Origin of the sequence: Trichocoleus sp. DQ-A1 (genome assembly GCF_039961955.1) — a bacterium.
In the GTDB taxonomy this organism is placed as follows: Bacteria; Cyanobacteriota; Cyanobacteriia; order Cyanobacteriales; family FACHB-T130; genus FACHB-T130.
Genome location: NZ_JAMPKE010000015.1, coordinates 1 through 57,671 on the forward strand (window position 1 = coordinate 1; position 57,671 = coordinate 57,671).

The 57,671-nt window shown below is 46.5% G+C and carries 47 protein-coding genes and 3 pseudogenes; 23 read left to right on the forward strand and 27 right to left on the reverse strand.

The annotated features are described in order from the left end of the window. Positions 1 to 446: 446 nt before the first annotated feature. A complete protein-coding gene (locus NDI33_RS15660) occupies positions 447 to 884 on the forward strand; it encodes a hypothetical protein (protein WP_190410046.1) in 438 nt (145 codons plus the stop codon). Positions 885 to 999: 115 nt separating this feature from the next. Here NDI33_RS15660 and NDI33_RS15665 read toward each other — a convergent pair whose 3' ends face one another. Then, positions 1,000 to 1,500, reverse strand: a complete 501-nt coding sequence (locus tag NDI33_RS15665; RefSeq protein WP_190675284.1) for a GNAT family N-acetyltransferase — start codon at positions 1,498 to 1,500, stop codon at positions 1,000 to 1,002. 214 nt (positions 1,501 to 1,714) lie between these two features. Between NDI33_RS15665 and NDI33_RS15670 the strand changes: the two genes are divergently transcribed. After that, positions 1,715 to 3,166: a YdiU family protein gene (locus NDI33_RS15670; protein ID WP_190675286.1), complete on the forward strand. Its 1,452-nt coding sequence runs from the start codon at positions 1,715 to 1,717 to the stop codon at positions 3,164 to 3,166. Between the two features lie 142 nt (positions 3,167 to 3,308). On the opposite strand, the gene NDI33_RS15675 is transcribed toward NDI33_RS15670, so the two are convergent. After that, the gene (locus tag NDI33_RS15675; protein WP_190675288.1) at positions 3,309 to 4,010 is read right to left on the reverse strand and encodes an alternative oxidase; all 702 of its coding nucleotides are present in this window, start codon (positions 4,008 to 4,010) and stop codon (positions 3,309 to 3,311) included. 287 nt (positions 4,011 to 4,297) lie between these two features. Here NDI33_RS15675 and NDI33_RS15680 point away from each other — a divergent pair, with 287 nt between their 5' ends. Both NDI33_RS15680 and NDI33_RS15685 read left to right on the forward strand, forming a co-directional pair. Next, positions 4,298 to 4,660 carry a helix-turn-helix domain-containing protein gene (locus NDI33_RS15680; RefSeq protein WP_190410050.1) on the forward strand — a complete coding sequence of 121 codons (363 nt, stop codon included), beginning with the start codon at positions 4,298 to 4,300 and terminating at the stop codon, positions 4,658 to 4,660. 43 nt (positions 4,661 to 4,703) lie between these two features. Next, the gene (locus NDI33_RS15685; protein WP_190675291.1) at positions 4,704 to 5,609 is read left to right on the forward strand and encodes an ion channel; all 906 of its coding nucleotides are present in this window, start codon (positions 4,704 to 4,706) and stop codon (positions 5,607 to 5,609) included. A gap of 99 nt (positions 5,610 to 5,708) precedes the next feature. Here the strand turns inward: NDI33_RS15685 and NDI33_RS15690 are convergent, their stop codons facing one another. The 7 genes from NDI33_RS15690 to NDI33_RS15720 form a co-directional block, all read right to left on the reverse strand. Continuing rightward, positions 5,709 to 7,592: a TolC family protein gene (locus NDI33_RS15690; protein WP_206753664.1), complete on the reverse strand. Its 1,884-nt coding sequence runs from the start codon at positions 7,590 to 7,592 to the stop codon at positions 5,709 to 5,711. 204 nt (positions 7,593 to 7,796) lie between these two features. Beyond that, entirely contained in the window at positions 7,797 to 8,960 is a 1,164-nt protein-coding gene (locus tag NDI33_RS15695; protein ID WP_190428460.1) for an ABC transporter permease, read from the reverse strand. A gap of 121 nt (positions 8,961 to 9,081) precedes the next feature. After that, positions 9,082 to 10,602 (reverse strand): efflux RND transporter periplasmic adaptor subunit, encoded by a 1,521-nt coding sequence (locus NDI33_RS15700; protein ID WP_199302405.1) that lies wholly within the window; start codon positions 10,600 to 10,602, stop codon positions 9,082 to 9,084. 37 nt (positions 10,603 to 10,639) lie between these two features. Next, complete coding sequence (locus NDI33_RS15705) at positions 10,640 to 13,339, reverse strand: glucosidase (protein WP_190675295.1); 2,700 nt, start codon at positions 13,337 to 13,339, stop codon at positions 10,640 to 10,642. A 57-nt stretch (positions 13,340 to 13,396) separates the two neighbouring features. Further along, positions 13,397 to 13,957, reverse strand: a complete 561-nt coding sequence (locus NDI33_RS15710) for a sugar O-acetyltransferase (protein ID WP_190675296.1) — start codon at positions 13,955 to 13,957, stop codon at positions 13,397 to 13,399. Between the two features lie 211 nt (positions 13,958 to 14,168). Next, positions 14,169 to 14,534, reverse strand: coding sequence for a response regulator (locus tag NDI33_RS15715; RefSeq protein WP_190410056.1), 366 nt, complete (start codon positions 14,532 to 14,534; stop codon positions 14,169 to 14,171). 106 nt (positions 14,535 to 14,640) lie between these two features. Continuing rightward, positions 14,641 to 14,904, reverse strand: a complete 264-nt coding sequence (locus NDI33_RS15720; protein WP_190410057.1) for a hypothetical protein — start codon at positions 14,902 to 14,904, stop codon at positions 14,641 to 14,643. Between the two features lie 137 nt (positions 14,905 to 15,041). Here NDI33_RS15720 and NDI33_RS15725 point away from each other — a divergent pair, with 137 nt between their 5' ends. Beyond that, complete coding sequence (locus NDI33_RS15725) at positions 15,042 to 15,215, forward strand: hypothetical protein (RefSeq protein ID WP_190675298.1); 174 nt, start codon at positions 15,042 to 15,044, stop codon at positions 15,213 to 15,215. A gap of 20 nt (positions 15,216 to 15,235) precedes the next feature. Here the strand turns inward: NDI33_RS15725 and NDI33_RS15730 are convergent, their stop codons facing one another. Further along, a complete protein-coding gene (locus NDI33_RS15730) occupies positions 15,236 to 15,403 on the reverse strand; it encodes a hypothetical protein (RefSeq protein WP_190675300.1) in 168 nt (55 codons plus the stop codon). A 72-nt stretch (positions 15,404 to 15,475) separates the two neighbouring features. Between NDI33_RS15730 and NDI33_RS15735 the strand changes: the two genes are divergently transcribed. The 3 genes and pseudogenes from NDI33_RS15735 (at position 15,476) to NDI33_RS15745 (ending at position 19,128) form a co-directional block, all read left to right on the forward strand. Further along, positions 15,476 to 16,186, forward strand: a complete 711-nt coding sequence (locus tag NDI33_RS15735) for a gamma-glutamyl-gamma-aminobutyrate hydrolase family protein (protein ID WP_190675302.1) — start codon at positions 15,476 to 15,478, stop codon at positions 16,184 to 16,186. Positions 16,187 to 16,437: 251 nt separating this feature from the next. Continuing rightward, positions 16,438 to 18,090 (forward strand): hypothetical protein, encoded by a 1,653-nt coding sequence (locus NDI33_RS15740; protein WP_190675304.1) that lies wholly within the window; start codon positions 16,438 to 16,440, stop codon positions 18,088 to 18,090. Between the two features lie 158 nt (positions 18,091 to 18,248). Beyond that, positions 18,249 to 19,128, forward strand: a pseudogene (locus NDI33_RS15745) (IS982 family transposase). A gap of 138 nt (positions 19,129 to 19,266) precedes the next feature. Here NDI33_RS15745 and NDI33_RS15750 read toward each other — a convergent pair. Both NDI33_RS15750 and NDI33_RS15755 read right to left on the reverse strand, forming a co-directional pair. Then, positions 19,267 to 19,653: a nuclear transport factor 2 family protein gene (locus tag NDI33_RS15750; RefSeq protein WP_190675306.1), complete on the reverse strand. Its 387-nt coding sequence runs from the start codon at positions 19,651 to 19,653 to the stop codon at positions 19,267 to 19,269. Positions 19,654 to 19,692: 39 nt separating this feature from the next. Then, positions 19,693 to 20,067, reverse strand: a complete 375-nt coding sequence (locus tag NDI33_RS15755) for a nuclear transport factor 2 family protein (protein ID WP_190675308.1) — start codon at positions 20,065 to 20,067, stop codon at positions 19,693 to 19,695. A gap of 614 nt (positions 20,068 to 20,681) precedes the next feature. Here NDI33_RS15755 and NDI33_RS15760 point away from each other — a divergent pair. After that, complete coding sequence (locus NDI33_RS15760) at positions 20,682 to 24,185, forward strand: PAS domain S-box protein (RefSeq protein ID WP_190675310.1); 3,504 nt, start codon at positions 20,682 to 20,684, stop codon at positions 24,183 to 24,185. After that, positions 24,157 to 24,537 (forward strand): response regulator, encoded by a 381-nt coding sequence (locus tag NDI33_RS15765; protein ID WP_190410137.1) that lies wholly within the window; start codon positions 24,157 to 24,159, stop codon positions 24,535 to 24,537. Before NDI33_RS15760 ends, NDI33_RS15765 begins: the two co-directional genes overlap by 29 nt. 177 nt (positions 24,538 to 24,714) lie before the next feature. Here NDI33_RS15765 and NDI33_RS15770 read toward each other — a convergent pair whose 3' ends face one another. Together NDI33_RS15770 and NDI33_RS15775 are read right to left on the reverse strand one after the other, a co-directional pair. Beyond that, positions 24,715 to 25,299, reverse strand: coding sequence for a peptidoglycan-binding domain-containing protein (locus NDI33_RS15770; RefSeq protein ID WP_190410065.1), 585 nt, complete (start codon positions 25,297 to 25,299; stop codon positions 24,715 to 24,717). A 692-nt stretch (positions 25,300 to 25,991) separates the two neighbouring features. Continuing rightward, positions 25,992 to 27,035 carry a M23 family metallopeptidase gene (locus tag NDI33_RS15775; protein ID WP_190410066.1) on the reverse strand — a complete coding sequence of 348 codons (1,044 nt, stop codon included), beginning with the start codon at positions 27,033 to 27,035 and terminating at the stop codon, positions 25,992 to 25,994. A gap of 930 nt (positions 27,036 to 27,965) precedes the next feature. On the opposite strand from NDI33_RS15775, the gene NDI33_RS15780 reads away from it, so the two are divergent. Further along, positions 27,966 to 28,163: an NblA/ycf18 family protein gene (locus NDI33_RS15780; protein ID WP_190410067.1), complete on the forward strand. Its 198-nt coding sequence runs from the start codon at positions 27,966 to 27,968 to the stop codon at positions 28,161 to 28,163. A 124-nt stretch (positions 28,164 to 28,287) separates the two neighbouring features. Here the strand turns inward: NDI33_RS15780 and NDI33_RS15785 are convergent, their stop codons facing one another. Further along, positions 28,288 to 29,364, reverse strand: a complete 1,077-nt coding sequence (locus NDI33_RS15785) for a WGxxGxxG-CTERM domain-containing protein (protein ID WP_190675312.1) — start codon at positions 29,362 to 29,364, stop codon at positions 28,288 to 28,290. Positions 29,365 to 30,837: 1,473 nt separating this feature from the next. Between NDI33_RS15785 and NDI33_RS15790 the strand changes: the two are divergent. The 8 genes and pseudogenes from NDI33_RS15790 to NDI33_RS15825 all read left to right on the forward strand — a co-directional run. After that, positions 30,838 to 32,070 (forward strand): annotated as a pseudogene (locus NDI33_RS15790) (glycosyltransferase family 1 protein); the annotation flags it as partial. A gap of 283 nt (positions 32,071 to 32,353) precedes the next feature. Then, a complete protein-coding gene (gene glf / locus NDI33_RS15795) occupies positions 32,354 to 33,586 on the forward strand; it encodes a UDP-galactopyranose mutase (protein ID WP_190410070.1) in 1,233 nt (410 codons plus the stop codon). Between the two features lie 250 nt (positions 33,587 to 33,836). Continuing rightward, complete coding sequence (locus NDI33_RS15800) at positions 33,837 to 36,047, forward strand: family 1 glycosylhydrolase (RefSeq protein WP_347275886.1); 2,211 nt, start codon at positions 33,837 to 33,839, stop codon at positions 36,045 to 36,047. Between the two features lie 72 nt (positions 36,048 to 36,119). Next, entirely contained in the window at positions 36,120 to 36,542 is a 423-nt protein-coding gene (locus NDI33_RS15805) for an STAS domain-containing protein (protein ID WP_190675318.1), read from the forward strand. Between the two features lie 1,271 nt (positions 36,543 to 37,813). Further along, a complete protein-coding gene (locus tag NDI33_RS15810; RefSeq protein ID WP_190410073.1) occupies positions 37,814 to 39,787 on the forward strand; it encodes a glycoside hydrolase family 2 TIM barrel-domain containing protein in 1,974 nt (657 codons plus the stop codon). Beyond that, complete coding sequence (galT, locus tag NDI33_RS15815) at positions 39,699 to 40,799, forward strand: galactose-1-phosphate uridylyltransferase (protein ID WP_190410074.1); 1,101 nt, start codon at positions 39,699 to 39,701, stop codon at positions 40,797 to 40,799. The genes NDI33_RS15810 and galT overlap by 89 nt, the downstream gene beginning before the upstream one ends. A gap of 113 nt (positions 40,800 to 40,912) precedes the next feature. Further along, positions 40,913 to 42,007 carry a M24 family metallopeptidase gene (locus tag NDI33_RS15820; RefSeq protein WP_190675320.1) on the forward strand — a complete coding sequence of 365 codons (1,095 nt, stop codon included), beginning with the start codon at positions 40,913 to 40,915 and terminating at the stop codon, positions 42,005 to 42,007. Between the two features lie 152 nt (positions 42,008 to 42,159). Further along, positions 42,160 to 42,501 (forward strand): annotated as a pseudogene (locus NDI33_RS15825) (DUF6745 domain-containing protein); the annotation flags it as partial. A 34-nt stretch (positions 42,502 to 42,535) separates the two neighbouring features. Here NDI33_RS15825 and NDI33_RS15830 read toward each other — a convergent pair. The 7 genes from NDI33_RS15830 to NDI33_RS15860 all read right to left on the reverse strand — a co-directional run bounded on the left by NDI33_RS15830 (position 42,536) and on the right by NDI33_RS15860 (position 49,929). Beyond that, entirely contained in the window at positions 42,536 to 42,907 is a 372-nt protein-coding gene (locus NDI33_RS15830) for a signal peptidase I (protein ID WP_190410076.1), read from the reverse strand. Between the two features lie 216 nt (positions 42,908 to 43,123). Further along, positions 43,124 to 45,232, reverse strand: a complete 2,109-nt coding sequence (locus NDI33_RS15835; RefSeq protein ID WP_190675323.1) for a M3 family metallopeptidase — start codon at positions 45,230 to 45,232, stop codon at positions 43,124 to 43,126. 107 nt (positions 45,233 to 45,339) lie between these two features. After that, positions 45,340 to 46,359: an aldo/keto reductase gene (locus NDI33_RS15840; RefSeq protein WP_190675325.1), complete on the reverse strand. Its 1,020-nt coding sequence runs from the start codon at positions 46,357 to 46,359 to the stop codon at positions 45,340 to 45,342. Positions 46,360 to 46,799: 440 nt separating this feature from the next. Next, a complete protein-coding gene (locus tag NDI33_RS15845; RefSeq protein WP_190675327.1) occupies positions 46,800 to 48,878 on the reverse strand; it encodes a leucine-rich repeat domain-containing protein in 2,079 nt (692 codons plus the stop codon). Between the two features lie 59 nt (positions 48,879 to 48,937). Next, complete coding sequence (gene petJ / locus NDI33_RS15850; RefSeq protein ID WP_190675329.1) at positions 48,938 to 49,273, reverse strand: cytochrome c6 PetJ; 336 nt, start codon at positions 49,271 to 49,273, stop codon at positions 48,938 to 48,940. Between the two features lie 53 nt (positions 49,274 to 49,326). Beyond that, positions 49,327 to 49,593 carry a hypothetical protein gene (locus NDI33_RS15855; RefSeq protein ID WP_190410081.1) on the reverse strand — a complete coding sequence of 89 codons (267 nt, stop codon included), beginning with the start codon at positions 49,591 to 49,593 and terminating at the stop codon, positions 49,327 to 49,329. A 111-nt stretch (positions 49,594 to 49,704) separates the two neighbouring features. Then, positions 49,705 to 49,929: a hypothetical protein gene (locus tag NDI33_RS15860; protein ID WP_190410082.1), complete on the reverse strand. Its 225-nt coding sequence runs from the start codon at positions 49,927 to 49,929 to the stop codon at positions 49,705 to 49,707. A 124-nt stretch (positions 49,930 to 50,053) separates the two neighbouring features. Here NDI33_RS15860 and NDI33_RS15865 point away from each other — a divergent pair, with 124 nt between their 5' ends. Together NDI33_RS15865 and NDI33_RS15870 are read left to right on the forward strand one after the other, a co-directional pair. After that, the gene (locus tag NDI33_RS15865; RefSeq protein ID WP_190675331.1) at positions 50,054 to 51,505 is read left to right on the forward strand and encodes an alpha/beta fold hydrolase; all 1,452 of its coding nucleotides are present in this window, start codon (positions 50,054 to 50,056) and stop codon (positions 51,503 to 51,505) included. A gap of 163 nt (positions 51,506 to 51,668) precedes the next feature. Then, the gene (locus NDI33_RS15870; RefSeq protein WP_190410084.1) at positions 51,669 to 52,478 is read left to right on the forward strand and encodes a histidine kinase; all 810 of its coding nucleotides are present in this window, start codon (positions 51,669 to 51,671) and stop codon (positions 52,476 to 52,478) included. A 154-nt stretch (positions 52,479 to 52,632) separates the two neighbouring features. Here the strand turns inward: NDI33_RS15870 and NDI33_RS15875 are convergent, their stop codons facing one another. From NDI33_RS15875 to NDI33_RS15890, 4 genes are all read right to left on the reverse strand, one after another. After that, entirely contained in the window at positions 52,633 to 52,824 is a 192-nt protein-coding gene (locus NDI33_RS15875) for a YqaE/Pmp3 family membrane protein (RefSeq protein ID WP_190410085.1), read from the reverse strand. Between the two features lie 213 nt (positions 52,825 to 53,037). Continuing rightward, positions 53,038 to 53,430 carry a phage holin family protein gene (locus NDI33_RS15880; protein WP_190410086.1) on the reverse strand — a complete coding sequence of 131 codons (393 nt, stop codon included), beginning with the start codon at positions 53,428 to 53,430 and terminating at the stop codon, positions 53,038 to 53,040. Positions 53,431 to 53,816: 386 nt separating this feature from the next. Further along, positions 53,817 to 54,095 carry a hypothetical protein gene (locus NDI33_RS15885; RefSeq protein WP_190410088.1) on the reverse strand — a complete coding sequence of 93 codons (279 nt, stop codon included), beginning with the start codon at positions 54,093 to 54,095 and terminating at the stop codon, positions 53,817 to 53,819. Positions 54,096 to 54,110: 15 nt separating this feature from the next. Beyond that, positions 54,111 to 54,593 carry a VOC family protein gene (locus NDI33_RS15890; RefSeq protein ID WP_190410089.1) on the reverse strand — a complete coding sequence of 161 codons (483 nt, stop codon included), beginning with the start codon at positions 54,591 to 54,593 and terminating at the stop codon, positions 54,111 to 54,113. 80 nt (positions 54,594 to 54,673) lie between these two features. Between NDI33_RS15890 and NDI33_RS15895 the strand changes: the two genes are divergently transcribed. Together NDI33_RS15895 and NDI33_RS15900 are read left to right on the forward strand one after the other, a co-directional pair. Then, positions 54,674 to 55,162, forward strand: a complete 489-nt coding sequence (locus NDI33_RS15895) for a DUF4385 domain-containing protein (protein WP_190675333.1) — start codon at positions 54,674 to 54,676, stop codon at positions 55,160 to 55,162. 151 nt (positions 55,163 to 55,313) lie between these two features. After that, the gene (locus tag NDI33_RS15900) at positions 55,314 to 56,213 is read left to right on the forward strand and encodes a hypothetical protein (RefSeq protein ID WP_190410091.1); all 900 of its coding nucleotides are present in this window, start codon (positions 55,314 to 55,316) and stop codon (positions 56,211 to 56,213) included. 185 nt (positions 56,214 to 56,398) lie between these two features. Here the strand turns inward: NDI33_RS15900 and NDI33_RS15905 are convergent, their stop codons facing one another. Beyond that, entirely contained in the window at positions 56,399 to 57,427 is a 1,029-nt protein-coding gene (locus NDI33_RS15905) for a hypothetical protein (RefSeq protein WP_190675335.1), read from the reverse strand. Positions 57,428 to 57,671: the final 244 nt, after the last annotated feature.

Here is a 57,671-nt window from a genome sequence, read left to right on the forward strand (position 1 = left end):
TAGCTCCGTATACGGCATACCAACTCCCCAGTGTCTTGATGCTGATCTACTCCCTTATTGTGCAATCTCGATTATGAACTGGCACACTACTTGACCATTCATGCAGGAGGTCTACTAATTAACTGCGTAAGTCCTGTTAGGGAAAGGCTCTAGTCCTAAATCACCCGCAGGGCATTAGTCATAGCAAGTTTGATTGATTAGTCGTAATCTCAATCGACTTTGAAGAATACAAAATTTTTTGGTGCAATCTCGCCAAATTATGCAATGCCCGCATTGACACCCTTGTTGTAACAGGTAGAAGATAGGGGCGATCGCTTCCCCCAGATTAACTATGCGCTTAAGTTTTTCTTTATAACAGTTTGTAACTGTGATAGCATCTATTCTGTCTTTTCCCTAAACAATTAGTGGAATCAAAATCCAGCGCTTTTACACTTAGGAGGATCGAAATGGCACTTAGCGACCAGCTCTTGAACCCAAGCAAAAAGGCTGAAGTTGTAGATGACTTCTGCAAATTGCTCGATGAGGAGGTCGCTTCCAAGTCAGGTATATCTGGTCTTGCCATAAAGGCAGGCTACAACGCCGTCAAGGGTATAAAGCCAGGGTACATTGGCTACGCTGTCGAGCAGTTCCTGCCAGGATGGTGTACAGCACTCGATCCCATTTGGAGCGAGAGTGTCCAGAAAGGAGATCCAGTCGCGCACTTCATTGCCAGCCGCTCTCCCGCAGCAGATGCTATCCTGAGTGTTACCGATGCCAGGATGGAGAGCGTCAGAAGCAGCCTCGTATTGGGTACCTATAAAAAATTGCGCGGCTCGGCTAAGAAAAACGTGGAGGAAGGGATACCGGGATTGGCTAAGCTTCTCGAAAAACACACCTTGGTCTGAACGAGAAGGGAACGGTAACACTCTGGTGCGGGTTCCTGTCCAAACAAGAGTGTGGAGTACGGTAGAGCTGTTCAACCCGATGTCTCTACTTACAAAAAAAGCCGTTCTCTTGGTATCAGCCTAATTCAATCAGCATTTCTATCGTACTGATGCGAAAGCCGCAGGAAGAAAATAATCGCCGCGCCGCCTCGTTAGCAACAGTCGTATCGAGGCGAATTTGTTTGACTCCAATCGAGTTAAAGCGTTCAATTGCCTGCATCACCATCGCCTTCGCAATTCCAGCTTGGCGATATTCCTCTTCAACCCAGAGGTCGTGAATAAAAGCATATTCTTGTAAACGGTAAATCGGGATTTCCCGTTCTACCGTCGCTACCAGAAACGCCACCACTTGCTTATTTTCAGCCTCAGCGACTATGAAGATATTGCGATCGCGTTGCGGTGGCGCATCCAGCGATGCACTAGACGCTATCCGACTCAACCACTTCTCATAACGCAACTCTGGATTCGGCAAGAATCCATACTTTGCCGAATCCCAAGCTTCATGCAAGGCACAAATCTTGGCAACCATCGGGAGGACAGATGGCACGTCAGCAGGTGTAGCAGGGCGAATAAGCATATTTCAGTCTTTTGATGCTGAAACTGTATACTTGCTTATCCGTAGCATAGAAATGAAACATTTTGCAAAGTGCGCGCACTTCGTGCCGCTTCGCTAACAGACTAAAGTCTGGCGCTATACAAACAAAGACTGCCTACGCAGTCTTTATAATGTTTGTTTCAGTCCGTATGTTTGTATAGGCACGAATTACATTCATTGGGTATTTTAGTAACTTATGACTCCTGAAAAGTTTTCCAATCCTTTTTTAAATCTCAATTATGAGTCTGCCTTAGAAGCTTTAGGCGATGATTATTTTGATCGAGTAGCAGCGGCAGACTTTCCTAAATATATTCTGCGCTTTCGCAACGATGAATTATTACCAATATTGGGACTGAAACCAGACACGGTGACAGACGATGATTTTATCGAAGCATTTGGGATGTTTCAAGGAGTTAGACCATTTTTAGCTTTGCGTTATCACGGCTATCAATTTGGAGAATATAACTCTCGTTTAGGCGATGGCAGAGGATTTCTCTACGGACAAGTGCGCGGTACGGATGGCGAACTTTATGACTTTGGAACGAAAGGGTCTGGTACGACTCCGTATTCTAGAGGCGGCGATGGTAGACTCACGCTTAAAGGTGGTGTCAGAGAAGTTTTAGCTGCTGAAGCACTTCATTATTTAGGAGTTCGTACTTCCCGCTGTTTATCAATGATTGAAACGGGAGAAGGACTCTGGCGAGGCGATGAACCTTCTCCAACAAGATCCTCGGTAATGATTCGTTTCAGCCGTTCCCACATTCGTTTTGGAACATTTGAGCGATTGCACTTTTTTGGACGCAAGGATTTAACTGAAAAGCTTTTAGACCATGTAATTGAACAATATTATCCTCACCTCAAAGATAAGCAAGACCGCTACATTCTGTTTTATGCAGAATTAGTCAAGCGGGTTGCAAAACTTGTTGCTCAATGGATGTCCGTTGGGTTTTGTCATGCGGTTTTAAACACCGATAATATGTCTATTACTGGGGAAAGTTTCGACTATGGTCCCTACGCTTTTATTAACACCTACGACCCCAAATTTACTGCTGCCTACTTTGACTATTACGGACGCTACAGCTACGGCAATCAACCAGGAATTTGCCAGCTAAATTTAGAAATGCTCCAACAACCCCTATCTGCGGTTATTCCTATGCCAGAGATGGAAGTTGCTCTATCCCAATTTGCCGAGCATTATAACCGAACTTACACCGCGCGGATGATCGGTAAATTGGGATTCGAGAATCTGCCCGATTTAGCCGCAGAAGAATTAGTGATGCAAACTCTGAAACTCCTGGTAGAAACACAAGTAAGCTATCACAGTTTCTTTTGGGAAGTAACAAATCAGTTTGACCGCAATTGGCGTGACGATGCGACAAATATTCTGAAAGCAGAAGAATTTTTGAATGCGCCTGAGGCTACAGCATTATTGGAAGACTGGAGAAATTTATACCTGCAAACTTTACTCAGTTTCCCAGATAGCGAACTGGATAATATAGCAACACGGTTACGTCGTCATAATCCTAAAACTGCATTAGTCAGACCCGAAATAGAAGCGGTTTGGGAGAAAATTGACCAAGAAGATAACTGGACACCGTTTTATGAATTGATTGAGCGACTGAGATTTCACAAGAATGCGATCGCTTAATCTTCATTACTTGGTTTTCCTCTGTTTGTAAATGGCGTTAATCTATTGACATAAAAGAGATATAGCCATTTCTAACTCCTTCAAAAAAACAAAAGGAGAGATAGTTTAAATATCTCTCCTTTTGTTTTTTTATCAGCACATCCTATTGCATAACAACTGATTTAACTTCTTCATCTGGGGCAAGGAATGTTGCACCTACTTCTATCGTATGGGGACTCTTGAAGGTTAATTGAGCATCAGGCTTCTGGCAAGCTATCATTGTCTTGACGTGTTCCGCTTCATCATCTCGAATGTTTACAAACACATCGTAGAGGTTGTTGATGACGGGACGGCGTTCTTCTGGAACTCCTCCAGTTTGAAACTCATCGAACATATACAAGTCGCCGTCTCGATAGTAATTGATAGCAATTTGTGGGGCAGATGTAGCTTTTAATTCTGATTCATTTTCTTGCAAAAATGTATCGTAAGTATGATAAGCGTGTCCTTCAACTAATTCCATGAAATTGTAGGCAGAACGAGGCGAGAGAATGTAAAGAACAACGATCACCCAATAATAAAGTAAAGCAGTATGTTGTGCTAAAAATCTATCGAACCACTGCTGATTACCCCCTAAAGATTCCATAATTAGGAGGTGATGGAGTTCGTTCCAAGATTCCGCAAAGTGAACTTTTAACCAATCTGCTCTGCGCCACATTCCGATTGTTTCGTAAAGGTGCAAAACTGATAAGTAGGCAAAGTAAGGAACACGAGCAACTGTTTCTAGGACGTAAAAACGGGGATAAGGGCGATCGCGGTAAATTGTGTTGATAACAAAGACTAATACACCGACAAGTAATCGAATCATTTGAAAAACCTCAAATATTTTGATTTATTGAAGAAGTTGAGCGGGAAGGAAGGCTGTTCGTTCCTTCTATTTGCATCCTACTCAACTCCTAAAAATAGAAAATCCGTAAATCTGACAGTGGCTGGAAGGACACTATAGTTACCAAAAGTAAAAGATTGACCCGTTGCAACTTGTCCAGAGCTTTATTAAGAAAGATTAAAATATTTGGCGGGAGCTAACTTCAGCGTCCCTCTGTTCAGAAGATTGGTCAGAATAAGCAAAGAAAAGAGCGATATCTAGAGGCATCAATGCTTAACAGCAGCCAGTGCATAGAGACAAAATGCCCAATCCAGTTCACCGTGGACTTAATCGGCAGTAAATGGTCTATTCTGATTCTCAGAGAGTTGTTTACAAGCGATCGCCGTACCCACGAGTTCCTAGAAGCATTGCCTGGAATTAGCACCAAAACGTTGATGATACGGCTCAGAGAACTAGAAGAGTATGGTTTAGTGGAACGCCGAGTCTACGCAGAAATTCCTCCCCGCGTAGAGTATTCGCTCACCCAGAAGGGGCGAGAAATTCAACCCGTGATGACAGCGCTAAAGCAGGTGGGAGAACGATGGCTCAACCGAGATGCTTGTGTTTGTCCTCTTGATGGGATAGCTTTCTAGGAAAGGTCGCCTGCGTGACGCCGATTCCTAATAACAACAATCTATGGGCAAAAGATATCGTTCGCCCTCATTAACGCGCTTTGTGAGCCGGGATGGGCAGTTGAACATCGTGCGGCGAGGGGTATCGGGATTTCATCGGGGCGATCTATATCATTTGCTGCTTACCCTTTCCTGGGGATGGTTCTTAGCGCTGTTCAGTCTGTTGTATTTAGTCTCCAACACGGTATTTGCCCTCATCTATCTAGCTGGAGGAGATTGCATCCAGAACGCTCAACCGGGTTCCTTCCTTGACGCCTTCTTTTTCAGCGTCCAGACGATGGCGACTATCGGCTACGGTGCGATGTATCCGCGTACGCCTTACGCGAATGCGGTGGTGACAGTCGAAGCGCTGGCGGGTCTTTTCGGAGTGGCAATGGCGACGGGACTGGCGTTTGCGCGGTTCTCCGTGCCAACGGCGAGAGTGATTTTCAGTCGCGTGGCAGCGATCGCTCCCTATGATGGGGTGCCGACTCTGATGTTTCGGACGGCTAACCAGCGGCGCGACGTAATTGTAGAAGCGCAGATCCGGGTGACTTTAGTTCGCAACGAAGTCAATCGGGAGGGAGAATTCATGCGTCGGTTTTACGATCTCAAATTAGTTCGCAGTCATACATCCATGTTTGCATTGAGTTGGACGGTGATGCATCAGATTGACGAGACGAGTCCGCTTTATGGGGTTACGGTAGACTCCCTGGCTGAGTCGGAAAGCGAGATCGTCGTGATGCTGACTGGGTTAGACGAAATCGTTTCACAGACGATCCATGCCCGTCACTCCTTTGCCACGTCCGATATCCTGTGGAATATGCGTTTTGTGGACATCTTATCTAGGATGCCGGACGGGCGGCGCTCGATCGACTATACCCGCTTTCATGATGTGATGCCGATAGAATCTGTCAGGGGTAATAAGTAACTGGAAAAAGATAGTTTTCCCTTCACCTAAGTTCAGCAAACCCTATTGGAGACAGAGACTCAGGTAGTTTAACAATGGTTTTTTTCCTGAGACTTAATATCATTTTCTTTCAATTGTCACCTGCCAAGTTTCCAGTGTGGTACCGACAGATTGATCGAGATTTGTCAAGGCATTGAGATAATCAATCGTTGCATCTAGTTCTCGGTTTCTTGCCTCTACTAAATTATTCTGAAAACTCACAACCTGAAAAATTGACCCTCTTCCCAATCTCAGTTTTTCTTGTTCTATTTGTAGTGTTCTCTCAGCCAATTGCCTTGCTTGCTGGGCAAGTTGCACCTGTCGAAGACTTAGATTTACATTTCTAACTCTATCTGTTACTTCAATATCGATACTTTGACGCAGACTTTCTAAAGTATTTTCTGCTTTCTGGAAGTTTACTTGACTTCGTTGATAATCTCGTTCCACAGTGAGATCGCCGAAGGTACGGGACAAGATTAACCCAGCTGTTAGTTGGGTTGTGTCATCTAAGGAATCGCCGTAACCTGCATCTAAGTCTAAGTTCCAGCGCCGGTTATTATCTGCAATTAATCTTTCAAATTTTGTTCTTTCCAAGCTGAACTGTGCTTGCAAATAATCCGGTCTGTTTTGAAATGCAATTTGTTTTAGATTATTTAAATCTAAAGACTTCGATTGCAATACTATTTCTTCTACAGGTTCAATATTAAGAGTTTGCTCGATATCTAGAATATCTAACAAAGTTAATTTGACAGACTCCAGATTATTCCGAGCCTCTAACAAGCTGACTTCTCTATTTGCAATGTCTGTCTGGCTTTGAACAATTTCAACTGGCGCGAGTCGCCCAGCCTCAATCAAGGCTTGGTTAAATTCTAAAATTTGGCGGGCGCTTTCTAGAGAAATCTGCTCAATATTCAGTCTTTCCTGCGCTCTAAGTAAATTGCGGTAGACTAAGATAGCTTCAGTGATGGTATTAATGAGAGTTGATTTTAAACCTTGAATATTTGCTCTTTCATCGAGTCGAGCAATTTCAATAGGAGCTTGATTAACTGCAATACCAGCACCTCGTAATAGAGGTTGAGTTAAACGTAGCTGAAGATTTGAGCCAAATAGATTGTTATCTCTATCAACATTGAAATTATTTATATTTGACGTTTGACCGTTCGTTTCCCAACCAAAACTCAGCCTACCTCCCGTAGGAACCGTGACCTCAACAGTGGCACCAACACCAAGATCGCTATTCGTGCTAGTGTTTCCACCCGAACCAAAGCGATCGAGATTAAATGATAATCTAGGCGTAAAATCAGGGACAAATCTATCTTCTGCCACTGCTAAGTCTTGTCTTTGGGCGATTCTTTCTAAATAAGCGTTTTTGATATCTTTATTGTTTTGCAATACCAAGATAACAACATCAGCTAGGGTTAATTGAATCCCTCGCCCAGTTGTTACGGTTTCTTGTTGGTTGGGTTTTGGTTGCGCTTGAGCTAATAAAGCGGCTGGTTTCCTGGCTCCAGAGAACACCTTTAAAATTGACCGGGATGCGGCAACGGGAGGCGAAGATTGGGGGTGAATACTTTTTGCCGATGGGGGGATACTAGATCCCTCCAACTCTCCTTGTAAAGGCGGGCTAGTAGTTGGAGAGGGTGGGAATTGTCTTGGCTGGGCGTTAAGCGTAAAAGTTGGACTGGTTTTAGTTGCGAGTGGGGAAAGAGAAGAAGGAGCGATCGCATTCTTTACACCAGTTCCCCCTAAAACTATTGCTTTGCCTATGTTCACCCCCGGGCTTTCTGAGACTGGAGCCGTTTTGAGCTTTGCTCTATCCGTTGGCGGAACCATAATCGGGCGTGCGAGTTCCGGCGTCTGTGTCTGAGCTGCTGTCCGAACATTAGCTGTCGTCGCTCTTACCGCCGTTGAATGAAGCTTAAAAACGGTGGCTAACGTTAACGTCGTGCCTAAAGTTGCAGTCACAAGCAGAACGACCCCCCCAAAAAGAGAGCGGATAGGAGGCAAAAACCTACCGCTAGAAGCTGGAGGTTGAGAATCTGGGTCGTCGAGCTTGTGCATGATCGCGGATAGCTTTTAGCTGGTTGATTTTAGATTTTAGATTGAACCATTGCCGATTTAATCCAAAATCAAAAATTGAGCCGCTTTACGTAATGCCTATTCGTGAGGCTAAGAGTTACGCAATGCTTTCACGGGATCGAGTCGGCTAGCTCTCACAGCAGGCAAAAATCCAGCGCCTACTCCTACCAAGAGTGCAGATCCTAAGGACAAGGCAGCCGTCTTGCTTTCAAATTCGTAAGGTAACTTAAAAGTTTCGGCGACAACCATCGTCAAGCCATGCACCGAGATAATAGCGGCAGTTCCCCCCAATAAACTCAGGATTGCCGCTTCCAGAATAAATTGCAGCAAGATGTCCCGCCTTTTTGCCCCAATTGCCCGCCTCAGCCCAATTTCTGGGGTACGCTCCATTACTGCTGCGATTGTGATATTGGCAATGCCGACGCCACCGATGAGTAGCGAAATGATTCCCACGGCTGTCAGCCCATTGGATGCCATTTCCAAGGTTTGCTGCTGCGCCAAGATTTCGTCTACGTTGTTCCAGGCATAAACCTCTTTGCCTGGGAAGCGCTGCTCCATCAGTTGCTTGGCTTTGTCTGCCAAATCTTCTAAGTCTTCTATTTTGTAAGGGCGTATCTTGAAGGAGCCAAGGTCGCGGCTACCCGTCAGGGCGTAGTAAAACGACATCGGTATCAATACCTCACCTTCAGGTTCCCCAAAAGATGGGGTAACGGTTGGCACGACCCCGACAACGACGTAGGGTCTTGAATTAGCATAAATGGTTTCTCCAACAGCTTTCTGACCTTTAAAAAGTTTGTCTACTAAAAATTGATCGAGCACCACGACAGGGCGATAGTTTTCAAAATCGGCAGGAGTGAAGAAGCGCCCCGCTACCAATTGCTTTCCCGACGTGAGCAGAAAGTCTTGAGTAACAGACCTCATATTAGGTTGGGCTTCTTCATCCTGAAATAAGGTTTGAGGATTCGGATAGAACCCACTAGAGGCACTGATTGCCCGCACGCCCTCTAGCCGCTGTCGCAAGTATTCCATGTCTTCTGACCGGAGTTCCCCATTCATGTAGACAGAGACTTGAGGGGCGTCTCTCTCAGCGAGTTGCTTGGCAATTACCGCTCGACTGATGCTGCCCACTTGAAGCGTGGCGCTGACTGCTGCTACACCCATAAAAACGCCCAAAGTGGTAAGGGTAGAACGCACAGGGTTACTGCGTAGCGAGTTACAGGTGAGCGCGAGGAGGTCGAAGGGGGAGAGGCTCATATCAACTTAAAAATTAGGAATTACCAATTACTTCTCATGTTTCTTTTTTCTGTTTCCCAGGCTGAGCATGAGAGCAAGGATATTGATTACCAATTACCGATTACCAATTACCAATTACCAATCACTTTTCATCTTTCTTTTCTAATTTCTCTTGAACAATAACCGGCGTTCCTGGCTCTAAGGAAGCATCCGGTGGGGGCAGCACCACGGAGTCCCCCGGTTGCAAACCTGAAGTCACTTCTACGGTTGTTAATCCCTCTAGCCCCAAAGATACGTCCCGTTTTTGCGCCTTGCCTTGATCTCGTACCCAGACAAAGGGTTTAGAACCAGAGCGCTGTATGGCTTCCGTATTCAAAACCACGACGTTCTGGCGCTGCTGCAAAATGATTTCGACGCTGACTTGGCTGCTAGGAATTAATCTGCGGGTGGGTTGGTCAAGCTTGACAGTTGCAGGCACCGTGGCTTGTCCGGATTGGCTTTCCTGCTCGCTGCTGCTAGAAGTGCTAGCGATCGCTTGGGGATACAAGCTTTGCACTCGTCCGGTAAATTTCTTCGCATCGGGACCAATCACACTAATGCGGACACGTTGATTGCTCTTCACTTTGGCAGCATTGAGTGTGGAAAGATTGAGTTTCACCAACTCTTGTGTCGGATCGCCTAAAGTCAGCAGGTCATTCCCAATGTTGACGCCATTCCCATTCTTAACCATGATGTTGAGAACTTTCCCTTGAATGGGTGCAGTGACGATGTTGTTTTGGAGTTGCTGCTGAAGATTTTTGATTTCCAGCACCTTCATCTGGATGTCCCGACTGGTGGTAGCGACTTCTAATTGTGCCTGCCGCAGTTCAGTTTGTGCAGTCGCCACCTTGTCTAAGATTTCTTGCTGGTCAGTTTGACGCTGCTGCTGAAGGCTCTGGAGTTCTAAGCTACTTGTACTCGCTTCTAACTGAGCATCTCGTAAAGCAGACTGGGCATCGCGGACTTGTTCTTGCTGATTCTGGAGTTCGTTGGCTGGAATGAAGCCTTTGTCAGCGAGGACTTGCAGCTGCTTGAGTTCCTGTTGGGCAGCCGTTAGCTTTTCCTGAGCTTCGGCAATCTTCTGCTGATTGCGTTTGATGCTGAGTTCCTGTTTCCGAATTGCCGCCTGCTGATTGACACGATTTTGGAGTTCTCTTCGGGCAGTTGTTAGCCTTTCCTGGGCTTCTACAACTTTCTGGCGACTGCGTGCCAAAGTGAGTTCCTGTTTAGTAATCTCCAACTGCTGGGCGTCGAGGCTTGTTTCTTGCTTGGTGTCGCGCAGAACGATGAGTTTTTGACCGGATTGAACGCGATCGCCAAGTTGTACTAACACCCGTTCCACAGCGCTTTCCGCTGGGGATTTGAGGGTTTGCTGACCGCCTAATTCAACCACGCCACTTTCATTGATCGTGTTCTCAACGGTGCCTCGTTCTACTTTGACCAAACGCACCGCCACTGGGTCGCCGGAGCGATTTAGCAGCAACCCATAAACTAGCCAGCCTCCTACGCTGGCGACTGCTAAACCTGCTGACCAAGCTAACCATTTGACTCCAGCCTTGAATTCCGGTTTGCCCAGTTTTCCAATTCCCAACACTTTGCCCGTCCAGTTTGCAGTGGTAAGCAAAAATCACCCTGCTACTGATAATAGTTCACCGTTCAGTCTATTTTTGAGCAGGTTTGGAAGCTTGATTTTGTCCGCCGTATTCGCCGCATTGCTGAATGAGTTTAGCGACTACACCTGTCCAGCCAGTTTGATGACTAGCGCCCAGTCCTGCGCCATTATCGCCATGAAAATATTCGTAGAACAGAATTAAATCGCGCCAATGGGGATTATTTTGAAAGGTTTCCGAGTCGCCATAAACCGGACGTTTACCTGATTCATCCTGAAGGAAAATTCGGGTTAGCCTTTGCGACAATTCTGTGGCGACTTCCCAGAGATTCATCATTTGACCAGAACCTGTGGAACATTCGACTTGGAAATCATCACCCAGGTAGTAATGAAATTTTTGAAGAGCTTCAATAATTAAATAATTAATCGGAAACCAAATAGGCCCGCGCCAGTTGGAATTCCCCCCAAATAAGCCGCTCCTGGATTCTGCGGGTTCGTAATCTACCCGGTATTCTTCTCCATTGACCCGAAAAATGTAGGGATTATTCGCATGGAATTTTGAAACGGAGCGAATCCCATAGGAGCTTAAAAATTCATTTTCATCGAGCATTTTCTCTAAGATCCGGCGCAGTTTATCTCGATAAGCGATCGCAAGTAATCTTCTAGCACCAACCCCTGGCGTTTCCATACACGCAACATTTTGCTTCAGGTTAGGGCGATTTTGAATAAACCATTGCATTCGTTGTTGAAAACCTGGAAGTTTCTCCAACATTTCTGGTTCAATCGTCGCAACTGCTAATAGGGGAATCAGCCCAACCATTGAACGCACTTTTAGGGGCAAATAGGTACCATCGGGTAAATGCAGCATATCGTAGTAAAAGCCATCAGCTTCATCCCACAAAGATGTCTCTGCATCGCCCATACAGTTCATCGCATCAGCGATATAAAGGAAGTGTTCAAAAAATTTGCTAGCGATATCTTCGTAAGCGGAATTTTCTTGCGCTAACTCTAGCGCGATCGCTAGCATATTTAGACAGTACATTCCCATCCAACTTGTACCATCAGACTGTTCTAGGTTTCCGCCTGTAGGAAGTTCTACATTTCTGTCAAAGACACCAATGTTATCCATTCCTAAGAAACCTCCCTGAAATACATTTTTCCCTCCGATATCTTTGCGGTTCACCCACCAGGTAAAATTAAGCAGTAACTTTTGAAATACGCGCTCTAAAAACTTCTTATCAGTGCGACCATACATTTTTTGTTCAATCTTGTAAATGCGGAATGTTGCCCAAGCATGAACCGGCGGATTACCATCGCTGAAATCCCATTCATAGGCTGGTAATTGACCATTGGGATGCATATACCATTCCCGCGTCAATCTATCGAGTTGCCGCTTTGCAAAATCCGGATCGATTGTTGCTAAGGGAATGACATGAAAGGCTAAATCCCAGGCTGCAAACCAAGGATATTCCCACTTGTCCGGCATGGAAATAATGTCATCATTGAAAAGATGAATCCACTCAGAATTTCTAATGCTTTGGCGCGACTTGGGTGACGGATGAATCGGATCGCCTTTTAACCATTCCTCTACAACATAGTAATAATATTGCTTATTCCATAACATTCCCGCGAAAGCTTGTCGTTGCACATTTCGCCTGTCTTCCGTTAGCGAACAGGGAGAAGTAACTTTTTCGTAAAATTCATCAGCTTCTCGTTTGCGATTTTGGAAAGCTGTGTCAAAATCCGCACCAAATGGTTCTGCAAAGTCAGGTGAATCAGTTAGTCGTAGTCGAATCACCTTGGTTTCGCCCGCAGCAATTCTTAATCTATAATTTGCAGCAAATTTAGTTCCTGTTTGGTTAGGATTTACAGCATCTTTTTGACCGCTGACAATATAATTATTAATTCCATCTTTTACGTAGGGCGAGGGATTATTTACCCCAAACAATCTTTCCTGATTTGTTTCATTTTCTGTAAACAACAGTAGAGGCGGCGTTTCCGCACCCTGATTCCCCTCACAATAAAGCCAGCGTTCGCCTAGCGTTGCTTCAGTAGCTTCTAAAATACTTAGATTCTCGTCACTTTTGAGCTTTTTGATTTTGGGCTTCTCTTCAGAATTATTCCAAGACCAGGTATTACGAAACCAGAGAGTCGGGAGAAGATGCAGCGTTTTCTCTTCAGTTCCTCGGTTGATAGCACTAATTTGAATTAAAATATCCTCTGGTGAAGCTTTGGCATACTCAACAAAAATATCGAAATAGGCATCAGAATCAAAAACTCCAGTATCAAGTAATTCAAATTCTCGCTCTTGATAACCTCTACACTTATTTTCTTCAACGAGTTGAGTATAAGGGAATGCTTGTTGTGGATATTTATAAAGACATTTCATGTAAGAATGAGTGGGAGTATTGTCAAGATAAAAGTAATATTCCTTGACATCCTCGCCATGATTTCCTTCCTTCCCAGTTAAGCCAAAAAGCCTTTCTTTAAGGATCGGATCTTCTCCATTCCAAAGCGCGATCGCAAAACAAAGCCGCTGATGATTATCCGAAATCCCGGCAATCCCATCTTCTCCCCAGCGATAAGCGCGAGAACGAGCCTGATCGTGAGTAAAATAGTCCCAAGCCGAGCCATCAGGACTATAATCTTCTCTCACCGTTCCCCACTGTCGTTCGCTCAAATAAGACCCCCATCGCCGCCAATGAGCTTTGCGATCGCGGTCTTCTTGTAATCTAGTTTCTTCTGGAGTCATCCTACTGTTAAATGATTAAAATTTTTCTAATGAATTCTAATTAAACTCAACAAAAATTTAAGTTGCTGGTCGAATAATGCGACAGGGATTTCCAGCAGCCACAACATTTTCAGGAATATCTTTAACAACAACACTGCCAGCTCCAATCGTGGTGTTGTCGCCAATTGTTACCCCTGGACAAATGATAGTGCCGCCTCCAATCCAGACATTATTGCCAATATTAATGGGTGCGGCGAGTTCCAGACCTGTTTGACGGATTTCAGGATCGGTCGGATGATAGGCGGTGTAAATTTGCACGTAGGGACCAAACAAAACATTGTCACCGATATGAACGGTATTGCAGTCTAGAATTACGCATCCATAATTCATGTACAACCCGTTGCCAGCGTAAATATTGCTACCGTAGTCACAGTGAAATGGCGGTACAATTTGAACCGTTGAGCCTACCTGAGCGAACAAGTCGTTGAGAATTTGCGATCGCAACTCTAGCTCTTCCTCAGTTGTCGCATTGTACATTCTTAATAGACGAGACGCCCGTTTGCTTCCAGCAGCGAGTTCCGGGTCAGACGCTAGATATAGCTCGCCTGCCAGCATCTTCTGTTTTTCCGTTTTTTCCACGGCGTTGCTTCCTGCACTTTCTCTACAAGTATGCGTTGAAAGTCTACAGGCGTGATGAGAAAGCAATGAGAAATAGCCGCTTGTCCATGCCAAACTTTCCTCATTTACTGGCATCTGCCTAAAGACAAAAAAAGAGAGGCTCCGCCTCCCCCTTTAGTCGTAAATTTAAATAGACATTCCCAAGCACCTGCTTAAGAATAAGAAAGTCGGATTATTTTCTCATATGAGTAGCGATCGCTTCTAAAAGTGAAGCAGTTGTAAACGGTTTAGCAAGATAACCGTTTGCGCCTAAGAGTTGCCCTTGGTGAAAGAAGTTTTCAGTAGTATCAGCCGTGAGAAAGATGAACGGAATTGGAGCTGTAACCGGATCGGAACGAAGCGCCCTGAGAACTTCGTACCCATCAAGTTCTGGCATTCTCACATCACATAAAATCAAATCGGGACGCAATTCTTTTGCCAATTGCACTCCGATGCTGCCATTTTCAGCACCAATGGCAATAAATTCTCCTTCAATCAGGATGTCTAGGATGCTCTCACGGATTACTTCTTCATCTTCAATCACCAACACTTTTGTCATCAGTTCCTATCTAGCCATTCAATGACGCTCTGACAACAAAAGGGGTATTCAGCAATTCTATTGCTCAACTGGCTTGTATCAGTTTTATAATGCGACTCTCTAAAAACTATCTTATTTCTGAGGGTCGATCTCCACCAATCGAGAGTGCCTTCTTGCTCTGTTTCAACTGTTTCCAGAGACGCTTCACTTGTTCATATGCCTGTTCGGGAGCAAGCTTGCCTCCGGTCTCTAGAGCAGAAATGTAGCCAACTTTATGAGCAAACTCTTGCAAATTGGCATTAAAAGCGAGTTGTTCGGGCGTAAATGAGCCGTAATAGCGGCTTTGAGGGTAAAGAAAGCTGTTTTTGCTCGCTTGGTCAGGATTAATCATGGCTATCTTTTTATGACATTGAGTCTTAATTTCAAAATCTCTTGTAGATGTTACCTTAACCTAAATTTAACCTAATTTGATTACCCCCTAGGGAATATTCACAAATATAAACTTTCCTGAATTACTAAACAGCAGGGATGATGTTCTGGCTTGGCTTCACCGATGCAGAGTTTACGGCACGTTGCACCCAACAAAGGCGATCTAAAGCCGATCGCGTCTCCCTCGAAAATTCAGCTACTTTCTCCTTGCCTCCATACGCTGTTGAAAGTCCCAAGACAGCACAGCAAACTGTATTGTCTGCGACACGCTAAATCTGCAAAAACAGTCATGCTTAAGGGGAACTCAGCCTAAGAATGCAAAGACGGCGATCGCTCGTTTGATGTTGCGGTAGATTTCGCAATTGGCTACCTTGCACAGACAGCGATCGCTTTTTATTGCCAGAAGCTTCTCTCAGGATGGAGACTGAAAGCAATAGGAGAGATTTTGCGATTCCCAGCATCAGGGATAAAATCTCGCAATGCTGAGGTTACGGAGCCAGAGCGATCGCCCGATCAACTGCTAACATCAGAAAATGAAATCTAAGCCGCCACTCATTGGAATTACTACCGCTGGTCAGCTGGATACGCGCCTGTTTAGTATTAGAGGCGACTATGTAGAGGCAGTGCGCTTAGCGGGTGGCTTACCGATGTTACTACCGCCGGGAGAACCCGATCCCGCAGCCATTTTAGAAAGAATTGATGGTTTAATCTTTTCTGGCGGGGGTGATATTGACCCCGCGGTTTACAACGACTCATCCCATCCCACAGTTTATAACGTCGATCATCAGCGCGATACCTTTGAGCTAGCTTTAGCCAAGCTGGTTTTAGATACAGATATCCCAGTGCTAGGGATTTGTCGCGGCTTGGAAATTTTGGTAGTCGCAACGGGTGGCAATTTGGTGCAGCATCTGCCGGATGAATTTGGTGATGCGATCGCGCACCGCACCCATCAGTCTCGCTTCTGCGAACATCATGTGCAAATTGACCCCGATAGTCGCCTAGCAGCGATGATTGGCATTACAGAGTCGGAGATAGTCTCGTGGCATCATCAAGCTGTGCGGACAGTACCACCTGGGTGGCGGGTTACGGCACGCGCTGCTGATGGCGTGATTGAAGCGATGGAACACGAACAGCATCCTTGGGCGATCGCGCTTCAGTGGCATCCAGAACTCGCTCTCCAAGATCCCTATCAGCAACGCATCTTTCAGGCGTTAGTCGAGACAGCACGTAAGCGCACAATTTAATTTTCAAGGAATCGAGGTGTTCTCGACTACAAGGCACGGACACATCTCGAAAAGGCTGAAACGGGAAAAAAATCTGTTTTGTAGACCTTTAATAAACGTTAGCGAAAGTGTTATTTAAATAAGCTTTTTTCGCACCATTACTTATCGGGAAATCCAAAAACGAAGATTGTATCTATCTCTATCGTGTTCATCTGTGTTTAGACGTGATTTCCCTATTAAATGATTTTTCCAAAAAGAGAGAAAACCTCTCGATGAAGCGTTTCGTGGCAATTTTCGGTATTGTTGGAATTCTCAATGCCTGTGCAGCTAAAACTCCTCAATCTCCTCAGGCAATTGAGCAAGTAACTAATTCTACTAAATCAACGGCTTCAAACCCAAAAACGACTTCGCAAACTGACAAAAGTTCCCAGATAGCGAATTCGGATAATTCAGCAACTAAATTGCCAAAACTGGTTTCCGATAAAGATGAATTGCCTTCTCAGCAATTTGATTTTCACATCCGCAACATTGTGACTGCTGGCGATACTGTAAAGTTTCAATCCCGCAAGTATGATTTTGTTTTTGACAAAAATAGTAGTAATTTTTCTGTGCAACCAGGAAGCCTCCCCAAAAATTTTGTTTCTCAGCCAGAGAAGCATCAAAAAGCGCTAGGGGGAGAGTTAAATCTGCCTTCTCGTTACGAAACGATTGAATATCAAGGCAAGACTTATCAATATCGGGTAAGTCGTGAAGGGAATTCAGAAACTCCAAATTGCCAAAAAGAAGCAAAAGTTGTAATTACGCTAATCACGCCCGAAAATAAGCAACCAAAAACTCAAACCCTATACACAGGCGGTTGTCTGAGCTTTCCTTACATTACCGCCGCTAAAATTGTAGGCGATCGCTTGTGGTGGTCGCTTGCCTTTCCGCAAGGAGAAGGGTATACCGGCAAAACAACTCTCGTTGGTTATCAGCCGCAGCAGCAGAAGTGGAAAGTTATTCATCCACAAGGGATGGATAGACAGGAGATTCTCGATTTCGAGATTGCAGGAACTCGCGATCGCCCAACATTCTGGATGGCAACAAAAATTAGTGGAGAAGGCAACAACTATTCACCAGGAATGGGATTAGTCGCGTACCGTCCCAACTCTTCTGACCTGCAATCTGGTTCTGTGACTTCGTACCGCGTAGACAACAGTCCGCTCATCGGTACAATTCCCGATAAGCTATTGCTGGAATCAGATCGGCTTTGGGTTGGTACAGGCAACGGTGTCTGCCAGTTGCAATTGTCAGTTCCCGATAATCCTGATTGGAAATGCTGGCGATTTGCCATCACCGCACAACTACCGACCGAGAAAGTGCCACTCTACAGCGCCTTATTGAACGAGACGCCTGCGGCTACTCTCGATGCTACTGGGGGACAAACCGTTGAAGTTCTCTGGTGGCTGCCCACAGACTATAGCAGTAGCAATCAACCTCTGCCGCGCCGGAAAGGTCGTTACGAAGTCAGATATGAAACAGGCTTCACAGTGACCCTGGATGAGCAGGGGGCAACTCCTTGGTCTGAGATTTTTGGGTCATCGGCAAAACCACCTGTGTGGTTTTCTCCTGTCTCCTGGCCTGGTAATGACTGGCATTGGGATGGTTCGCGCTTTGTCCGAGGATTTGATGAAGTGTGTGAGTGTCACTCAGGAGGGGGGCCTAGAGGCATTGGGCCTATAGAGCGCGATCCTAGCGGTGGCATCAACCTTAATGCCATGCGAGGCGATCTGGAGTTAGTAAATCTGTCGAAAAATTCTACCAGCATCAAGTATTATTCTGGCTGGATTGACGATGCTCTTATCAATCCTTACCCAACTGTGGTGCCACAACCTCCAAAAAACGCTCAACCTAATCCTCTAGAATCTATCGCGAAGCAACTCTAATCCGGGGTTCTGTAAGGTACAACAGAAACTTCAGGAGACGTTGTTACCCACTTCGGAGATTGAGGAACGAAAATCACTAATTAACGTGAGTTCGGGATAAGGAAGGGTGGAACAGATACAGTTGAAAGTACCTAATTCTCAACCCATCTGACCACCCTATGCTTAGTCTAGAAGCCTTGTTTTGCCATGTCGATGATTTTTGCCGATGGTTTGAACCGCAGTGGCAACAACGCCTGTTGGGTGAAGGGTTACAGCGTCGTTCCCGCTCCCGCAGTTTGAGTTTAAGCGAGATCATGACGATCTTGATTGCCTTCCATCAATCGGCGTATCGCAATTTCAAGTGGTTCTATACCCAGTTTGTCTGTCGTTACTGGCGCAACGCCTTTCCTCAATTAGTCAGCTACCAACGCTTCGTGGAATGGATGCCCTCCACCCTGATTCCACTGTGCGCCTACCTGCGCCACTGAAGAAGGCAACTGTACGGGCATCAGCTTTATCGATTCGACCAGCATCAAGGTCTGCCACAACCGTCGCATCGCCTCCCACAAAGTGTTCAAGTCCCTAGCCGCGAGGGGCAAAACATCGGTGGACTGGTTCTTTGGGTTTAAGCTGCACCTAGTGGTCAACGAGCATGGGGAGTTGCTTAACGCGCTCCTCACTCCGGGCAATGTCGATGACCGTCAGCCTGTCCCCCAATTGCTGCAACAGCTCTTTGGTAAGGTGTTTGGTGACCGGGGTTATGTCTCCCAAAAACTCGCCCTTCAGCTATGGCAAGACTGGAGCATTCACCTGGTGACCAAGCTCAAACGGAACATGAAAAACCGCTTGATGAGCTTGGCAGATAAGCTGCTCCTGCGGCGACGAGCCATCATTGAATCGGTAATTGACCAGTTGAAGAACATTTCTCAGATTGAGCATTCTCGTCACCGTTCGCCGGTCAACTGCTTGGTCAACTTGGTCTGCGGGTTGATTGCCTACTGCCACCAGCCCAAGAAACCGTCCCTCCTACCCGATGCCTTTTTGCCTGAGTCTATTTAACCCGAACTCACGTTAATTAGATGGAGAGAATTATTTGTAGTTCCCCATCCTTATCTCTGTGTCAGCATTAAGTTTCGTTCCTCAAACGCCACGTCGCAAGAGTGGGGAAGCCTCCGTTTTCAGGTGGCTTCCCAACCTTTAACGCATTAAAGGACTCCCGTGGTGATGGACTAAATACCACTTTTGGGCCATTCGCTCAAAAATATTCGTTGCCATCGACTGGGCTTTAACTCTTCTGCCACCGCTGACTTGAAACACATTTTCGACAAGTACAACGTAGGCAATATTATCTCGAATCTCTGTAGTAACAATCTCTGTTTCTATTTCAATGTAACTGGTGTTTTTAAATATCTGTTCCCAGGAAGAGCGAATTTCCTTGCCGCCTTTCAGTGCTTTCCGTCCGGGGTGTATACAAAGAGTCCCGGTTCCTTGCGAACAGATTGCACTCATGGCTTCGATATCTTTTTTCTCGAAGGCTCGATAGAAAGCCTGATTTGTGGCTAATACCTCTTGCTCATCGCTCATAGTTTCCTCACCTCATTTAAATTTTGACAGAATTAATTATCATGTTCTTAACTTAGGTGTTTCAGTATCAAAATATTCACGCCAGCGAATAATCCAACCCTCTTTGAAACTAATAACAATAACATCATCGGCTTTGTTACGACGACCAGTTGAATTTTCAGTATCTTCGTAATACCACTCAACGACTGCGCGATCGCCATCAACGATAACCTGCTGAATCTCAATTCTTACATCTGAATACTGCTGAGCAAAATGAGCGACTTCTTGGCGAATTCTCTCTTGCCCCTGCCATCGTTGACCCGGTACAATGATTTCACCGTTGGGCGTAAACAGTGCTGCTAGAGCCTCGCCGTCACGCGCAATCCAAGCGTCTCTAGCTTGCGCGATCGCTATCCGAATGTCTTCTGGATTCATAGACTAATTGGCAAACGCACCTTTGCTAAAATCTGTATTTAATAATATGAGGCTAATCCTACCTATATAAACCATTTTAAATGAAAAAGATGTATTAATAAAATAATAAAGGCTATCGTAATTACATTTGACTTTAAAAATGTTGTTTTTTACGAACCGCAGAGGCGGCAGAGAAAACAAATACAGAGAAAATTTATAAGTTAGGCTAGGAAAGCTATGCATCCCTCCACCAGCAGAATGAGTTGATAGCAAGTTTACTAAATGATTGGAAGGCGAGCTACCCGACTTCTTAGAGAAGTCGGGTAGCTGAACCTCTAGCTCATAACTAAAATCTGATTGCTATACTATTTTGGATTGTCAAATACTTACGATTTTCCTTGTCTCTACCAGTCCGTAGCTTCAGAAAATCAAACTCAGAAAATTAAGTATGGTAACGGTCAAACAAAATGGGATTACCAACGAGGGGAATGGAGGTTATTAAAGCCTCTTCTGAGAGTATCTTATCGCCCTGCCAGAAAATTTACTTTAAGGTAAACTCAAGCTGCTAAAGAAAGAAGCTTGATACTGGAATTTTTAAACGTCTTTTTTACTTCAAGGGTAAGGAAAGAAGCTGGATGCTGGAATTTTTAAACGTCTTTTTTAGTTCAGGAGGGTTTATCCCTCACGGTCATTGCTACCTATGGAAGCCTGGTTTGGTGTGGCTTCACATCGTGTCCGATTCTCTGATTGCCCTTGCTTATTATTCGATCCCAGTGACGCTGTTCTACTTTGTCCGAAAGCGTGAGGATCTCCCATTTGACTGGATTTTTCTACTATTTGGCTCATTTATCATCGCCTGTGGTACCACCCATGTCATGGAGATTTGGACGCTTTGGCATCCTACCTATTGGCTGTCTGGGTTCGTCAAAGCAATTACCGCTTTAGTTTCGGTGTACACGGCTGCGTCTCTGGTGCCCTTGGTTCCTCAAGCGCTTGCTCTCCCAAGCCCCGCAGTGTTGGAAGCAACGAACCGAGAACTGGAAAACCAAATCGCCTACCGCTTGCAGATAGAGGAGGCGCTGCAAGCAAGCGAAGAACGATTTCGGAGTGCCTTTGACTATGCGGCGGTGGGAATGGCGCTGGTGGCAACAGATGGACGCTGGCTGGAAGTCAATCGTTCTTTATGCGAGATCGTTGGCTATTCGGAGCAAGAATTATTGGCTACGAACTTCCAAGCGATTACGCATCCAGACGATTTAGAAACCAATCTGGAATATATGCACCAAATGCTGGCTGGCAAGATTCAGCATTACAACGTGGAGAAGCGATACCTCCACAAACAGGGACACATTGTATGGATTTTCTTGAGTGGATCGCTGGTGCATAATGCCAAGGGTGAACCGTTGTTTACTGCTCAGTTTCAAAACATCACGCAGCGCAAGTTGGCAGAAGAGGAGAGAAAGGCATCGCAAGCGCGACTGGCTGGGATTTTAGATATTGCTGAGGATGCAATTATTTCCGTAAACGAAACTCAACAAATTACCTTATTTAACCAAGGGGCGGAAAAAATATTTGGCTATACCGCCAATGAGGTAATTGGTCAGTCCCTGGATTTGCTGTTGCCAAAGCGGGCTGCGATCGCTCACCGTCAGCATATTCGCAATTTTGACACTTCTGTGGGTACCGCCCGGAAGATGGGAGAGCGCAACGAGGTTTTTGGACAGCGTAAAAATGGTGTGGAGTTTCCAGCGGAAGCTTCCATTTCTAAGCTGGAATTAGCTGGGGAAAAAATATTTACCGTAATTTTACGAGACATCACCGAACGCAAGCGGGGGGAGGAAGCTTTATCCCAACTAGCCTCGATTGTTGAGTCCTCAGAGGATGCAATCGTGGGCAAAACACTAGATGGAATCATTACCAGCTGGAACTCAGGGGCTGAACGAATCTATGGCTATACCGCCCAAGAAGTCAAGGGACAGCCAATCTCGATTCTGTTGACACCCGACCGCTTCAATGAGATGCCGTCAATTTTGGCAAGAATCAAGCAGGGAGAACGCATCCCCCCTTATGAAACCGTGCGCCTTAAAAAAGACGGCAGCCAAATTGATGTTGCCATTACGATTTCTCCAATTAAGAATCGGGCGGGTCAGGTGACGGGTGCCTCAGCGATCGCTCGTGACATTAGCGATCGCCGCGCCATAGAACGCCTCAAAGATGAGTTTGTCTCTATCGTCAGTCACGAACTGCGGACGCCCCTAACCTCGATTCGCGGTGCCCTCGGCTTGCTGGCAGGGGGTCTGCTGACTGCTAAACCGGAAAAGGCTCAACGGATGCTGGAGATTGCCGTCTCGAATACCGACCGCTTAGTGCGCCTGATTAACGACATCCTCGATATTGAGCGCATCGAGTCGGGTCAGGTGGCGATGGAGAATCAGATTTGCGATGCGGCAACTCTAATGCTTCAGGCATCAGAGGTGATGCGGGCAATGGCTGACAAAGCTGGAGTCACCCTATCCGTGTCTCCCCTATCCGCCCAACTGTACGCCGATCCTGACCGGATTATCCAGACCCTGACGAACCTACTCAGCAATGCCATCAAATTCTCGCCTCCTAGCAGCAACGTCTATCTCAGCGCCGAAATTCAGCAGACCAGGGAGCCGCTTGTAGAGACGCGATTTCCCGCTTCTGGAGTCGGGGAGGGTGGAACAGGGAAAGAATTTACCCCCTCACTTCCTCAACCTCTCACCCTCACAGTATTGTTCAAAGTGAAAGACCAGGGACGAGGGATTCCCGCACAGAAGCTGGAAAGCATCTTTGACCGATTCCAACAAGTTGATGCCTCTGACTCGCGCGATAAAGGTGGCACAGGACTGGGGTTAGCAATCTGTCGCAGCATTGTGCAACAGCATGGAGGTCGTATCTGGGTCGAAAGTACGCTGAATGAAGGCAGTACCTTTTTCTTTACACTGCCCCTTTTGAGTGGTGAGACACGAATGCTGAATGCTGAGGATGAACGGGAGAATCTGTCTTTGGGAGATGTGACGACAGCCCAAGCCGAATACTCCCCTGTGGATACTCAGGACAGTGCCGTGCCCTTACCTTCGGATGCTGAGAATGCACTAGGTACGCCTCTCGTGCTGGTGTGCGATGATGAGCCTGCGGTCTGTGCTGTAGTCCAAACTTTATTAGAACAGCGCGGCTACCAAGTCAAGACGGCTTTCTCAGGTCAAGAAGCGGTAGAATTGGCGCTACAGGAGCAACCTGCGGTGATTCTGCTCGACCTGATTATGCCCGGTATGAACGGCTGGCAAACAATGGCGGTTTTGAAACAGCGACCCGATACAAGGGAAATTCCCATCGTCATTTTCAGCGTTTTATCCCCAGAGCAGAGTAATCTCCTCAAATCTTCTTTAGAGAATCAGACCTTAAGTAGCCTGCTAGATGGAAACCTTCTGCAAACCGATCTGAGTCAGTTGCAGCCGTCTGAACCTTCAGATGCGATCGCTTCCAATGCAATTGCAATGGAAAATGCAGCCAGTTCTAATATTGACAGCGCGGATTCTACAATCAACGACATTCCGCCTCAGGTATTGCTTCCACCAAACTCAGATGATGACAAGCCGCGCCCTCCTGATTTTACCGGCTGGGTTCGCAAACCCTTAAATGAAGCATCCTTATTTCAAGCGCTGGAGCAGTCGTTGCAACAGGCAAAGATTGCTAGAGTTTTGCTGGTGGAAGACGACCTGGATCTGGCGCGGGTACTGATTGCTCGGTTTGAGCGCCACGGTTTAGAAACGATTCACGCGAAGAACGGACGCGAGGCAATTCAAAAATTAGCAAATATCAATCCCGATCTGCTAGTGCTGGATATCGTACTGCCGGAGTACGATGGTTTTGCTGTAGTAGACTGGCTGCGTCAGTGCAATCGCCTGCGCCAAATTCCAATCGTGGTATATTCTGCTAAGGATTTGAACAACGCCGAAAGAGAGCGGCTGCGGCTAGAACAAACCGAGTTTCTAACTAAAGGTCGGATTACTCCAGAACAATTTGAAGGGCGCATCATTGCCTTGCTGAATCGGATGGTTCCCAACAGGAAGGAAAACTGCAATGGTGACAACGAAGCGCATCCTGGTAATTGATGATGAAGAGGATATTCGGGAAGTGGCTCAGCTAAGCTTAGAAATGGTCGCCAGCTGGGACGTTATGACAGCGAGTTCCGGAAGGGAAGGGCTTGCCAAGGCTGAAGTTGAACCACTTGACGCCATCCTTCTAGATGTGATGATGCCCGACTGGGACGGTACAACGACTTTTCAACAGCTGCAAGCCAATCCAGTAACCCAGCACATCCCCGTGCTGTTGTTGACGGCTAAAATGCAGGCTGCTGACCAACGCCGTTTTGCTCAACTAGGAGTAAAGGCAGTAATTGCGAAACCTTTCGACCCGATGACTCTGGCAGATCAAGTTGCGAAGTCTTTAGGATGGGATATTTAACTGAGTTTTGCTACCAATCGACTGCAAACTCACCCCATCCCAAATTTGAGTGAAACCCAAAAGAATAGGGCGCACAACTGCGCCCTATTCTTGTTAAACAGTAAAATCAATTCGATGAAATGAGGTTAACTCAGCTCGTTCTAGGATAGATAGACCAGCTTCTTAGCTAAATCTTCTCTATACTCCCAGCGCTCTGCGAGTTTGCGGTCCCACTACTCCATCTGCACGTAAGCCATTTCTCGACTGAAAATTCCGGACTGCTCTTTGAGTCACCGAACCATAATATCCAGTCGGTGAAACCCCTAAAGCAGATTGAACTTGTCGAACAGCAGAACCTCTAGAGCCTAGGCGGAGAAAGGAACCGCCAACACCAGAACCAGGATTAGAACCAGAACCTGGTCTCGTGCTGATATAGTTAGCAGCAACATAACGGCCCGTAGAAAGCTTTGCATACCCGTTGCGATAAGCCACAACTGGTGCAAGTGCAGCTCCATTACGGACGCAGCTATGCACTCCGTAACGTGTGCTGGGACCGTAGCGAGCATTGAGACAACTGCCGTTTGTATTTACAAAATACTGTGCTGCGTTAGCTGGTTGGATCTCGCTGAGACCTCCGAACAAGAAAGCTACACCAAGTAAACCCAGCCAAGCTGAACTCGGTGGTTGCTTCCAGTTCAGCGAAAAGTCACGCAGAGTATACTCGATACCAGCTTCTGCCTCTTCATAGGTATTAGAAACATGAATGTAAGCAAGAGTTTCCATGATTTTTCTCCGTATGGTTGAGAAACACTTTGTGATGCTTCAGGATGGCTGCTGAGTTTTTCGGAAACATTTTTCGGAAACTCAGGTGATTTTTTATGAATTGTTGAGTTTCAGCCACATTAGAGGAACCTAATGTGCAATTTACTTTCTAAATGAGACGTTCAACTGTAGCCGTTCCAAAACATACAGACAATTCAGCAATACACAAATAATGTGAACTGACAGATGGCAATTCAATCAACGAGTCAAGTTCCAGAAATATCTGGTCTATCCCCGCTTTAGAATAAATCGTTTGCTCAGTTGTCCGATCGCTGTTTTCCCGCACTGACGCACCTTCAGAAAAGTTGCATCGATGCGAGATGGTAATGCTCGTGTCGGTCAGAACGCTTTGTCTATCTGGTTAATCAATACTGTAAGGCTTTAACTCCTCACAATAGTCAAACAATAAGGTAGACATTATCGCAATCTTAAAATCTTAATTTTTTATTCAGAAAAAAAGTGAAGAAAAATAAGTTTTATTAAGAAGAAGTAAAGAAAAGGCGATCGCTTTGTCACCTCCCTTGGAAAATCAGGGTAGAAAGAGCGATCGCCCATAGAGAACCTGATAGTCTATCTAGAGAAGAAATCGGGTAGCACTTTCTCGTAGCACGTTCTTTGAAGATTCGTAACCATCAGTCGTCAAACCAAAGCTTTTAGAACCGTGAAATCTTCAAAGAACCGTTAAAAGGCTCAGAACGGAGCTGACGACCATTTCGCCAAACTTCTACTCCGCGTGGACTAATAAAATAAGAATAACTGCCGTTATCCGCTTGATACCGATCCTGCCCAACACGCCAAGCAGCAAGCTGCATCGAAGCGCTCGGTTGTTGCTTTAATTGCCCCATATAAAACAATTGACCATTTTCCCGACAAACTTTCACCAGAGAGCTTGCCGTCTCACCTTCAATCAAGGGGTTGCCGCATTGATTGAAAGTCGCAGCAACAGCATAAGTCGCTGGTGCCGGAGTCACTGCAATCGATTGCAGTGGTTTGGGTGCGATCGCGCGCGGTACTGGAAGAGAGTTCCCTTGCTGACGACCCCCAGAATAAACATTTAGATTCGGGTAAAGTGTGGTGTTGCCTCTCGTGTCCGCGTTGTTGCGTACAGTCTGAGAAACCACTGGAGGCGGATCAATCGGTTTAGGCGCAGCGGTTGCTCTTTGCGGCAGTGGAATCCTGCCTGCGACTAAAGAGGGCAATCCGGCAGCCGGGTCAACCGCTAGACGACCATCAGGATGATACTCAAAGTGGAGATGAGGGCCTGTACTATTCCCTGTCGAACCCATCTCAGCAATTACTTGACCCTGAGTAACTTGTTGACCTTTACTCACCAAAAGACGACTATTGTGACCATACACCGTGTGGCTTCCATCAGGATGCTGGATTTCTATTACGTTGCCTAATCCCCATCCCGAATCATCACGACCAGCTTTGATGACTGTACCCGATGCGGCAGCAACAATCGGAGTTCCAGTGCTATTAGCAATATCAATTCCTTCGTGATAAGTATTAAAGCCTTGAGTGAGATTCCCTTGAGTGGGCCATATTAAGCCAGAAGCAAGGGAGGGATGACCTTGAGTAGCGGAATAGTCTTTTGCTTGAGTCAGGAGGCAGAAACTTGTACCTAGCATGGTGGCGCATGAGATAACGCCAATTAAGCCATATTTACGGAATTGAGAAATAGCGAGTTGTTTCATTAGATCAGAGCCTGGAAGAAGAAGGGTCTAGGAAGCCTTTTTGTTATCTGTTGGCTTCAGCTTTGAGCTAGCTATATCAGGACAATCGCTATGCAGATTAGGGATACCCGTTTAAGGGGGACAGTAGAACCCCCTCCTCTTATCTTTAGAGGCAAACCTGCATCTCCCAATCCCTCGCCGTCAACGGGGAGGGGCGCTTGGTTTATAACCTACGCTGCTAGGGAGTCATCTAAAGCGGACTGAAAAGTAGTTGTACTTTGTTCTGTTCGCTTGGAGTTGAGCTTTCGGACAGGTCTATAGATGAAGGAGCTTGCTATTTAGTTTAAGTGGATATTTTCTATTAGAAGGGTTGCTTAGAAGTATGTTCCTTGTTTGGGGATAGATCCAAAAATGGTCAAAAGCATTAATAAATGGCTTAATTTGTGCAGATTCGCTTTAATTCAGGAATTAGCGATTTTTATTTGAAGCAAATACGGCAGAATAGCCTAACCTTCTAGCCTTCCTTCCCTGAGATGCCTATTTTTTACCCATCACTGTGGAAAGAGAGTTTATTTTTCTTGTGTCCTGTAAAAAAGTTCAGATAGATCCGATAGTGACAAAGGACTCTCTCAATTTGACACGCAAGCAGATGGGCATTATCCAACTTTAGTCTGCTCGTGCTGCCCTTCACTCTCCGACAGCTCAAACAGCCTGAATGCAAAGAAGTGTTACATATTTGGCTAATCCTTATTGAATAAATCTATCGGATTATTTCTTAAGGAAATTAAAGTTACATCGGGTGGAAGAGGAAGCTGCAAACTTGAAAATGATATTTTGTAATTGTCAGGCAACAAAAGAAGTTTAAATAAACTAGTTCATTTAGCTTCATTTTCAGACACATATCAATTACTTAACTTTAGTTTTTGGCCTAGTTGGGCACAGGAGAATATTATGGAACGCCCCATTGAATTGTCTTTAGAGCAAGAATTTAGCCTAATTTCTTTTGCAGATCAAGTGCAGCATATGTCTCGCGAGCAAGCTCAACAATTTTTGGTTCAGCTACATAAGCAAATGATAATTCGAGACACTATCTATCAGAACTTGCTGAAGCATCAATGGGGTCTGGATTCAATTCTGGGATCTGTGTAAAGCTTGAAAGCGATCGCCTAAACTTTCCTAAATTTTGAAAAATTACATATATATGAGTAAAGCCCTGGTTTACAGCCAGGGCTTTGTTGTTAGCTTTGGTTTTTAAATACTTGCACGCCTTGATTTAACGCTGACGTGCAGTTTCATGGTTCTGCTTACGGAACAGATTAGCTAGACCGATTAGACCCAGCAAGCCTAACCAGCCCCAACTGGAGTTGCGATCGCCTCTTGCAGACTGAACTCCTTGGTAAGAAGTGGTGTCTGTAGTAGCGCCGTTGGGAGTTGTGCTACCGGGAACCGTAGTTGTGTCCGAAGTAGTGCCTCCAGGCGTCGTAGTCGTGGCGTCAGGAGCAGCGGTAGTCCCTGTTGCACCCCCAGGCGTTGTGACGGTGCCGTAAGGAGCAGTAGAAGTCCCTGAAGTAGCGCCACCTGCACCCGTTGTCCCGGAAGTAGCACCTGCACCCGTGGTACCAGAAGTTGCGCCACCTGCTCCTGTGGTACCGGCAGTTCCGCCACCGATGCCAGTGGTACCAGAAGTTGCGCCACCCGCGCCCGTTGTCCCGGCAGTTCCGCCACCGATGCCAGTGGTACCAGGAGTTGCACCGCCTGCGCCTGTGGTACCGGCAGTTCCGCCACCGATGCCAGTGGTACCAGAAGTTGCGCCACCTGCTCCTGTGGTACCGGCAGTTCCGCCACCGATGCCAGTAGTACCAGCAGTTCCGCCACCGATGCCAGTGGTACCAGAAGTTGCGCCACCCGCGCCCGTTGTCCCGGCAGTTCCGCCACCGATGCCAGTAGTACCAGAAGTTGCACCGCCTGCGCCTGTGGTACCGGCAGTTGCGCCACCCGCGCCCGTTGTCCCGACAGTTCCGCCACCGCCTGCACCTGTAGTACCGGCAGTTCCGCCACCGATGCCAGTGGTACCAGAAGTTGCACCGCCTGCGCCTGTAGTACCGGCAGTTCCGCCACCGATGCCAGTAGTACCAGAAGTTGCACCGCCTGCGCCTGTGGTACCGGCAGTTGCACCGCCTGCACCCGTCGTACCAGAAGTTGCGCCACCTGCACCCGTACCAGTACCGGAAGCTGAACCACCAGCACCACCGCCTGTTTGGGCAACAGAAGGCAGAGTTAAGGGTAGAGCCGCTACAGTGAGGGCAAAGGTACTTGCAAAAAGAACTTTGGACAAATTAGAAGGTTTCATCGTAGTGGTTTTTCTTATTCTCTAGAACTCTGCGATTTGTTATTATTCAAAAACAGTCTTGTTAACTTCATGGGCAGCTAAATTACGAAGACTGGATATACTTCCCGCTCATGAAGTCCCGATCTAGGACGATCGTGGTTTAGAATACGGGTCTGGAATTACCAGAGCGTTTTGCTATTCTCCTCAGATGCGATCGCTCTTAGGAAGAATAACTGCCATCAGTTCTCTTTACTTCTACCAGAGGAACAGACCCACCTCTCCCTGAAGGATTGACTTTACTTTAAGCCAGTGTGTGCTTAAGAATACAAACAGTTCTATGGGGAGCTATGCTATGCTATGCTTCTCCCGATAGCACAGCAGATAAGCTTAGTGATTAGTTGAGACTGTGTCATTGAGGGGAAAATATTTTCCTTTCGTGATTAACTTTCCTTGGCTATTTTCCCCTTTCATCTATCTGCTTTACAGTTTCTCTGAGCAAGCGATCGCTCAACGCTCAGTTTGTAAAACTGAGTCAAGATTCATCACTCCCTTTGGGAGGTTCGCCAAATTCTCCTAGAGAAGTTACTATCTACTGTTCAGTAACTTTGCAGAAGGCCTTTCGAGGCAATTCCTCGAAGTATACTCCACGCTCAATAAAAATTATTAATATATTATTAAGGTTTTTATTTAAAGCCTAAATAAGATATTTTCTTTAGTAGCTTTAGCTATTAAAATACTTACGAAAAACTTTTGCACACCTTTTGTATTTGCTACTAAAGGTGATACATAAAGCATAAATTATATAAATTTAGTGCTGTATTTTTTTAGGATACAAGCATTTAATTCACCTTTATTCAATCCATTTAGAGCGATCGCTAAGCGCACAGCTTCGGCGAATATAACTCTTATTGAATAACCTAAAATGCAAGCACCTGAAATGAGAAACCGGCGTAAAACAAATTACGTGAGATTACGTGCGCTCGTTACTGAAGCTACTACAGCCATCGAATAGGGATGCAATAATGCTGCTACTTGGAAGCATTGTCTTCTAAGTCCTGCAACCCACCCGCATCTCTTGTTTACTCCCATTAGAAGTCACTATACTTAGGTATTTTGTATTATTTAGCACAAACTAATTTAACATTAAATTTATTCTTTAGGAAGAAGTCGCGTCATTCCTCTGGTAGAAGCTAGAACTCAACAATAGCTATTATTTTTTTAGCAGTGGCAGCAAATTCCTTCTCCAGGCAGAAGCGGATGGTAATAAAACCCGATAAATTAAGCAGAAGTGCGAAGTCAATAAAACTGCTTTAGAGTCGCAAAAAGGGTAAACAAGGCAGGAAAACATCATTTCTAGCTGCTTTTTGTAGTTATAGCTAGGAATTAATTTTAAGTGTTCTTTTCACTTCAAGGCTTTCCACTTTGTTCTTCTTTGTGTGTAGGTAGGCGATTCTGAAAGCTTAAATCCAATCTACGAAATATCTGAGGCTATTTATGTCCCAGCCCAAAAATTTGATAAAGAATAGTGTGAGTAATGGTGGGGCATGGGAGATACAGTTCTCCATAAAAGATGCACTTGAGTCTCCCTCAGCGAGTGCATTTCCAACATTACAGTCGGATGGTTCTGATTCCTTGTCAAATACACCGGCGCTCATTTGTTTGTCGCATTTGCGTTGGGATTTTGTCTACCAACGACCGCAACATCTCTTGAGCCGCTGTGCAAAGCAGCGAAGAGTATTCTTCATTGAAGAACCGATTTTCAGTTCCGATCCATCTTGGCGGCTGGATGTTAGCCTCCGCGAGAGTGGTGTCTCGGTGGTGGTGCCTTACTTGAGCGAAGGAATGAGTGAGGAAGAAATCATTGCTGCTCAAAAGGGGATGCTCGATGATTTGTTAGCACAAGCGCAGATCCGCGAGTATATTCTGTGGTATTACACACCGATGGCAATCGCGATCGCAGACCACTTAGATCCTTTAGTCGTTGTCTACGACTGTATGGATGAGCTATCTGCATTTAAGGGAGCGCCACCCGTGATGATTGAGCGCGAAGCCGAACTCTTTAAACGTGCAGATTTAGTCTTTACAGGCGGACAAAGCCTTTACGAAGCCAAGCGCAACCAGCACCCGAATGCCCACGCCTTCCCCAGTAGCATCGAGAGAGCGCACTTTGCACAAGCAAAAACTCTGACAGAGGAACCAGCCGATCAAAAAAATATTCCCCACCCGCGTCTGGGATTCTATGGGGTAATTGATGAGCGCATGGATCTGGAACTGCTGAGTGGCATGGCCCAAGCGCGACCTGACTGGCATCTGGTTATCATTGGCCCAGTCGTCAAAATAGACCCCAAAGAGCTGCCCCAACATCCCAATCTTCATTATCTGGGTGGGAAGTCTTATCAAGAGTTGCCTGCATATCTTGCTGGGTGGGATGTAGCGTTGTTGCCTTTTGCTCGTAACGAGTCAACCCGCTTTATTAGCCCTACCAAAACTCCAGAATACCTCGCTGCTGGGAAGCCAGTCGTATCTACCTCGATCCGGGATGTCGTTCGTCCTTACGGAGAGATGGGTTTAGTGCAGATTGCAGATACCGTCGCAGATTTCGTCGCCGCAGCCGAAGCAGCAATCGAGCAAAATTACGATCGAGCGGCATGGCTGAGTCAGGTGGATGCTTTCTTAGCGCAGAATTCATGGGATTCCACTTGGGCGCGGATGATGCAACTGATTGAGGGTGTAATGAACGACACGAGTGTATCTCAAGAATTGCGCGATCGCGTTGCCAAAACTTCAGCGTCTCAAATGGACGAGCGTGCAGGAGTTACCTCGGTTAACAAACCCCAACAAACATCCTGAGCCAGTCCCCTTAAAGCGAATAAGGACTGGTTTTTGGTTGATTTTCTGACTTTTCAGGTTTTCAATTTTTACTTTCTACCCAAGGGTAGCCGTTTCATTTTTCCCTTACTCCGGTAAGGGTTTCACGCCATATTTCTATTAAATAAGCGAGGCTTTTAGAATGTTCGATTATCTTATTGTGGGTGCAGGGTTCGCTGGAAGTGTCCTTGCAGAGCGGCTGGCGACTCAGTCGGGCAAGAAGGTTCTAGTGGTTGACAAGCGATCGCACATTGGCGGCAATGCTTACGATCATTACGATGATGCGGGCGTTCTCGTACACAAATACGGCCCTCACATCTTTCATACCAACTCCCGCGAAGTCTTTGAGTACCTTTCCAAATTCACCGAATGGCGCTCTTACGAACACCGCGTTTTGGCGAGTGTAGACGGTCAACTGGTACCCATGCCCATCAACCTCGACACCGTTAATAAACTTTACGGACTGAGTCTCACCTCCTTTCAACTCGAAGAATTTTTCGCCTCGGTTGCGGAGAAAAAAGAACAGATCCGTACCAGCGAAGATGTAGTTGTCAGCAAAGTAGGGCGGGAATTGTACGAAAAATTCTTCCGGAACTACACGCGCAAACAATGGGGAATCGATCCCTCGGATCTCGATAAGTCAGTCACCTCACGGGTGCCTACCCGCACCAATCGAGACGATCGATATTTCACCGATAGCTATCAAGCGATGCCATTGCACGGCTATACCCGGATGTTCGAGAAGATGTTGTCTCATCCGAACATCAAAATCATGCTGAACACCGATTATCGGGAAATTCAGAAAGTCATTCCGTACCGGGAAATGATTTACAGCGGGCCTGTTGATGCTTACTTCGATTACCGCTATGGAAAGCTTCCCTACCGTTCCCTTGAATTCAAGCATGAAACGCACAACAAGCCTGTGCATCAATCAGCGCCAGTCGTAAACTACCCCAATGAGCATTTATACACACGCATCACTGAGTTCAAGTATCTGACCGGACAAGAACACAGTAAAACTAGCATTGTTTACGAGTACCCCCAGGCAGAGGGAGATCCTTACTACCCAGTACCGCGCCCAGAAAATGCCGAACTCTACAAGAAATACAAGGCATTGGCTGATGCAACCCCGGGGGTACATTTTGTCGGACGCTTGGCGACCTACAAGTATTACAACATGGATCAATGCGTGGCTCAGGCGCTCACGGTTCACAAACAGATTGGCACGAAACAAGAACCAATCACTTTAGAACCTGTGGAAGCGAGAAGCAACTACACCCAGAATGTTTCTCTCAGTGAAATCGTTGAACAACGCCCGCAGACAGAAGTTGCAACTACAAACGGAAACGGTCACGGAAAAGCCGTTAGTCATTAGTCAGTAGTCAACAGTCATTAGTCATTAGGGATTTGCTAATGACTAATGCTTGCTTGAATCATTTTTACTGCCATGAACGATGAATAAAACATCGGAAACAATAGCCATGAGTCATGGGCTACTGAAACTTCATGCACAAGTTATTCGGGGGTGAGGAATGATAAGAGCAGCCTTAAGTAAAGAACTAATCATTAGCAATTCTGAACGAACTCAAAACTCAAAGCCCAAAACTCAAAACTCTAAATTGGAGATGTGGGCTGGAGTAGAGTGTACCGTTAACCGCGTAGGCGATCGCTATTTCAACCAGTTGGAACGAAACGGTCACAAAATGCGCTTAAGTGACCTCAATTTGTTTGCCGAACTCGGCGTAAGTGCCATTCGCTACCCGATCCTCTGGGAATTAACTGCCCCTGATGGGCCAGATAGCGCCGATTGGTCTTGGGCGGATGAACGACTGGGACGTTTGCGCGAACTCGGTATCCGTCCCATTGTCGGTTTAGTTCACCACGGCAGTGGCCCTCGTCATACAAGCCTGGTGAATCCTACCTTTGCCTCTGGGCTTGCCCAGTTCGCCGAAGCCGTTGCCCAACGCTATCCGTGGGTGGAAAATTACACCCCTGTTAACGAGCCGCTCACGACAGCGCGTTTTAGCGGATTATACGGTCACTGGTATCCTCACGGTCGGGATAGTTTAACTTTCTTGCAGGCATTGCTGACGCAACTCCGCGGCACAATCCTGTCAATGCAGGCCATTCGCCAAGTTAACCCAGACGCAAAGCTGGTGCAAACCGAGGACTTGTGCAAGGTGTTCAGCACGCCACAGATGGCGTACCAAGCAGAGTTTGAAAATGAGCGTCGCTGGCTGAGTTTCGATCTGCTGTCTGGTCGCCTCAATCCCGATCGCCCGATGTGGCAATATCTATGTAAAGTTGGAATTCCTGAAGCTGAACTGGAGTGGTTTTTAGAAAATCCCTGTCCGCCAGACATTATTGGGATTAACCACTACTTAACGAGCGATCGCTTTCTGGATGAGCGCCTAGAACGCTATCCCCAGTGGACGCATGGGGGAAATGGGCGGCAGCAGTACGCAGATGTCGAGGCAGTGCGGGTGCGTGCTGAAGGAATCGCTGGACCCTACACGCTAATCAAAGAGACATGGGAACGCTACGGCTTGCCAATTGCGGTCACTGAAGTCCATCACGGTTGCACCCGCGAGGAACAACTGCGCTGGGTTAAAGAGGTGTGGGAAGCAGCAACCCGTCTGCGTTCCGAAGGCATCGATCTGCGGGCTATCACCGCTTGGTCGCTCCTCGGTTCTTATGACTGGACTAGCTTGGTAACAAAAGATAACGGTCATTACGAGCCTGGGGTGTTCGACTTGCGATCGCCCGAACCCCGCCCAACTGCGATCGCCCATATGCTGCGCGAGTTGGCACGCGGCGAGATGCCTCACCATCCCCTTTTGGATGTGCCAGGATGGTGGCATAGAAACCAGCGACTGCTCTATCCACCCGTTGCGGAGAGCAATGGCGCAGAGGCGCAGAGGCACAAAAACCCAGAAACGCACCTCAGTCCTCAGTACCTAAGCACCTCCACACCTGTCCGTTCTTCCTCACCGCGTCCGCTCGCCATTATTGGAGCGAGAGGCACGCTGGGGAAAGCTTTTGCTCGAATTTGCGACATCCGGGGTATCCCTTATCACCTCCTTAACCGTCAGGAACTGGATATTGCCGATCCTGCCTCGGTTAAGCGGGTACTGGCTGAACTCAAGCCTTGGGCGGTTGTAAATGCGGCTGGATACGTTCGCGTAGATGATGCGGAGCGCGAACCGGATGCTTGTCTGCGCGAAAACGCAGTTGGCCCAGCAACTCTTGCGGCTGCTTGCGCGATGCTGAAAGTGGCGTTGCTCACCTTCTCATCGGATCTGGTATTTGATGGAACTGGTGTTGCTCCTTATGTGGAGAGCGATGCTGTTGCACCGCTCAATGTGTATGGACGCAGCAAAGTAGAAGCTGAGTCGCAAGTTCTAAAGTTTCATCCCTCGTCGCTCGTCGTCCGCACCAGCGCCTTCTTCGGGCCGTGGGACGAGTACAACTTTATTACAATGGCGCTCCGCACCCTAGCGGCAGGAAAACCCTTTATTGCGGCAGAAGATTCGGTCGTTTCACCGACCTACGTTCCGGATCTGGTCAATGCCAGCCTTGACCTCTTAATTGATAGCGAGAACGGTTTGTGGCACATTGCGAACCCTGGTGAGAGTTCTTGGGCAGATTTGGCACGGTTTGCTGCAAAGAAAGCTGGTTTCGATGCTACCCGAATTGAAGCTTGTCCCATGCAAGCGCTGAGGCTATTGGCACCACGCCCAATCTACAGCGTTCTGGGCAGCGAACGAGGGGTACTGTTGCCGTCGCTGGAAAATGCGATCGCCCGCTACTTCCAAGAATCCAAAATTTCCCTGTAAAAATCGATACTTTAACCCACTCTAAGGTGGGCACTGCTCACCTTAGCCCATTTACCCATTGAGGTTTTTAAGATGAGCATTCTTTTTAAAATCGTTAAATCCCCAGACATTTTTGATAGCTCTAGAGCAGCTCAGTTTCATCAAGAAATTGAGAATCTGATCGACGCAGGAGTCAAATTTGTTCTCCTCGATCTCAAAAATGTCACTTTTATCAGTAGTTCTGGCTTAATGGCTCTTGTTTCAATGGTGAGGCTTACCCGCTCCGCAGGTTGCAAAATTTTACTTTATTCCAAGAGCGAACAGGTTAGGATTTTATTGGAGATGACGGGTTTAGATCAGGTTTTGGAAACCTTTAATAAGTCAGAAGGATTTCAAAGTTTAGGAACCTTAGCGCGAGCTAATGTTAATCCTATATCAGAAACCTTGTCAAAGTCAGCATATTCACCAAAGCTGAAATCTACCAGCTCGCCTGTCCAGCCTGCTTCGGCTCGTTAAATCGTTAAGTTTTCGCGATTCTTCTCCAAAATTGGAGCGTGTGTTCCTGAACGATGAACGCAGCAAAATTATTACTCTTTTGCTTCTAACAATGCCTGACAAGCGTTGTGCTAACGTATCCTACTCTTGAGAAAAGGTACGTTATCAATGAAGCAACAGTAATATACTCTTTCTGCGAACGGCAAATAACCCGATTTAATAACATCTCCCAATTTTCTTAATTGCAACCATCACAGTTATCCTGACATAACGCCGGATTTACGATTCTGACCAATCCAATTTTTTTCCATTAGCCAGAGAGAGTGCATTTGGGCGAATATCTTCGCTCACCTCACTGGAAAAATCCCGCCATAAATCTTAACGATCTGCCGTCGATCGATTTGATTCTACTCTCGCAAATGCACAAAGCTCGTTTCGAGTGCATTGCAGAGCAAAAACTGAATACAAACATTCCCATCATATCTTCCCTTTCCGCAACTGCTACAATTAATAAAGAAGGGAGTTTAATGCAACCTAATCTGCTCAAAACTTGGAACCTTTAACTGTTACCAAGGGGAATGTTGATTTTTAGCTTAAGTCGATGCCTGGAAGACACGGGTCGATGCTCCTCACAGCCGTACTACCACCTGTTATGCGAGTCTGCTAAAGCTTCAACCTGCTTCTGGGAAGACGGCATTTCGTCTCTTTATTACTGGCAATACCTTCGCTAACCAACAACTGAAGGAAATTCCTCGACAGTATTCGGATATCGATTTGGTTTTGCTGCACTTGTATGGAACAAAAGCATTCGCAATTCGTCTGATAATCGATGCCAAGCAAGGCGTTAAGGCAATTCAATAAATTGTTCTTTCTACGCCATCCCAATTCACTCCAACGATTACACGAATTTTAAATCGTCGTTAGAGGATTTTATGCAAGCTATTACTGCAACGAAACTTGAACAAAAAGTTACTTATCTGAGTCACGATAAGACTTACAATTTTGAGGCGTCGATAACACAGTAGCCGGATATGTGGTACAGAGACAACGTACCTCGATCCGGAAAAGATTGGCAAATGGATGTAGTAATAACGATAGGCATTACTTATCGTATTAATGGCATTAAACAGTCTTGGTTCTTAAACTGTATTTTTGCTAGAAAAAAATAACCTTAAATCGCTGAAATCCAGACTGTGTAGACATTTAAAAAATTTTATAGAAAAACACTTAAAAGAGTTAGTACTCAGATATTTATGGGTACTCTAGAAATATAACCTTGGATAGATGACTATATGCACTCTTTGGGGAAATGGCTGGAGAATTGTTATATCGCGTCTGGCGGCGCTACTCAGTCTAATTTTGACCAGTTCGACAGAGCATATCCGCGTCCGCAGTTACAGCGATCGCATTGGATTTGTCTCAACGGTCCGTGGAAGTTTACTTATGACGATGAGGGGAAAATAACTCGACCCTCAGATGTTTCCGGGTGGACGCATACAATTGAAGTTCCCTTCGCGCCAGAATCCTCAAAAAGTGGCATTGGCGACACAGGGTTTCACCCGAACTGCTGGTATGAGCGGGAATTTAACATTGTTAAGGGTGCAGGTCGGGTGCTGCTTCACTTCGGGGCGGTAGATTATCGCGCCCGCGTGTGGATCAACGGTCAATTTATGGCTGACCATGAAGGCGGACATACTCCCTTCAGCATCGATATTACGCCAGTATTTAATGAGAACGGACCGCAGCGGGTAACAGTGTGGGCGCAAGACGACCCCCAAGACTTGGCAAAACCTCGTGGTAAGCAAGATTGGCAACTGGAACCGCACAGTATTTGGTACCCGCGCACCACTGGGATTTGGCAGACCGTTTGGGCGGAGATCGTTCCTTCTACTTATATTGAGCGCATCCGCTGGACGCCGCACTTTGAGCGTTGGGAAATTGGCTTTGAAGCTTTTGTTGCAGGTGACCAGTGCGATGGCATCGAGGTAAAGGTAAAACTAACCGTTGGCTGCCAGTTGCTAGTCAACGATACCTATGAAGTAATTCACGGAGAGATTCACCGACGGATCGCCCTTTCTGACCCTGGTATTGACGACTACCGCAACGAATTGCTTTGGAGTCCAGAAAAGCCAACTCTGATCGATGTTGAAGTGCAGTTGTGGTCTAATGGCGAGTTGCTGGATGAAATCAAGTCTTATACCGCAATGCGGACGGTGGGAATCCAGCGCGATCGCTTTATGCTCAATGGTCGTCCCTACTATCTGCGACTGGTTCTAGACCAAGGCTATTGGCCTGAAACTCTGATGACCGCACCTTCCGATGAAGCGTTGCGGCAAGATGTTGAGCTAGTCAAAGCAATGGGATTCAACGGGGTTCGCAAGCACCAGAAGATTGAAGACCCCCGCTTCTTGTATTGGGCAGATGTGCTAGGACTGATGGTTTGGGAAGAAATGCCCAGCGCCTATCGCTTCTCTCCTAAAGCGGTGGAACGGATTACCAAGGAGTGGACTGAGGTCATTGAACGCGATGCCAGCCATCCTTGCATTGTGGTCTGGGTGCCCTTCAACGAATCTTGGGGCGTTCCCGATTTGACAGCGACAGCAGCCCACCAGCACTGCGTCCAAGCACTGTATCATTTGACCAAGACTCTCGATCCAACTCGTCCAGTCATCGGTAACGACGGTTGGGAAAGTGCGGCAACCGATATTTTGGCTATCCACGACTACGATAATAAGCCGACTCGGATGGCAAAACGCTACGGGCCAGAAGTGAAGCTATCAGACCTTTTCGATCGCCAACGTCCGGGTGGGCGGGTTCTGACGCTGGATGGCTATCCTCATCAAGGACAGCCGATCATGCTGACTGAGTTTGGCGGTATTGCTTATGCGGGTCGGGAAGATAAAAAAGCTTGGGGATATGTGCGTTCCCATGATGTCTCCGAACTGCAAATCCGGTATACGGCGCTACTAGATGTGGTGAACCGAGTCGAGTTATTTAGCGGTTTTTGTTACACCCAGTTGACCGATACCTACCAAGAAGCGAACGGACTGCTATATGCTGACCGGACTCCGAAATTTCCTATCGAAGCGATCGCATATGCAACTCTAGGCAGGGGTGAGGAAGACGAAGAGGACGTTATGCTCACAACAGTTAAAGCTGCATTGGGGCAAGAAAACAATGTATTCCCAGGAGCTGTTGAAGCCGGATGGTCGCAAGCTGATTCTATACAGCAGATTCCCCATTGCGGAGGAAATTACAGCCACTAGCCCTAGTAATGAGCCAGTGCAGGCGAATCCTCACCTGCGCTGGCATCCGTTGCGGGGCGAATGGATTGCTTATGCAAGTCACCGTCAGGGGCGGACTTTTATGCCGCCCCCAGAATACAACCCGTTAGCACCTACCAAAGATCCTCAGTTTCCGACGGAACTCCCGCAGGGGAAATATGATATGGCGGTGTTCGACAACCGCTTTCCCTCAATGGCTTTGGGGGCGCACAATCCACCCGCTAGCATTGTGCAGACTCTCCCAGCAAATGGCGCGTGCGAAGTGGTCGTATTTACGCAAGATCCGCAAGCTTCCCTCAGTTCTTTAGAACTGGATCAATTAGAGTTATTGTTGCAAGTTTGGGGCGATCGCACTCGCGCTTTAGGCGAAATGCCCCAGATTCAGTATGTACTGCCCTTTGAGAACAAAGGGGTCGAGATGGGGGTAACTTTACAGCATCCCCACGGGCAAATCTACGCTTATCCGTTTGTTCCACCTGTCCCAGCGCGGATGTTAGAGAGGCAACAAGCGTATTATCAGGAGCATCAGCGGGGTTTGCTGCAAGATTTGATCCAAAAAGAGATTTTGGACAATCAGCGGATTATTTATGTGGATGAGGAAGCGATCGCATTTGTCCCCGCTTTCGCCCGTTACCCTTACGAAGTCTGGATTGCCCCGATTCAGCCCACCGCTACATTTGTGGATCTGACAGATGGGCAGCGCCAAGGACTCGCCAAAGCCTTAAAAACGGTCACTCTCAAGTATGACGGTTTGTGGAATCGTCCTTTCCCTTACTTGATGGCGTGGTTCCAAGCACCCACCGATGGAAATCCGCACCCAGAAGCACATCTGCACGCAGAGTTGTATCCTCCCTATCGGACTCAGGATCGGCTTAAGTACCTGGCGGGAACCGAACTAGCCGCAGGAATGTTTGCCAATGATGCGCTTCCGGAGGAGAAGGTGAAGGAGTTGCAAGCTGTCGTCATCACACTTGAGAATCCTGTGCGGTTGTGAATCAAAACTTAACCCCCGAATCCCTTCGTTTGCAGGGAAGGGGCAAGAACTTCAGTTTCCTCCCCGTTTTCGGGAGGGGCTGGGGAGGAATTTCCTGCTGTAAGAGGTGAGTTATGAATCAAGTTAGTGAAGAAGTCTCTCAAAAACTAGAGTTAATCCGAAACGCCTTAACGGAAGCTGACGCGCAGGGGTTGCGATTGCGCGGCACCGATTGGTTCGCCTGGGCGACTGCTGGCGGTTCCAGCACCGTACTGCTGACGGCTGAAACTGGAATCGCAGAAGTGCTGGTGACTGCTGAGGATGCCTGGATATTAACCGATGAAATCGAAGCGCAGCGGTTAAAAGATGAGGAAATTCCCGGAAATTTCCAGCATTATGCGAATCCTTGGGCTGATGCTGCGGCGCGTGAATCTTTTGTGCAGCAAGCGACCAATGGGGGGAAAATTTTAAGCGATCGCCCGATTCCTCATGTCGAGAAACGATTACCCGCGTCTCTACAACAGCATAAGCGAACCTTGATACCAAGTGAGCTGGACCGATATCGCCAGTTAGGGCGTCAGGCAAGCGAAGCGATGACAGAGGTACTTAAAGCCGCCAAGCCGGACTGGACAGAATATCAGCTTGCCGGTGCGGGTGCGGAGGCATTATGGGCGCGGGGGATACATCCAGCGCTGACGCTGGTAGCAGGCGAGAGACGTTTGCCCCTATACCGTCATGCTACCGCCACAGGTGAAGAGATTGGACGGCAAGCGATGCTGGTATTTTGCGCCAGAAGACATGGTTTGTATGCGAATCTGACCCGATTTGTATCATTCGGTTCGTCGGATGAAAGCGCCAAATTGCATGGTGATGTGCGTCAAATTGAAGCGGAAGCTTTGAATTTTTTAAAGCCTGGAATCGCTCTGAATGCAGTTTATGACACTTTAGCTGATGTTTATCAAAAGCACGGATATCCTAATGCCATCCGCGAACATCATCAAGGTGGAACGACGGGATATTTGGCGCGTGAAGTTGTAGCGAATCCGACGACTAATGACACGTTGGAAGAAAATATGGCTGTCGCCTGGAATCCCAGTGTACGGGGTGCAAAGATTGAGGATACTTTTGTACTTCTCAAAGATGGATTGGAAAATTTGACTTTCGATCCAAATTTTCCCAGTGTCGAAGTAGCCGGAAGATTGCGCCCTGTGCCCTTGAAGGTTGGGTAATGAGAATGCCTTGGCGAATGGAATTCGTGGCTATACAGACGAAACCTGCCTACGCAGGTTTTAAGATGTCAAATTTTCCGTTAGTCCGCGCAGGCGGACTTTGTTTGTCTAGCTGCGATTTCTAATCGCCATAGTATGAACTGCGTAATAAAATACTTGAAAAATCTGGGAAGCTGCATCCGAATCAGTGGGAAGCAAAATGGATAATAGAAGAAGATAACGCCGAACTACGGCGAGTGCTAATTCAGGGAATTGGCTACGATAGAATTGCCCAGGAATTAGGAGCAATTGAGTTAAATTCTTATCAAGAATACACTTTATTTAAAATTGATACTGATATTGATGTTGAGCCAATATCTTTGTTGAAGATGACTTGCCCAAGCACCGGATTTATTCATGTGTTGCGCGTACCACCTGAGATGATATCGGCACGGGAAGCGATCGCTTGGGTGAATTGGGGAATTAATCCAGAAGAATTTTCTGTGCAAACATGAATTTTTTTGATGATTAACGCGATATAGAAAGCAATTAACTAACTGCTACACTATCTCCCAACTTCGAGGGCCAGCGGACAGTCAGGATGGTACAATCTGACTCGGCAGACCAAGAATGGGGCACGCCTGGAGACCAGAGAACGTAGTCGCCTTCACGAGATAATAAGACTTCTTGCTCTGGAAATTTAACGTGAAATCGTCCTTTAATCAAGATAGAAAGTGTAGTTGCTTCCTCATTCATTGCCCATTCGGATCTACCGTCTCCTGCTGGGTGAATCCCCCATTTCACTTCTAGGCTGGAAGTCGAACGAATGTCATCGATTGGGTTTATAAAATGACCGAGAAACCAACCAGAACGATTTGCACCTTCACTATGAGCATTCCCAACAACAACATTAGACGGCATTTGCGAATCCTTGCTTATATGCAAGTATTAATTTTATAAAACTCAGCAAAATTATCAAGTCGGATGACTAAGTGTTAACGCACAAGTGCTAACGCACAAATGTGAACGCACACAGATTGTGCAAAATCTTAGGAATTGTAGAGACGCAAAATTCTACGTCTCTACAGGATGGGATTTCTCTCTACTCCCGGCGAGATTTCCCGGCGAAATGATTCCTTAACGTGACGCCACGGCTAAGCCGCTATGGCGCAGTAAAGGCTCCGTACTCGGTTCGCGTCCCCGGAAGGACTTGAACACTTCCATCGGGTGCAAGCTACCACCCAGCGCCAACACGGTGTCGCGGAAGCGCTTACCTGTAGAAGCTACAGCCGTCTCATCTTCTAAGCCAGCGTCTTCAAAAGCTGCAAAGGCATCAGCACTGAGAACTTCAGCCCACTTGTAGCTGTAATAACCCGCCGCATAGCCGCCAGCAAAGATATGTCCGAACCCGCATAAAAAGGAGTCTTCTGGCAGAGGGGACAAAATTGTTGTGGTTTTGGCAATGCGGTTCCGCACATCAGCCACAGTTTCATTGCCACCCGGTTGATAGCGATGGTGCAGTTCGATATCAACTAAGCTAAAGTGCAATTGCCGCAGCGTGCCAGTACCGCTCATGTAGTTGCGTGCTGCCAAAAGCTTTTGGTAATAATGCTCTGGTAAGGTTTCCCCGGTTTCGTAGTGCTTCGCCATTCCCATCAAAGTGGGTCGGTCATAGCACCAGTTTTCCATAAACTGGCTGGGTAATTCTACCGCATCCCATTCCACATTGTTGATGCCTGCTGCACCCGGATAATCCACCTTGGTCAGCATATGCTGCAAGCCGTGACCGAATTCGTGGAATAAGGTTTCTACCTCGCCAAAGGTCATCAGACTGGGTTTGCCATCGACTGGGGGGGTTTGGTTGCAGACCAAATAGGCGACAGGTAAGCGTGTAGTGGGCGTGCCAGCTTCGATAATTTTGGCACGGACGAGGCACTCATCCATCCAGGCACCGCCGCGCTTTTCGGCGGGACGGCTGAAAGGATCTAAATAGAAGTATGCGATCGCATTGCCTGTTTCATCGGCAATCTGGAAGTAACGCACATCCTCATTCCATACTGGGGCTTGACCATCAGCCGCTGTGACGGTAATGCCAAATAACCGCTTTACGAGACTGAATAGCCCATCTAGCACTTGTGGTAGGGGGAAGTAAGGGCGTAACTCTTCTGCACTGAAGGCGAACTTTTCTTCCCGCTGGCGTTCCGACCAAAAACTGATATCCCAGTGCTTCAAGTCGCTGCTTTCTGCGGCTCCTTTACTTGCAGCATACGCTTTTAATTCTTCTAATTCCTTCTTAGCCGCATCATAACTAGCGCCGCGCAGTTCATCTAGCAGCGCCTCAACTGCTTCAACGCTAGGAGCCATTTTTCGGGCTAAGCTTAACTCGGCAAAACTGTCAAAACCGAGTAGCTTTGCCTTTTCTTGGCGCAGTTCTAAAATGCGCTCGATGAGCGGGGTATTATCCAACTCGCCACTCGATGCACGGCTGATATAGGCTTTATAAAGCTTTTCGCGCAAGTCCCGACGGGTGCTGTGCTGCAAGAAAGGGCCAAAGCTGGGAAAATCCAGGGTGATGCGCCAAGGGCCATTTTCAGGGGTGGCATTTTCTTCGCCAGCAGCACGGGCAGTTTGAGCGGCTAGACTCACTAAACTGGGCGGTAAGCCGTCAACTTCGTCTTTGTTGGTGAGGGTCAGGCTAAAGGCTTTGGTGGCGTCGAGGACGTGGTTCGAGAACTTGGTGGAAAGTTCTGCTAATTCGAGTTGAATCGCGTTGAAGCGATCGCGCTTTTCTCCTTCCAACCCAACACCGGAAAGTTCGGCATCTTTAATCGCTGATTCGACAATCCGCTTTTGGGCTGGTTCCAGGCTATCCCAAGCGTTGCTACTTTGCAGCCCCTTAAATGCTTCATACAGCGGCTTACTTTGGTTCAGCTGGTTGGAAAACTGCACCACTTTTGGCTGCACGGTTTCGTGCGCTTCGCGGATTTCGGGGCTATTCTTCACAGCCATCAAGTGACCGACAATCCCCCAACTCCAGGTTAAGCGTTCAACCAGTTGTTGGAGGGGATCGACTAAACCGCTCCAAGTCGGTTCTACCTGAGTTTCTAGGGTGGCAAGTTCCTGTTCTAGTTCAGCCAGTAGCTGCGTCATCGCCGGAACGACGTGTTCCGGCTTGATGGCATCAAATGGGGGCAGCCCTTTGCCGATGAGTAACGGGTTATCAGTAATAATGGCGTTTGCACTCATAGGTGATTTGTTTGTAAACGTATTTGGGCTGAATCGTCCTTGTTATCCGATCTTAAGAAAAAAATCAGCTACCCTTACAGGGTGGTTAACCGTAGCGAAGTTGCGGCTTATCGTCGGTACTCGTCGCCGCAGTCACCGATAAGCTGGTAGAGATCGCGCGATTGTTGAGCGATCGCATTCGTTCGCCGATCATCCTCTGCATCCAGTATCAAATCAAACACCCTGGCATTGTCTTCAATATGTTCCGACACCCCTAACCGTGCGCCAACGATTGCACCGGCGACTGCTGGCTGCTCTAGAATATAACGCACCGCCACATTAGAGATATTTACCCCGTGCTTCTGGGCAATCTCTTGGAGGACAGAAAGTAACTCTTGAAATAAACTCCAACCACCCCACGCATCTACCATATTCTTGTATTTTCGCAAGCTAGCCGTCTTCAGTTCTCCTGCTCGCGGTTCTGGTTGTCCCAGGTACTTTTCTGACAGCAAGCCGCCGCAGAGTGTCCCGTAAGCAAAAAGCTGGATGTTATTCTCTTGACAAAATTGCACCATGTTCGCTAAAGGACGCCTGTCAATCAGAGAAAACTGCACCTGATTGGACACAATTTTGATACCTGCCTCGGTAATAATTTTCAGACGTTCTGTATCAAAATTTGTCAAAGCTAGATGCTTGATTTTTCCCTCCTCTTGGAGTTCTGCCATATACTTGAGCGCATCCAAGTAGTTTTTATCGCGGTAATCCCACCAATGAAACTGCATCAAGTCTAAGGAATCAACTCCCATTCTTCTTAGGGAGATATTAATGTTATCTTCTACCAACTTGCGCGTCATTTTAGTGGGTCTTGGTACCCATTTTGTGAAAGCTTGCAAGTTAGACAGCGCCTCTTCACCTCGACTTGCTACCAATTGCCTCCGGAACTCTCCAATAAAGTCCTCAGCGGGGCCATAATGGTCGGCTAAATCCCAAGTCGTGAAGCCTGCATCCATGTAATCAAACATATTTTGGATTGCGGCTTTTGAGTCAATTCTTCCATGTGCGCCTGACACTTGCCACATTCCATTGAGTATGCGGCAGATATTCAAATCTGGAGTAAATTGTAATCTACTTGATTCTGGTAAATTCATGTTGACGCTTTGTTATGTATAGATAAAATTATTGCCTATAGTGCCAGAAGTTGGATGCGATACACAAACTTAACCTCTCCCCAAACCGCTCTCCTACGAGGAGAGGGTCTTTCCCTCTTCCCTAGTCTACGGTGTATACACATCTTTCATTAATTGGCAAAACGTTAATTGATCCCCCTAAATCCCCCTTAAAAAGGGGGACTTTGACTTGATTGCCCCCCTTTTTAAGGGGGGTTGGGGGGATCAAAACGGGACTTGCAAGTTCAAGAAGACTTATGTATACACGGTAGTTTCCCTAGTAGGTAAAGGGCTAGGGGTTAGGTCTGTATTTTATTTAAGTAAGTAGCGCTAAAAATCAACCTTTTCAAAATTAAACCCCAAAGAAACGCAAGATAATTTATCAGTGTTTATCTGTGGTTAATTACTCTAAAACTTACTATTCAGGTTTGCACGGAAAATTCTTCTGGATCGATGTCCCAATTGATCCAGCGAATCGCTGCACGAGCCGATGTAATATCCGGCGGCACTCGCATAGCATGAATGAAACCAGTGCTAGGACAAGTCATTTTTATCAAGTGAATAGGCTCTTTTTGAGGAGCATCATCATCAAAAGCATTACGTTGAAAACCATCAATATCAGCATCAAGTTTTAGCAAAGTGTATTCTTGCCAGGAATCTAATTCAGTTGCTTGTAATTCTTGACAGATTCGTGCATAGCCAATTCCTTGAATTAATATTCGACGCAATTCAGCGTTGTCTTCTTCTAAAATCCATTGTGCCTGCCATTGATGGGGATGCAGTTTGCCATATTTTTCAGGCAACTTTACACCGTTATAATAATATCCCGTATGCCATCCATCAGCAAACTGAATCGCGGGTTCACCTTCGGCGTGGAGGCGGTTTTGGCTGTCGAGGGAGAGTTTAGTCGGGCGATCGCATACAATACAAACCTTCTCAAACGGGAAAATCCAGCCGCATTGCTCGAAAAGCTGGTTCAAGCATTCAAGTGCTTCCTGTGACTTCTGCTCCAGCACCCAACCGATAGAGACACAGTATTGGCTGATGCTGATAATCGCAACCAAATCTTCAGGGATAATGGCACTCAATGGTTGGTAATATTGCAACAAATGTTGTGTTAGGTTATTCTCGATCGTTCTTCCTAGTTGAAAGTTGATCTCTTGCTGCAAAGCTGTCCAGATTCCTAAACTCAGCGATTTCCTAGCTAATTGGGATAGTGACTGTGCGAGTGAAACTCCCAACTGCTGGTATTCGCGTAACCGCTCAACACCAGTAAGTGGACTACTGCAAAAAATGATTTCAGGTTCTTCTTGACCAATAACTGCGTAGGTTGATTTTATTGTTTCTGTGACTTTTTGACGATCGATCGGCTGTGTTAACAAAGCGTGCCACTTCTGTTGAAGCGATCGCAACAAACTTAGATTGGAAATTGGATTGGCTTGAAGATACAGTTCGGTGAGGTTGGTTAACCCAGATAGGCTACTCAAGTCAGTAATTTGATTGCCACCGAGATTCAGGCGGGTGAGGTTGGTTAACCCAGATAGGCTACTCAAGTCAGTAATTTGATTGTTACCTAGATACAGTTGGGTGAGGTTGATTAACCTAGAAAGCCCACTCAAGCCGGTAATTTGATTGCTACCGAGATTCAATTGGGTAAGGTTGGTTAACTCAGAAAGGGGACTTAAGTCGATAATTTGATTGTTATTTATATACAGTTGGGTAAGGTTGGTTAACTCAGAAAGGGGACTTAAGTCGGTAATTTGATTGTTGTAGAGATGCAGGTGGGTGAGGTTGGTTAACTCAGAAAGGGGACTTAAGTCGGTAATTTGATTGGTGTGGAGATGCAGGTGAGTGAGGTTGGTTAACCCAGAAAGCGCACTCAAGTCGGTAATTTGATTGGTGTGGAGATTCAGACGGGTGAGGTTGGTTAACCCAGAAAAGGGACTTAAGTCGGTAATTTGATTGTTATTTAGATGCAGGTGAGTGAGGTTGATTAACCTAGAGAGCGGACTCCAGTCGCTAATTTGATTGTTATTTGGATACAGGTAGATACCGTTGTAGAGATGCAGGTGAGTGAGGTTGGTTAACCCAGAAAGCGCACTCAAGTCTGTAATTTGATTAATGAGATACAGTTGAGTGAGGTTAGTTAACCTAGAAAGCCCACTTAAGTCGATAATTCGATTGTCATTTAGATACAGTTGGGTAAGGTTGATTAACCCAGAAAGCGCACTCAAGTCTGTAATTCGAGTGTTATAGAGATTCAATTGGGTAAGGTTGGTTAACCCAGAAAGCGGACTCAAGTCGGTAGTTTGATTGTTGTAGAGATGTAGCTCAGTGCAGCTTGATAGTATCCGATTCGCTTGATTACAGTCAGAAGTGCCAGCTTTCTGCAACAACACCTCAACCGTATGCCTTGCTGCTGGATAGAGGCTATCTTTGTGCAAACACCAGTCAGCAAAGCTGTTAAAAATTGTGGTTTGGTTTGGCTGCGATCCGGACATAAAGCACCCTCAACAGTAATTTTTGGTTTTTTAGTCAGGTGTCAGTAACTAGCAACTTGTTAAGAACGCCAGTCTTTCTCAGCTTGTTCTAGAACGTAAGCGGAAACAGCTTGGATTTCTTGTTCGGTTAAGCGGTCTTTGTATGCCGACATGTTGTTTTTGCCATTGGCGACGATGGACGCGATCGCATCCACGTTATCCATGCCATTTCGTTTTAATGCCTTGAGTTTCAGATTCTTCCCGCGTCTGATAATATTGCCGCCGTTGAGATGACAACCTGCACATTGGACGCTAAAGATTTTGGCACCGTTAGCAGTATCTGCGGCTAAAGCTGGAACGCGAAAGGCAATTAGCACAGCGAATGTTAGAAGTAGGACGGTTAGTAGCTTCTTCAAGGGGAATTTTCCTCGTTTTCTATTAAATGAAGAACCAGTGACAATCCACTATTTTATGAATCGGTGTCTTCTCCCTCAACTTCTTCGTCTTCTATCGCTTCCTGAAGAAATAAGCGTGCCAACCTGTTATAAGTGCCAGCACCAACAAACTGAGGATAAGTGTGAGAACGGCTGTACACCCATACCAGTTCTTTTCCGTCAAAAATGCGGATATCTTGAAACAGACCTTTACATTTTGGTTGCAAGGACTTAGCTGTATTTAATGCATCCGTCCATCTTTCAAATTCTTGGGAAAATTCACGGGCGATGACTTTAAACATAAGCTTGGGCTTCTTTCTTGACTTCCTAATTTGAAGCTTAAGCGGCGGGTGGGAATTGGGGGAATGATTCTGGACAATCGACCAAAAGCACCGATTTCAAAGTGCCTGATGTCAAAGTGCCTCAAAGGAAGCGGTGAATCCTTCAAGACTTAAACACTCGTCTTGGAAAGATTCCGCGTCTCCGACCTCTTCAACCTTGTATTCCATGAAGCGCTGACCATCTGGCGTTTTTTTGGAAGAGATACAAGTGCTTTGATACTTGTCTGCGATCGCTTTACAGGTAGTCCCATTGCGTTTCCAAGCATCGCCCGAACAGCGAATCGTTACCAGCCACATAACTTAAGTCTCCATTGATATTGGGGATGTTGCGATCGCGTAAACTCTGAGTTCCTCTGACGCAATCTGATGCATCATATCAAGGGTTATCACCCTAAGCCTAACTCCGGAGTTAAGGATTGATATGACTCGCAAGCGCTTATTTTCGCTAATTGTGGCGCTGTTGCTGATTGCACTTTCCTGGTGGGGGGTGGCGGCGGCGCGGACTGGATTGGTGACGCGAACCTTCTCAGACCAAGGATTGCCGATGCTGTACGTCGCACCACAGGGTTCTGAGAAAATACCCGGTGTGCTAGTGGCGCACGGCTATGCGGGTTCTAAGCAGTTAATGCTGGGCTACGCGCACGTTTTGGCGCACGCGGGGTATGCCGTGATGTTGTGGGATTTCGGCGGACATGGCGCGAATCCAGCACCCTTAGAGCGCGATTCACTTCAGCAAGACCTAAATGTGGCTTATGCAGCCCTGTTGGAGCAACCAGAGGTCGATCCCAGCCGCTTGGCACTGCTGGGGCACTCAATGGGTAGTGGGGCGGTGATGTCGGCGGCTATCCGCAATCCAGACCGCTTTGCGGCAACGGTTGCCGTCTCGCCGACGGGTGCGGGAGTCACGCCTTCTATCCCGCGCAATCTTCAGCTACAAGCCGGGAGTTGGGAAGGTGGATTTGTGGCGAATGCCCAGCGCTTGCTGGCGGCGGCGGGAGGAGAAAACGATAACTTTGCTGGGGGAAAGGCGCGATCGCTCGTTATCATCCCAAACGCCGAACACATCACCATTCTCCTCCGCAATATCAGCCACCAAGCTGCCCGAACGTGGCTCGATGCTACCTTCAGAATTCAGAGTAGCAGTAACTATATTGACCGTCGGATGGCTTGGTATGCCTTGCATTTGTTGGCATGGTTGTTGTTGCTTTTCGCCATTGCCCCTGCTGTTGCTGACCCGGCGACTACACCTAAGGCAAAGGTGCATCCGCTCCAAAGCTTGCTAGGTTCGCTCTTAGCTCCCTTCCTTGCCAGCGCTTCACTCCTATTGCTGAGTCGTATGGGGGAAATTGACAGCTTGGGTGGCGTCCTCGTCGGCGGTGCAATCGGAATTTGGTTCTTTGTGGCAGGCATCGTCTGGCTGGGGATTCTCTTGCGCCTACAACGTCCTACACTCAGGGCGCTGGGGATAGGCTTAGGGCTGTTTGTACTGCTTTGGGTGGGTTTTGGGGCAATGGCACAGTCGGTGTGGCTGCAATGGTGGCTAATTCCAGCACGTCTGAAGCTTTGGCCTTTGCTGTCGTTGGCTTGCCTTCCTTGGTTTCTAGCGTCGGGAGTGGCGCAACAGGATGCTGGGGTACTCTCGCGGATGGCGTGGTGGTTGTGGCAAAGCGTGCTGCTAGTAGGCGGCTTTATTTTGGCGGTGTACTTGGTTCCGAAACTTGGTTTTATTTACCTGTTGCTGCCGCTATTTCCGCTAGCGATGGGTATTTTCTCCTTTGCTGGCAGCCAACTTAATAATGTGTGGAGTTACGCACTGGGGAGTGCGTTGTTTTTCGGTTGGGCGATCGCTGCTGCTTTCCCGCTCGCTAGTTAGCGAATACAGAATTAGAAGTTTTCTACCTAAAGGAAGTACCGATTTTGAAGCGATCGCGCCAAGATAGAAGAAGCGGATTATAACCTCTTTTTTGCTGGAAAGCTTGTACAAGTAGTTTAATTAAAGCTTCATCTAAATCAACTACTACAAACCGAGGAAGAAAATGCCTAATAATAAAATCAAAGAACAAATTACAACCGATCTCCATCAAGCTAAAGAAACAGGACAGCTCAGAGCAGAGCGGATTCGGGAAATTGTTCAATCTGCTGTCTCTCAGGTGGGTTCGGAGTTTAAGGAAGGTTCCACCGAACTTCGCTCAATTGTTAAAGATGCGGTTTCTGTGGTTCTGGAAAACTTGCAAGATAAAGGTGGCGAACTCAAAGAAGAAGTCACGGCTACGATTGAGGGAGCGGTTGAAGGCTTTAGCCATCTAAGACATCGAAATATTGCGAAAACGCAAGCAGAGGTTAAACAGCTACAAGCTCAACTGGACAACGAAGAAAATGAACTCCAGCAAGAGATTGATAAACTGCTAGTAGACATCGAAGAATCTGGTAAAGATACCTCGCCTTCTACCAAAACTGCTCTGGAGTCTGCGATTAATAATCTCAAAAACAGCGACGAGGTCGCATCGCTGAAAGAGCGTTATGCTCAACTGCAAGCTCAACTAGCGATTCTCCGAGCGAATTTAGCTGCACGTTACGGGGGACGCGCCGAGGACGTGAAAGGGTACCTGGACGAAGCGAAGCACTGGTACGACCGTTCTCGCCCTCAAGCTGAAATAATGGTTCAGCAGGTAGAACAAAAGCGATCGCAGGTTGAAGAAAAACTGGGTGATGCTGGGGTAGCGATCGCTAAGAAAGAACGTCAGGTACGTCAAATCTTGAGTGAGTTGTTACGAACAGCAGCAGATGCAATTCGCGAAAAAGAACCCGTGAGTAAATCAGGGACTCCTAAAGATTCTCACCATTAATTAAAACAGAACCAGCTAAGACTTAGCTGGTTCTGTTTTTTAAACTCAATTTTTAAACTTGCAGTAGGGTTTTAACACGCAACCAGCACTCAAGAAAGACTTCTACTCCCACCACTACCGCTACAAGGGATAGAAGCGTCTAACTAACCTTGGCTTAGTATACGTTTTCTCCTCCAGCCATTCTTTCTTCGTGCTTCACGATTACCCAAACTGCATGAATACTACCGGGAAGCCAACCCAGAACCGTAAGCAAAATGTTGATGAATAAAGTTGGGCCAACACCAACTGTCAGAAAAATGCCTAAAGGAGGCACGAGAAGACCAGCCAGAATCCGGAGTAATTTCATGAGACTACTTCAACTTTCTTATTTAAACTCTTATTAGTCTTATTCTCCTAAATCAAGTAATTGAAGACCTCCCCCTAACGAATTATCTTCGTTTGGATAGATGGTATACAAAACTGCATTCATCTTTCTAGCTTGCAAACTAAAAAAGGAGGAATAGCATCTAGCTTTCCTCCTTTTTTTAATCCCTATCAATTTTACTTCTCTGGATAGAGATTAACCTTGAGTTTTTAAGTCACTACTGCTGCCGGTTAGTACACCCGCATTTCTCTCAGCAAAATATTTGCTGATGAAAGTATTTGCAAAAGATAGAACGACGGGTGCCAACAGAAAAGCTAAAATCCCATGCATACTAAATCCGGGAACCAAAATTGAAGCCAACCAGAAACATATCCCGTTAACGACGAGCGAAAATGTTCCTAAGCTGACAAAGTTAAGCGGCATAGATAGTAAAGATAGAGTCGGCTTAACTCCAGCATTGACTAAGCCAATCGCTACAGCAGCAATTAAAGCAGCAGGAAATGTAGCAATATTAACACCTGGAACAAGTAAATCAACAATTAGTAGGCTAAGAGCTGTAGCTACCCAGGTAAAAAGCGTTCCCATCATGGTTTTTTTCCTTAAATTGACACAATAGAAAATTTTAAAGTCCTGATACTATGCTCAGGGATCGCCTAGCCTTCAACCTCCCTACGAAGGTAGATTTTTCTGGAAGCGATCGCCTGTTGCCTTGGTGTTTTAGTGTCTTGGTCGTTGATTACACACAAGATGTAGATAAGGTAGTTCCTCTCGCCAGGAGAAGGCAGTAAATCTCAATACAATCAGGACAACTTAAGCTAAGTGAAATTAGTGATGTATAGGATGGGTGAGCGATAGCGAAATCTATGCAGGGGTTGGGTTTCCCAATTCAAACACCACTTGCATGCGGGGGAACCCCCCGCACGCAAGTGGCTCCCCAACCTACGAACATCTTCAATTTAATTGCATCCGCTTACTTATTGTTGAGGTGCAGTTATGCTGACGTTATTCGTTGAGCTATCCAATACTATCCAGCCAGATTTCCCGTCTAAATTCTCTGAACTATTTGCCACTTTAAAATAGAGCTTCTCGCCGCCACGAGTTTCAACAGCAAAATCGGCTTTTTCCGCATAAACCACTTTAAATCCTCGGTCTCTCAGACAATACATCGCCCAAGCTTTCAGCGTGTGCTTGTGTGGTTCATATTGAATCGGAGGCTTGTTTAACGCCTCTTCCATCACCTTAATTAGCTGCACTGGTTGCACGCTCCACTAGATACTTTCCTTTTTAGTTTCTGCTGGATCGCAGCGAATTTCAATCAGGAATCCATCCGGGTCGTAAAAGTAAATGCCTCGTCCGGTGGGACGGCTGACAGGGCCGTGATCGATGGGCACTTGATTTTGTTTTAGCACCTCGACCGCCCGCTCGAACAACTGCGGGTCGATGTCAAAGGCGAGGTGATTGGCGCGGGTAAAAGCGCGATGCGGGTCATTGTCTGGGGGTGGCAAATCCGGCTCCCAAAACAAGTCGAGGACGGTACCATCGGGGGTGACGAAATTGGTAACTTTGCCTGATGCTACAAGCGATCGCAATGTGGTCGGCACTTCTTCACCCGTCAGTTCGTACAAACCCAGGATACCCCCGTAGAAGTGGCGGGAAGCTTGCAGATCGTGGACGTTTAAGGCAATGTGGTGGACTCGCCGCAGATCCCCTGCGGAAAGGGCAGTGTTGACGGATTGGGGGCTAGATAGCATGACAGAAAAGACTCCTTTCGTTACTTTCGATAGAAGCAAGGCTTTTTTCTTTAAGTCTATTATTCAAAATAAAAATTATCATGCCCTTTGATTACACTTTAGATTTTAAGGCAATCGATTTTCGCTCTTCTCCCGAACTTTATCGAGTGGGTAAGGGCGAGCAGGGGGTGCTTTTGGTAGAACCCTACAAATCAGAAATTCTTCCCTACTGGCGCTTCAAAACTCCGGAAATTGCCAGAGAATCGAGTGAAAAAATTTACCAAATGTTTCTAGATTACCTAGAACAAGATGATTTTGTTGGCGCGGATATGGCACGGAAGTTTTTACAAATGGGTTATACGCGATCGCGCAGATATGCCAATCATAAAAGCGGCAGAAAATTTAAGTCAAATCCTCAAAAAGAAACCTCTAAAGAATCACAGCTTCAAGCAAGGAAAGATATTTTACCCAATGAAGTAGATCCGGTAAAAGCTGAATCAGCCGCAATCTTTAAAGAAAAATGGATGCAAGCAAAGATAAATGAGAAATATTTACAGCTTTTAGCAAACCATAAACAGATGTACGAGTAAGGATGAAAGAGAATAATCTTAGCAAATAGAATTCGCAGCTTCGCCAGCCTTCCTATGTCAGTTCAAATACTGACACATAATCAACTCAGAGTTTTCGGAAACGCTTTCTACATTGGTGTTGTATACAATTAGTTTACCGAGAACAATCAAAATGAGTAATAGCCGGAAATCAATTTTATTTTTTAGCTTATTTCTCACCCTTTTGGGAACAATCACCTCTGGGAAACACGTCCTAGCGATCGCCCAATCTTCAGAATCAACCCAGCGACTAACTGTATCACAGACATCACCCTCCAAATTGGCACAGCTTTCTTCTACATGTACCTATGACGATAGAAAAACCGTAGAAACTGTGAAAGACAAAAAGGGTAAAGTGACACTGGTTGGTGAAACTTATGTCATCGTAACTGAAGGACAGGATGGTATAAGATATGCAACTTGTAATCTTCCTGATAGTTTCAAGGCAGAAGGAAAAGCAATTACATTCAGTGGTGAAGTAAAAGAAATCTATCCTAATGAACGTTGGGCAGCTACACCGTTAAAAATTACAGCGATCGCATCCAGCACTTCAACCCCAACTCCAACCCCAGTTCAGTCTATTCAAAGCCTATCGAATGGTAATTACACATTTTGTAGCAAACCTCCCTCAGGCACTGGGAACCAGCAAGGTGTAGATTTAGGTCATTGTTATGTATTTAGTAAAAAAGGAAATCGCCTAGTCGGAGACCTTTACGATACCAAAACTTTGGGCGAAGTAACCGCTTGTGTTAGCGGTGTAGTTAATAAGAGAACTGTTAGCGGCGAAGCGATAGAAATTGTCGGAGATATTGGTCGGCAAAATATACCGCCAAACTCATCAGGCACCCGGTTAGTTAATTGGGACAATCAGGGTTACTTGAAAGTTGCAAGAGCTACTGTAATTGGCAGGCTGAATAGCCCTGGTAGGAACAATGTCAGAAAAGTTCGCTATCGTTCTGCTTTGCTTAACTTAAATGGTTTTTATCGCCACAATCAACTGAAACAAGCACCTACAAACTGTTTAAAACGCTAAGAAAGGCAACCGCTAAAAGTAAGCGAGCGCATTCTCAATAACAGTAGGTTAAACCCAACAACAAAGAAACCCAACCAATGCTTAATCGAGTTGGGTTTTTTTGCCGCATTCCAACTTAAATTTTGATTGATAGTAAAATTTTACTACCAATATTTGTATCAAAAATCCTCAAATTGATAAATTTATTAATTCAACTTGTCTCCAGTTGAATGAGTATACTTCTGATATCCATTGTTTGTTGGATAATTATTTGTTGGATACAAAGCATTGGATTTGAATAATTGTCCCGATTGGATAATCGCAATAGCGATGGGTTCTAAAGCTTTTGTCCAGCTGTCTCTGATTCGCTGCTGCTCTTCCGGGGTGGGGTTGGTGCTTAACCGTTGAATTTCAGCCAGGACAATTGCTGGTAGTTGCTCGTAGAAACTCATTGCTAGTTCACTACCTACCTGATTCAGCAACAGTTGCACTAAAGCAGAGCTGTTCATTACATCATTCGCAACACTACCCGTTGCACCAGTGGCAGTTGCACTAGCGGCAGTTGCACTAGCGGCAGGGGGCGGATTTAATTGGGGGATAGCATCAACGGGAGATACAGGGGTTTTAACAGGCTCAGCAGGACTTTGAAGCGTGTCCCTGGCATCTTCAATCGGAGGTTGAACAATCACAGCAGGACTTTGAAGTGTGTCCCTGGCATCTTCAATCGGAGGTTGAACAATCGCAGCAGGACTTTGAAGCGTGTCGCTGCCATACTCAATAGGAATACTAGGTTGAACAGGCACAGGACCTTTATGCGTATCCCAGGGGTCTTCAATCGTAGGGTGAGCACCCGTAGCAGCGCCTTTAAGGCTGTCGATTGCACCTTCAATCGTAGGGTGAACACCCGCAGCAGCACCTTTTATTACTAAATCCGCAGCACCTTCAACAATCGCTTTAATACCCTCACCTACACTTTTACCAGTAAACGCCGCAGCAGCTGCACTGACTACAGCACCAAAGGTTGCTCCAGCTAAAGCAGCATTCGCGACACGCCTGCGGGTGCCTGTTGGCTGAACACCGGACTCTTCAGTAGTCGTCTCAGTTTCTTCGTTCGCTGCATCTGACGCAGCATCACCGCCATCTCCGCTAGTGTCTGCTGGAGGAACGCTGGACTGTGCCGGAATCCGGTCAGTATTTTCGTCATGCCGATCAAAAGGCTGATTGCTCTGTGTCATAATGCCCCGTCTCCTGCCTACCAAAACGGCTTAACGATCTGAAGTCACTGCTACTGCTAATTTAGCGATCGCACGTATAGACTTACACCGACCTCAAGGGAGACATCCTTAAATACCCAGCAAGGTATAGCCATATACGATGATTGGGATTCCATATCTACAACTACAGATGCAATAGGTGTTGAGTCATGTCTGCCTTTAGCTCAGTTAAATCCTTATTGAGGCTCGTTAGAGTTGCAATAGA

Excerpts from the sequence above, each read along its gene's own strand:
- NDI33_RS15730 (WP_190675300.1), bottom strand. The coding sequence starts at position 15,403 with ATGCTGGGAATCGCAAAATCTCTCCTATTGCTTTCAGTCTCCATCCTG.
- NDI33_RS15880 (WP_190410086.1), bottom strand. The coding sequence starts at position 53,430 with ATGATGGGAACGCTTTTTACCTGGGTAGCTACAGCTCTTAGCCTACTA.
- NDI33_RS15665 (WP_190675284.1), bottom strand. The coding sequence starts at position 1,500 with ATGCTTATTCGCCCTGCTACACCTGCTGACGTGCCATCTGTCCTCCCG.
- NDI33_RS15785 (WP_190675312.1), bottom strand. The coding sequence starts at position 29,364 with ATGAAACCTTCTAATTTGTCCAAAGTTCTTTTTGCAAGTACCTTTGCC.
- NDI33_RS15780 (WP_190410067.1), top strand. The coding sequence starts at position 27,966 with ATGGAACGCCCCATTGAATTGTCTTTAGAGCAAGAATTTAGCCTAATT.
- NDI33_RS15830 (WP_190410076.1), bottom strand. The coding sequence starts at position 42,907 with ATGCCGTCTAATGTTGTTGTTGGGAATGCTCATAGTGAAGGTGCAAAT.
- NDI33_RS15895 (WP_190675333.1), top strand. The coding sequence starts at position 54,674 with ATGCCCTTTGATTACACTTTAGATTTTAAGGCAATCGATTTTCGCTCT.
- NDI33_RS15845 (WP_190675327.1), bottom strand. The coding sequence starts at position 48,878 with ATGTCCGGATCGCAGCCAAACCAAACCACAATTTTTAACAGCTTTGCT.
- glf (WP_190410070.1), top strand. The coding sequence starts at position 32,354 with ATGTTCGATTATCTTATTGTGGGTGCAGGGTTCGCTGGAAGTGTCCTT.
- NDI33_RS15840 (WP_190675325.1), bottom strand. The coding sequence starts at position 46,359 with ATGAATTTACCAGAATCAAGTAGATTACAATTTACTCCAGATTTGAAT.
- NDI33_RS15800 (WP_347275886.1), top strand. The coding sequence starts at position 33,837 with ATGTGGGCTGGAGTAGAGTGTACCGTTAACCGCGTAGGCGATCGCTAT.
- NDI33_RS15705 (WP_190675295.1), bottom strand. The coding sequence starts at position 13,339 with ATGACTCCAGAAGAAACTAGATTACAAGAAGACCGCGATCGCAAAGCT.
- NDI33_RS15810 (WP_190410073.1), top strand. The coding sequence starts at position 37,814 with ATGCACTCTTTGGGGAAATGGCTGGAGAATTGTTATATCGCGTCTGGC.
- NDI33_RS15775 (WP_190410066.1), bottom strand. The coding sequence starts at position 27,035 with ATGAAACAACTCGCTATTTCTCAATTCCGTAAATATGGCTTAATTGGC.
- NDI33_RS15875 (WP_190410085.1), bottom strand. The coding sequence starts at position 52,824 with ATGAAATTACTCCGGATTCTGGCTGGTCTTCTCGTGCCTCCTTTAGGC.
- NDI33_RS15660 (WP_190410046.1), top strand. The coding sequence starts at position 447 with ATGGCACTTAGCGACCAGCTCTTGAACCCAAGCAAAAAGGCTGAAGTT.
- NDI33_RS15905 (WP_190675335.1), bottom strand. The coding sequence starts at position 57,427 with ATGACACAGAGCAATCAGCCTTTTGATCGGCATGACGAAAATACTGAC.
- NDI33_RS15820 (WP_190675320.1), top strand. The coding sequence starts at position 40,913 with ATGAATCAAGTTAGTGAAGAAGTCTCTCAAAAACTAGAGTTAATCCGA.
- NDI33_RS15855 (WP_190410081.1), bottom strand. The coding sequence starts at position 49,593 with ATGTTTAAAGTCATCGCCCGTGAATTTTCCCAAGAATTTGAAAGATGG.
- NDI33_RS15685 (WP_190675291.1), top strand. The coding sequence starts at position 4,704 with ATGGGCAAAAGATATCGTTCGCCCTCATTAACGCGCTTTGTGAGCCGG.
- NDI33_RS15770 (WP_190410065.1), bottom strand. The coding sequence starts at position 25,299 with ATGGAAACTCTTGCTTACATTCATGTTTCTAATACCTATGAAGAGGCA.
- NDI33_RS15890 (WP_190410089.1), bottom strand. The coding sequence starts at position 54,593 with ATGCTATCTAGCCCCCAATCCGTCAACACTGCCCTTTCCGCAGGGGAT.
- NDI33_RS15725 (WP_190675298.1), top strand. The coding sequence starts at position 15,042 with ATGATGTTCTGGCTTGGCTTCACCGATGCAGAGTTTACGGCACGTTGC.
- NDI33_RS15740 (WP_190675304.1), top strand. The coding sequence starts at position 16,438 with ATGAAGCGTTTCGTGGCAATTTTCGGTATTGTTGGAATTCTCAATGCC.
- NDI33_RS15865 (WP_190675331.1), top strand. The coding sequence starts at position 50,054 with ATGACTCGCAAGCGCTTATTTTCGCTAATTGTGGCGCTGTTGCTGATT.
- NDI33_RS15805 (WP_190675318.1), top strand. The coding sequence starts at position 36,120 with ATGAGCATTCTTTTTAAAATCGTTAAATCCCCAGACATTTTTGATAGC.
- NDI33_RS15900 (WP_190410091.1), top strand. The coding sequence starts at position 55,314 with ATGAGTAATAGCCGGAAATCAATTTTATTTTTTAGCTTATTTCTCACC.
- NDI33_RS15760 (WP_190675310.1), top strand. The coding sequence starts at position 20,682 with ATGCTGGAATTTTTAAACGTCTTTTTTAGTTCAGGAGGGTTTATCCCT.
- NDI33_RS15670 (WP_190675286.1), top strand. The coding sequence starts at position 1,715 with ATGACTCCTGAAAAGTTTTCCAATCCTTTTTTAAATCTCAATTATGAG.
- NDI33_RS15695 (WP_190428460.1), bottom strand. The coding sequence starts at position 8,960 with ATGAGCCTCTCCCCCTTCGACCTCCTCGCGCTCACCTGTAACTCGCTA.
- NDI33_RS15750 (WP_190675306.1), bottom strand. The coding sequence starts at position 19,653 with ATGAGCGATGAGCAAGAGGTATTAGCCACAAATCAGGCTTTCTATCGA.
- NDI33_RS15675 (WP_190675288.1), bottom strand. The coding sequence starts at position 4,010 with ATGATTCGATTACTTGTCGGTGTATTAGTCTTTGTTATCAACACAATT.
- galT (WP_190410074.1), top strand. The coding sequence starts at position 39,699 with ATGTATTCCCAGGAGCTGTTGAAGCCGGATGGTCGCAAGCTGATTCTA.
- NDI33_RS15715 (WP_190410056.1), bottom strand. The coding sequence starts at position 14,534 with ATGACAAAAGTGTTGGTGATTGAAGATGAAGAAGTAATCCGTGAGAGC.
- NDI33_RS15680 (WP_190410050.1), top strand. The coding sequence starts at position 4,298 with ATGCTTAACAGCAGCCAGTGCATAGAGACAAAATGCCCAATCCAGTTC.
- NDI33_RS15720 (WP_190410057.1), bottom strand. The coding sequence starts at position 14,904 with ATGATTAATCCTGACCAAGCGAGCAAAAACAGCTTTCTTTACCCTCAA.
- NDI33_RS15860 (WP_190410082.1), bottom strand. The coding sequence starts at position 49,929 with ATGTGGCTGGTAACGATTCGCTGTTCGGGCGATGCTTGGAAACGCAAT.
- NDI33_RS15735 (WP_190675302.1), top strand. The coding sequence starts at position 15,476 with ATGAAATCTAAGCCGCCACTCATTGGAATTACTACCGCTGGTCAGCTG.
- NDI33_RS15870 (WP_190410084.1), top strand. The coding sequence starts at position 51,669 with ATGCCTAATAATAAAATCAAAGAACAAATTACAACCGATCTCCATCAA.
- NDI33_RS15755 (WP_190675308.1), bottom strand. The coding sequence starts at position 20,067 with ATGAATCCAGAAGACATTCGGATAGCGATCGCGCAAGCTAGAGACGCT.
- NDI33_RS15835 (WP_190675323.1), bottom strand. The coding sequence starts at position 45,232 with ATGAGTGCAAACGCCATTATTACTGATAACCCGTTACTCATCGGCAAA.